Source organism: Elizabethkingia argenteiflava (assembly GCF_009904105.1).
GTDB classification, from domain to species: Bacteria; Bacteroidota; Bacteroidia; order Flavobacteriales; family Weeksellaceae; genus Elizabethkingia; species Elizabethkingia argenteiflava.
In genome coordinates, this window is record NZ_JAAABJ010000543.1 from 1 (window position 1) to 56,670 (window position 56,670).

53 protein-coding genes, 2 tRNA genes and 1 pseudogene are annotated in these 56,670 nt (G+C 37.2%); 16 read left to right on the forward strand and 40 right to left on the reverse strand.

Going from position 1 to position 56,670, the window contains the following annotated elements; genetic code table 11:
* Window positions 1-352: 352 nt before the first annotated feature.
* The 11 genes from ilvA to GNY06_RS08900 all read right to left on the reverse strand — a co-directional run bounded on the left by ilvA (window position 353) and on the right by GNY06_RS08900 (window position 13,475).
* Window positions 353-1,591 carry a threonine ammonia-lyase gene (gene ilvA, locus GNY06_RS08850; RefSeq protein ID WP_166519745.1) on the reverse strand — a complete coding sequence of 413 codons (1,239 nt, stop codon included), beginning with the start codon at window positions 1,589-1,591 and terminating at the stop codon, window positions 353-355.
* Window positions 1,592-1,701: 110 nt separating this feature from the next.
* Window positions 1,702-2,754 carry a ketol-acid reductoisomerase gene (ilvC, locus tag GNY06_RS08855; RefSeq protein ID WP_166519746.1) on the reverse strand — a complete coding sequence of 351 codons (1,053 nt, stop codon included), beginning with the start codon at window positions 2,752-2,754 and terminating at the stop codon, window positions 1,702-1,704.
* 44 nt (window positions 2,755-2,798) lie between these two features.
* The gene (gene ilvN, locus GNY06_RS08860; protein WP_166519747.1) at window positions 2,799-3,386 is read right to left on the reverse strand and encodes an acetolactate synthase small subunit; all 588 of its coding nucleotides are present in this window, start codon (window positions 3,384-3,386) and stop codon (window positions 2,799-2,801) included.
* A 38-nt stretch (window positions 3,387-3,424) separates the two neighbouring features.
* Entirely contained in the window at window positions 3,425-5,179 is a 1,755-nt protein-coding gene (gene ilvB / locus GNY06_RS08865; protein WP_166519748.1) for a biosynthetic-type acetolactate synthase large subunit, read from the reverse strand.
* Between the two features lie 26 nt (window positions 5,180-5,205).
* Window positions 5,206-6,885 (reverse strand): dihydroxy-acid dehydratase, encoded by a 1,680-nt coding sequence (gene ilvD, locus GNY06_RS08870; protein WP_166519749.1) that lies wholly within the window; start codon window positions 6,883-6,885, stop codon window positions 5,206-5,208.
* 815 nt (window positions 6,886-7,700) lie between these two features.
* The gene (locus tag GNY06_RS08875; protein ID WP_244614399.1) at window positions 7,701-7,994 is read right to left on the reverse strand and encodes a VanZ family protein; all 294 of its coding nucleotides are present in this window, start codon (window positions 7,992-7,994) and stop codon (window positions 7,701-7,703) included.
* Window positions 7,995-8,076: 82 nt separating this feature from the next.
* Complete coding sequence (gcvH, locus tag GNY06_RS08880) at window positions 8,077-8,454, reverse strand: glycine cleavage system protein GcvH (protein ID WP_166519751.1); 378 nt, start codon at window positions 8,452-8,454, stop codon at window positions 8,077-8,079.
* A gap of 873 nt (window positions 8,455-9,327) precedes the next feature.
* Window positions 9,328-9,915: a Holliday junction branch migration protein RuvA gene (gene ruvA, locus GNY06_RS08885; protein ID WP_166519752.1), complete on the reverse strand. Its 588-nt coding sequence runs from the start codon at window positions 9,913-9,915 to the stop codon at window positions 9,328-9,330.
* 97 nt (window positions 9,916-10,012) lie between these two features.
* On the reverse strand, window positions 10,013-12,298 hold the full coding sequence (locus GNY06_RS08890; RefSeq protein ID WP_166519753.1) for an NADP-dependent malic enzyme: 2,286 nt from the start codon (window positions 12,296-12,298) through the stop codon (window positions 10,013-10,015).
* A gap of 5 nt (window positions 12,299-12,303) precedes the next feature.
* Complete coding sequence (locus GNY06_RS08895; RefSeq protein ID WP_166519754.1) at window positions 12,304-13,179, reverse strand: BadF/BadG/BcrA/BcrD ATPase family protein; 876 nt, start codon at window positions 13,177-13,179, stop codon at window positions 12,304-12,306.
* Between the two features lie 56 nt (window positions 13,180-13,235).
* Entirely contained in the window at window positions 13,236-13,475 is a 240-nt protein-coding gene (locus tag GNY06_RS08900; RefSeq protein WP_166519755.1) for a hypothetical protein, read from the reverse strand.
* A 138-nt stretch (window positions 13,476-13,613) separates the two neighbouring features.
* Between GNY06_RS08900 and GNY06_RS08905 the strand changes: the two genes are divergently transcribed.
* From GNY06_RS08905 to GNY06_RS08920, 4 genes are read left to right on the forward strand one after another with little or no spacing between them, the layout of a single operon-like run.
* A complete protein-coding gene (locus GNY06_RS08905; RefSeq protein WP_166519756.1) occupies window positions 13,614-14,060 on the forward strand; it encodes a GtrA family protein in 447 nt (148 codons plus the stop codon).
* Between the two features lie 8 nt (window positions 14,061-14,068).
* Window positions 14,069-14,794 (forward strand): lysophospholipid acyltransferase family protein, encoded by a 726-nt coding sequence (locus GNY06_RS08910; RefSeq protein WP_166519757.1) that lies wholly within the window; start codon window positions 14,069-14,071, stop codon window positions 14,792-14,794.
* A 45-nt stretch (window positions 14,795-14,839) separates the two neighbouring features.
* Window positions 14,840-16,273, forward strand: a complete 1,434-nt coding sequence (locus GNY06_RS08915; protein WP_166519758.1) for an MFS transporter — start codon at window positions 14,840-14,842, stop codon at window positions 16,271-16,273.
* Window positions 16,270-17,352 carry a DUF3810 domain-containing protein gene (locus GNY06_RS08920; RefSeq protein WP_166519759.1) on the forward strand — a complete coding sequence of 361 codons (1,083 nt, stop codon included), beginning with the start codon at window positions 16,270-16,272 and terminating at the stop codon, window positions 17,350-17,352. Before GNY06_RS08915 ends, GNY06_RS08920 begins: the two co-directional genes overlap by 4 nt.
* 244 nt (window positions 17,353-17,596) lie before the next feature.
* Here GNY06_RS08920 and GNY06_RS08925 read toward each other — a convergent pair.
* The 6 genes from GNY06_RS08925 to greA all read right to left on the reverse strand — a co-directional run bounded on the left by GNY06_RS08925 (window position 17,597) and on the right by greA (window position 21,255).
* A tRNA-Met gene (locus GNY06_RS08925) sits at window positions 17,597-17,669 on the reverse strand.
* A 27-nt stretch (window positions 17,670-17,696) separates the two neighbouring features.
* Window positions 17,697-17,770, reverse strand: a tRNA-Met gene (locus GNY06_RS08930).
* A 45-nt stretch (window positions 17,771-17,815) separates the two neighbouring features.
* Complete coding sequence (locus GNY06_RS08935; protein ID WP_166519760.1) at window positions 17,816-19,099, reverse strand: TlpA family protein disulfide reductase; 1,284 nt, start codon at window positions 19,097-19,099, stop codon at window positions 17,816-17,818.
* A gap of 44 nt (window positions 19,100-19,143) precedes the next feature.
* Entirely contained in the window at window positions 19,144-20,334 is a 1,191-nt protein-coding gene (gene clpX / locus GNY06_RS08940) for an ATP-dependent Clp protease ATP-binding subunit ClpX (RefSeq protein WP_166519761.1), read from the reverse strand.
* A 46-nt stretch (window positions 20,335-20,380) separates the two neighbouring features.
* A complete protein-coding gene (locus GNY06_RS08945; protein ID WP_166519762.1) occupies window positions 20,381-20,770 on the reverse strand; it encodes an HIT family protein in 390 nt (129 codons plus the stop codon).
* Between the two features lie 14 nt (window positions 20,771-20,784).
* On the reverse strand, window positions 20,785-21,255 hold the full coding sequence (greA, locus tag GNY06_RS08950; protein WP_166519763.1) for a transcription elongation factor GreA: 471 nt from the start codon (window positions 21,253-21,255) through the stop codon (window positions 20,785-20,787).
* 229 nt (window positions 21,256-21,484) lie between these two features.
* Between greA and dtd the strand changes: the two genes are divergently transcribed.
* The gene (gene dtd / locus GNY06_RS08955) at window positions 21,485-21,934 is read left to right on the forward strand and encodes a D-aminoacyl-tRNA deacylase (RefSeq protein ID WP_166519764.1); all 450 of its coding nucleotides are present in this window, start codon (window positions 21,485-21,487) and stop codon (window positions 21,932-21,934) included.
* A gap of 15 nt (window positions 21,935-21,949) precedes the next feature.
* On the opposite strand, the gene GNY06_RS08960 is transcribed toward dtd, so the two are convergent.
* Window positions 21,950-22,441, reverse strand: coding sequence for a hypothetical protein (locus GNY06_RS08960; RefSeq protein ID WP_166519765.1), 492 nt, complete (start codon window positions 22,439-22,441; stop codon window positions 21,950-21,952).
* Window positions 22,442-22,860: 419 nt separating this feature from the next.
* Here GNY06_RS08960 and GNY06_RS08965 point away from each other — a divergent pair, with 419 nt between their 5' ends.
* Complete coding sequence (locus GNY06_RS08965; RefSeq protein ID WP_166519766.1) at window positions 22,861-24,462, forward strand: class I SAM-dependent methyltransferase; 1,602 nt, start codon at window positions 22,861-22,863, stop codon at window positions 24,460-24,462.
* 216 nt (window positions 24,463-24,678) lie between these two features.
* On the opposite strand, the gene GNY06_RS08970 is transcribed toward GNY06_RS08965, so the two are convergent.
* From GNY06_RS08970 to GNY06_RS09060, 19 genes are all read right to left on the reverse strand, one after another.
* A complete protein-coding gene (locus GNY06_RS08970; RefSeq protein WP_244614400.1) occupies window positions 24,679-25,503 on the reverse strand; it encodes a zinc-binding dehydrogenase in 825 nt (274 codons plus the stop codon).
* Window positions 25,504-25,977: 474 nt separating this feature from the next.
* Window positions 25,978-26,742: an enoyl-CoA hydratase/isomerase family protein gene (locus GNY06_RS08975; protein WP_166519767.1), complete on the reverse strand. Its 765-nt coding sequence runs from the start codon at window positions 26,740-26,742 to the stop codon at window positions 25,978-25,980.
* Window positions 26,743-26,861: 119 nt separating this feature from the next.
* Entirely contained in the window at window positions 26,862-27,545 is a 684-nt protein-coding gene (locus GNY06_RS08980) for an SMUG2 DNA glycosylase family protein (protein WP_166519768.1), read from the reverse strand.
* A gap of 22 nt (window positions 27,546-27,567) precedes the next feature.
* Window positions 27,568-30,063 (reverse strand): phenylacetic acid degradation bifunctional protein PaaZ, encoded by a 2,496-nt coding sequence (paaZ, locus tag GNY06_RS08985; protein ID WP_166519769.1) that lies wholly within the window; start codon window positions 30,061-30,063, stop codon window positions 27,568-27,570.
* 52 nt (window positions 30,064-30,115) lie between these two features.
* Window positions 30,116-30,709, reverse strand: a complete 594-nt coding sequence (locus GNY06_RS08990) for an acyltransferase (protein ID WP_166519770.1) — start codon at window positions 30,707-30,709, stop codon at window positions 30,116-30,118.
* A gap of 48 nt (window positions 30,710-30,757) precedes the next feature.
* Window positions 30,758-31,966 carry a 3-oxoadipyl-CoA thiolase gene (gene pcaF / locus GNY06_RS08995; protein ID WP_166519771.1) on the reverse strand — a complete coding sequence of 403 codons (1,209 nt, stop codon included), beginning with the start codon at window positions 31,964-31,966 and terminating at the stop codon, window positions 30,758-30,760.
* On the reverse strand, window positions 31,956-32,639 hold the full coding sequence (locus tag GNY06_RS09000; protein ID WP_166519772.1) for a hypothetical protein: 684 nt from the start codon (window positions 32,637-32,639) through the stop codon (window positions 31,956-31,958). Before GNY06_RS09000 ends, pcaF begins: the two co-directional genes overlap by 11 nt.
* A gap of 13 nt (window positions 32,640-32,652) precedes the next feature.
* Window positions 32,653-33,066, reverse strand: coding sequence for a hydroxyphenylacetyl-CoA thioesterase PaaI (paaI, locus tag GNY06_RS09005; RefSeq protein WP_166519797.1), 414 nt, complete (start codon window positions 33,064-33,066; stop codon window positions 32,653-32,655).
* A 73-nt stretch (window positions 33,067-33,139) separates the two neighbouring features.
* Window positions 33,140-34,276, reverse strand: a complete 1,137-nt coding sequence (locus GNY06_RS09010; protein ID WP_166519773.1) for a 3-hydroxyacyl-CoA dehydrogenase NAD-binding domain-containing protein — start codon at window positions 34,274-34,276, stop codon at window positions 33,140-33,142.
* A 62-nt stretch (window positions 34,277-34,338) separates the two neighbouring features.
* Entirely contained in the window at window positions 34,339-35,142 is an 804-nt protein-coding gene (locus GNY06_RS09015; RefSeq protein WP_166519774.1) for an enoyl-CoA hydratase/isomerase family protein, read from the reverse strand.
* A 135-nt stretch (window positions 35,143-35,277) separates the two neighbouring features.
* The gene (locus GNY06_RS09020; protein WP_166519775.1) at window positions 35,278-35,811 is read right to left on the reverse strand and encodes a hypothetical protein; all 534 of its coding nucleotides are present in this window, start codon (window positions 35,809-35,811) and stop codon (window positions 35,278-35,280) included.
* A gap of 131 nt (window positions 35,812-35,942) precedes the next feature.
* Window positions 35,943-36,404 carry a 1,2-phenylacetyl-CoA epoxidase subunit PaaD gene (gene paaD / locus GNY06_RS09025; RefSeq protein WP_166519776.1) on the reverse strand — a complete coding sequence of 154 codons (462 nt, stop codon included), beginning with the start codon at window positions 36,402-36,404 and terminating at the stop codon, window positions 35,943-35,945.
* Between the two features lie 57 nt (window positions 36,405-36,461).
* Window positions 36,462-37,214, reverse strand: a complete 753-nt coding sequence (paaC, locus tag GNY06_RS09030; protein WP_166519777.1) for a 1,2-phenylacetyl-CoA epoxidase subunit PaaC — start codon at window positions 37,212-37,214, stop codon at window positions 36,462-36,464.
* Window positions 37,215-37,496, reverse strand: coding sequence for a 1,2-phenylacetyl-CoA epoxidase subunit PaaB (paaB, locus tag GNY06_RS09035; protein ID WP_166519778.1), 282 nt, complete (start codon window positions 37,494-37,496; stop codon window positions 37,215-37,217).
* 79 nt (window positions 37,497-37,575) lie between these two features.
* Window positions 37,576-38,520, reverse strand: a complete 945-nt coding sequence (gene paaA / locus GNY06_RS09040) for a 1,2-phenylacetyl-CoA epoxidase subunit PaaA (protein WP_166519779.1) — start codon at window positions 38,518-38,520, stop codon at window positions 37,576-37,578.
* A 14-nt stretch (window positions 38,521-38,534) separates the two neighbouring features.
* A complete protein-coding gene (locus GNY06_RS09045; RefSeq protein WP_166519780.1) occupies window positions 38,535-38,792 on the reverse strand; it encodes a hypothetical protein in 258 nt (85 codons plus the stop codon).
* Window positions 38,793-38,913: 121 nt separating this feature from the next.
* Window positions 38,914-39,999, reverse strand: coding sequence for a 2Fe-2S iron-sulfur cluster-binding protein (locus GNY06_RS09050; protein WP_166519781.1), 1,086 nt, complete (start codon window positions 39,997-39,999; stop codon window positions 38,914-38,916).
* Window positions 39,996-41,312 carry a phenylacetate--CoA ligase family protein gene (locus tag GNY06_RS09055; RefSeq protein ID WP_166519782.1) on the reverse strand — a complete coding sequence of 439 codons (1,317 nt, stop codon included), beginning with the start codon at window positions 41,310-41,312 and terminating at the stop codon, window positions 39,996-39,998. Before GNY06_RS09055 ends, GNY06_RS09050 begins: the two co-directional genes overlap by 4 nt.
* A gap of 80 nt (window positions 41,313-41,392) precedes the next feature.
* Window positions 41,393-41,965, reverse strand: coding sequence for a TetR/AcrR family transcriptional regulator (locus GNY06_RS09060; RefSeq protein WP_166519783.1), 573 nt, complete (start codon window positions 41,963-41,965; stop codon window positions 41,393-41,395).
* A gap of 724 nt (window positions 41,966-42,689) precedes the next feature.
* On the opposite strand from GNY06_RS09060, the gene clpB reads away from it, so the two are divergent.
* On the forward strand, window positions 42,690-45,284 hold the full coding sequence (gene clpB, locus GNY06_RS09065; protein ID WP_166519784.1) for an ATP-dependent chaperone ClpB: 2,595 nt from the start codon (window positions 42,690-42,692) through the stop codon (window positions 45,282-45,284).
* A 65-nt stretch (window positions 45,285-45,349) separates the two neighbouring features.
* Here the strand turns inward: clpB and GNY06_RS09070 are convergent, their stop codons facing one another.
* Window positions 45,350-46,234, reverse strand: a complete 885-nt coding sequence (locus GNY06_RS09070) for an SDR family oxidoreductase (RefSeq protein WP_166519785.1) — start codon at window positions 46,232-46,234, stop codon at window positions 45,350-45,352.
* 126 nt (window positions 46,235-46,360) lie between these two features.
* On the opposite strand from GNY06_RS09070, the gene GNY06_RS09075 reads away from it, so the two are divergent.
* Window positions 46,361-48,658 (forward strand): GH92 family glycosyl hydrolase, encoded by a 2,298-nt coding sequence (locus tag GNY06_RS09075; protein WP_166519786.1) that lies wholly within the window; start codon window positions 46,361-46,363, stop codon window positions 48,656-48,658.
* A gap of 17 nt (window positions 48,659-48,675) precedes the next feature.
* Here GNY06_RS09075 and GNY06_RS09080 read toward each other — a convergent pair whose 3' ends face one another.
* A complete protein-coding gene (locus tag GNY06_RS09080; protein WP_166519787.1) occupies window positions 48,676-50,013 on the reverse strand; it encodes a dihydroorotase in 1,338 nt (445 codons plus the stop codon).
* Between the two features lie 162 nt (window positions 50,014-50,175).
* Between GNY06_RS09080 and GNY06_RS09085 the strand changes: the two genes are divergently transcribed.
* The 8 genes from GNY06_RS09085 to ribA all read left to right on the forward strand — a co-directional run bounded on the left by GNY06_RS09085 (window position 50,176) and on the right by ribA (window position 56,418).
* Window positions 50,176-51,627, forward strand: a complete 1,452-nt coding sequence (locus GNY06_RS09085; protein ID WP_166519788.1) for a lipopolysaccharide biosynthesis protein — start codon at window positions 50,176-50,178, stop codon at window positions 51,625-51,627.
* 2 nt (window positions 51,628-51,629) lie between these two features.
* Window positions 51,630-52,070 carry a dUTP diphosphatase gene (gene dut / locus GNY06_RS09090; protein ID WP_166519789.1) on the forward strand — a complete coding sequence of 147 codons (441 nt, stop codon included), beginning with the start codon at window positions 51,630-51,632 and terminating at the stop codon, window positions 52,068-52,070.
* A 63-nt stretch (window positions 52,071-52,133) separates the two neighbouring features.
* Window positions 52,134-52,943 carry a DUF4292 domain-containing protein gene (locus GNY06_RS09095; RefSeq protein WP_166519790.1) on the forward strand — a complete coding sequence of 270 codons (810 nt, stop codon included), beginning with the start codon at window positions 52,134-52,136 and terminating at the stop codon, window positions 52,941-52,943.
* The gene (locus GNY06_RS09100) at window positions 52,940-54,496 is read left to right on the forward strand and encodes a peptidoglycan DD-metalloendopeptidase family protein (protein WP_166519791.1); all 1,557 of its coding nucleotides are present in this window, start codon (window positions 52,940-52,942) and stop codon (window positions 54,494-54,496) included. The genes GNY06_RS09095 and GNY06_RS09100 overlap by 4 nt, the downstream gene beginning before the upstream one ends.
* Before the next feature lie 36 nt (window positions 54,497-54,532).
* Window positions 54,533-54,727 (forward strand): twin-arginine translocase TatA/TatE family subunit, encoded by a 195-nt coding sequence (locus GNY06_RS09105; protein ID WP_166519792.1) that lies wholly within the window; start codon window positions 54,533-54,535, stop codon window positions 54,725-54,727.
* Window positions 54,728-54,732: 5 nt separating this feature from the next.
* The gene (locus GNY06_RS09110) at window positions 54,733-55,350 is read left to right on the forward strand and encodes a DUF4254 domain-containing protein (protein WP_166519793.1); all 618 of its coding nucleotides are present in this window, start codon (window positions 54,733-54,735) and stop codon (window positions 55,348-55,350) included.
* Complete coding sequence (locus GNY06_RS09115; protein WP_166519794.1) at window positions 55,343-55,816, forward strand: hypothetical protein; 474 nt, start codon at window positions 55,343-55,345, stop codon at window positions 55,814-55,816. Before GNY06_RS09110 ends, GNY06_RS09115 begins: the two co-directional genes overlap by 8 nt.
* Before the next feature lie 8 nt (window positions 55,817-55,824).
* The gene (ribA, locus tag GNY06_RS09120; RefSeq protein WP_166519795.1) at window positions 55,825-56,418 is read left to right on the forward strand and encodes a GTP cyclohydrolase II; all 594 of its coding nucleotides are present in this window, start codon (window positions 55,825-55,827) and stop codon (window positions 56,416-56,418) included.
* 20 nt (window positions 56,419-56,438) lie between these two features.
* Here ribA and GNY06_RS09125 read toward each other — a convergent pair.
* A pseudogene (locus GNY06_RS09125) lies at window positions 56,439-56,670 on the reverse strand (IS5 family transposase); the annotation flags it as partial.

The following is a 56,670-nucleotide window of genomic DNA, read 5'->3' on the forward strand; positions in this document are numbered from 1 at the left end:
ACCAAACCTGAATTATTCCAAATCCGATACTATTAATAAGCAATACTGCTCTATTCTAATCCTTCTCAAATATCTACTGCGCTTCCCTTGGTTAACTTGTTATCGTTTGGGAGTGCAAAAATAGAAAAAAAATATTAATTACAAAACTTTTTTTTCTAAAAATTTCAAGAATATATTTGTTAATGATCTCTGCTCTTACCTTCATTGTAAAGGTGAGTACAAAGGTATAATAACTATCTCTAAAAACAAATTATAGAGAGCGTATGACTTTAAATTGTGGAAATCTTTATCGCCAAAAGTTATTATATATAGTGCATTAGCTTATTTAACATAGTTATCCACAATATCCATATTAACCTATAAGGTTATTAAATAGGAGTTGATCATGGTTGAGATAAGTATATTTAAGCCCCTTTAAATTCATTCTTTTCCTCAAATTTTCAAAATCTTCTGCCGCCCCTACCTCTACTCCTATCACTGCGGGACCGCTTTCTTTATTGTTTTTTTTGGAAAACTGGAAATAGGTGATATCATTATTATCTCCCAAAACATGGGTAACAAACTCTTTTAAAGCACCTGGCCGCTGAGGAAACTCTAAAAGGAAATAGTGTTTTAAGCCTTCATATAGTAAGGACCTTTCTTTTATTTCCTGCATTCTATCAATATCATTATTACTGCCACTTACAATACATACTACATTTTTTCCTCTTATTTCTTCTTTAAGATAGTCTAAACCTGCAATAGAAAGGGCACCCGCAGGCTCTACAACGATTGCATCCTTATTGTAAAGCTGTAAAATAGTAGAACAAACTTTACCTTCAGGTACTAATATCACCTCATCTAAGAAGCTTCTACACAGTTCAAATGTCAACTCCCCCACTTTTTTTACAGAGGCCCCATCAACAAATCTATCTATAGAAGGCAATTCTATAGGCTTTTTTTCTCTAAGAGCAAGGGACATAGAAGGAGCGCCTTCCGGTTCTACTCCTATGATCTTGGTATCAGGAGATACCGATTTTATAAATGCGCTAACTCCGGCACATAATCCTCCACCTCCATTCGGAATCAGAATGTAATCTATCTTTTTTAAGTCTTTATAGAGTTCTACTCCGACGGTCCCTTGACCTTCTATAATTTTTTCATGGTCAAAAGGTGGAACAAAAATTTTTTCATTCTCTTGTGTATATTGCTTCGCAGCAACAGCACAATCATCAAAAGTATCGCCTATGAGTATAATTTCAATATTAGCTCCTCCGAACATTCTGGTTTGTTCAATTTTCTGTTTAGGGGTTATACTGGGCATAAAAATCACACCCTTCACATTCAATTTATTGCAACTATAAGCTACCCCCTGTGCATGATTACCCGCACTCGCACATACCACCCCTTTACTCAATTCTCTTTCTGTTAATGAAATCATCATATTATACGCTCCCCTCAATTTATAGGAACGTACGACCTGAAGATCCTCTCTCTTTAAATAAAGAGAACATTCATATTTTTGCGAAAGATGCTGATTAAGTTGCAAGGGAGTGTGATCCACCACTTCTTGTAAACGTTGGGCTGCTTCTAAAAAATTTAAATTAATCATGATTACTCTAATCCTATAATATTAGGCGATTATTATTTATTATAAGGTTTTATATTTACAAAATCAATCTCCCTCTTATAAGGAAGAAAGAGATTGATTTGAGAATATCGCTATACCTCTTGATTTTCAGGTCTAAGTCCTCTTACCGCCTTACCAGCCTGCCACATTTCACTCTGCTCAAGCTCTTTTAATTCTTGATTTAATTTTTCCCGATAATCTTCTTGTGAGTTACTATCTATTGAACGTTGAGACTCTTCTCCAGAAGATACACTCCTATAGAGTTCCTCAAATAAGGGCTTACTCACGTCTCTGAATTTCTTCCACCAATCCAATGCTCCCCTCTGTGCGGTAGTAGAACAATTGGCATACATCCAATCCATACCGTTTTCGGCTACTAAAGGCATCAAAGACTGGGTTAACTCTTCCACTGTTTCATTAAATGCCTCCGATGGCGAATGTCCATTTGCTCTTAACACCTCATATTGTGCCGCAAAAATGCCCTGTATAGCGCCCATCAATGTTCCTCGTTCTCCAGTCAGATCAGAGAACACCTCTTTCCTAAAGTCAGTTTGGAATAAATAACCGCTTCCCACAGCAATTCCTAAAGCCAATACACGTTCTTTAGCTCTACCTGTTGCATCTTGATAAATAGCATATGAACTATTAAGCCCTCTACCTTGTAAAAACATACGACGCAAAGAAGTTCCCGATCCTTTAGGGGCTACCAAAAAAACATCTACATCTTTAGGGGGTACAATGCCTGTTTGTTCATTAAAAGTAATCCCAAATCCGTGAGAAAAATATAAGGCTTTACCTGGTGTTAAGTGTTTTTTTACCTGGGGCCATAATTCTATTTGTGCAGCATCACTCAACAAGTAACAAATAATACTCCCACGCTGTAATGCTTCCTCTATTTCAAATAGATCTTCTCCTGGTATAAATCCGTCTGCTACCGCCTTATCCCAAGTCTTTGAATTTTTACGCTGCCCCACAATAACCCTAATACCATTATCTTTTTGATTTAGGGCTTGTCCAGGTCCCTGAACCCCATAGCCGATAACAGCTACCACTTCTTCACTAAGAACTTCCCTAGCTTTACTTAGCGGAAATTCTTCTCTGGTTACGACGGTCTCCTCTACACCTCCAAAATTAATTGTTGCCATTTTATTTAATTTTTATTATTTAGTTATTTTTTTTGTTTTGTAATTCACATTGTGAATACCTTATCGTTTTGACCGAGAAATTGATTCTCCTGTACTTCTTCCCCAGGTTCTTTTGCTTCAAAAGCTTTGATTTTTTTATGAAATCCTTCACTTTTTTTAATAATAGCCACACGTGCACTCCGAACAAACTCTATTAATCCATATTCGTCAAATACTTTTATCAACTTATTTACTTCTTCTTGATGCCCCGTAGCTTCAAATACAGTAAAATCTTCTCTAATGGCTAAAACCCTGGCTCCATATTCCCGCAATAAGCGCTCTACTTTTATTTTTTCTGTCACTTGCCGGGTAGGAACTTTAAAAAGCGCCATTTCCTGCCAAATAATCTCCTGATCGGTATTGTAATAGGCTTTCAGCACCTCGACTTGTTTTTCTATCTGTCGGCATAGTTTACGAACGACTTCTTCGGTTTCATCTATTAAAATTGCAAATCGGTGAATACCTGGAATCTCTGAAGCCGTTGTATTTAAACTATCTATATTGATTTTTCTTCTTGAAAATATGATGGTAATACGAGCCAATAACCCGATCTGATCTTCGGCATAAACGGTAATTGTATACTGCTGTTTCATTTTTTTATTTTGGTTAAGCTTTTTACTTATGCTCAGGATTACTTAAGTCTAATTTCTGCTACACTACAACCTTGTGGAACCATCGGAAAGACATTATTTTCTTTACCCACCTTTACTTCTAATACATAGGGACCCCTGTGGTCTAACATTGTTTTTAATGCCTTTTTTAGATCCGGACGAGCATGAATGGAGTTTCCTTGGATACCATAAGCACCGGCTAAGGCTACAAAGTCGGGGCTGGTAATATTGACCGCTGAATATCTACGGTCATGAAATAATTCCTGCCATTGCCTTACCATCCCTAAAAATTCATTATTTAGAATCAATATTTTAACCTCCACTCCGTACTGCATAATAGTACCCAACTCTTGTAACGTCATTTGAAAACCTCCATCTCCGACGATTGCGATAACTTCTCTATCCGAGGATGCATATTTAGCACCAATAGCAGCAGGAAGTCCAAACCCCATAGTTCCTAAGCCCCCTGAGGTAATATTGGAACGGGACTTATTGAATTTAGCATACCGACAGGTCACCATCTGGTGTTGCCCGACGTCGGTAACCAAAATAGCATTTCCTTGGGTAATTTCATTTAGCATATCTATTACTTCCGCCATTGATAAAACTTCTCCTGTAGGGTGTTTTTCTGGTTGAATACATACCCTCTCCTCCTGGGATTGGTATTGCTTAAATACGCCTAACCATTTGCTATGCTTATTACTTTTGATAAGATCGGTCAGAAGAGGCAGGGTTTCTTTACAATCTCCCCAAACAGAAACTGTGGTTTTTACATTTTTATCGACTTCAGTAGGATCTATATCCAGATGGATGATCTGGGCTTGCTTCGCATATTTATCAAGTCTCCCAGTTACCCGATCATCGAAGCGCATTCCCACAGCTATAAGTACATCGCATTGATTGGTTAAAACATTGGGACCATAATTTCCGTGCATTCCCAGCATACCTACTCCCAAAGGGTGGTGCGTGGGTATGGCACTCTCTCCCATGATAGTCCAAGCTGCAGGAAAGTTACCCTTTTCTATAAAGTTGAGAAACTCTTTTTCAGCTTTTCCCAATATGACTCCCTGTCCGAAAATAACAAAAGGTTTTTTGGCTTTATTAATAATTTCGGCAGCCTTTTCTATATATTCATTCCTTATAATAGGCTTTGGTCGGTAACTGCGCAGGTGTTTACATTTTGTATATCCTGGGTATTTAAATGACTGAAGTTGTGCATTTTTAGTTACATCAATTAATACAGGACCTGGTCTTCCTGAACTTGCAATAAAAAATGCTTTTGCCAGTACTGATGGAATTTGAGAAGCTTCTGTTACCTGATAATTCCATTTGGTCACAGGCATAGTAACGTTAATAACATCTGTTTCCTGAAAAGCATCTGTACCCAATAAATGTGCATAAACCTGTCCCGTGATACAGACTAGTGGTGTGGAATCTATCTGTGCGTCTGCTAAACCTGTCACCAGGTTGGTCGCTCCAGGTCCACTTGTTGCAAAAGCAACGCCTACTTTTCCGCTTGCGCGGGCATAGCCTTGAGCTGCATGAATCCCACCTTGCTCATGCCTCACTAAAATATGCTCCAAAATACCTTCGCAGTCATACAAAGCATCATAAATGGGTATTATCGCCCCTCCGGGATAACCGAAAATGGTGCGAACACCTTCAACTACCAAGGCATCTAACAGGGCCTGAGATCCGGTAATTGTATCTCCTGTTTCAAAAAGATTATTTTTTTCTTTCAGTGTGGTTTTATCTTTTAATTGAATAGCTTCCATAGTTGTATTTTTGAATTGTTTTTAGCTTAATCTTCATCGGTTACACACCCTTGGGAGGCATCTTTTACCAATTTTGCATATTTATAAAGTACCCCACTGCTAACTTTTAGGGGCGGCTGTTTCCATTCCGCTTTTCTTCTGGCGATCTCTGCTTCAGAAATTTTTAGACTCAGCTGATTATTTACAGCATCAATTTCAATTTTATCACCATCTTTTACCATAGCAATCAGCCCTCCTTCGTAAGCCTCAGGTGTAATATGCCCGACGACAAAACCATGAGTCCCGCCACTAAACCTCCCATCGGTAATCAGCGCAACAGATTTTCCCAAACCCGCCCCTATGATAGCTGATGTTGGTTTCAGCATTTCTGGCATCCCTGGGGCTCCTTTGGGGCCTTCATTTTTAATTACGACCACATCTCCAGGCTTTACAACACCCGAAGAAATCCCTTCTATCAGTTTTTTTTCGCCATCAAAAACACGTGCGGGCCCCTCAAAACGCTCTCCTTCTTTTCCACTAATCTTGGCTACACTTCCTTTTTCAGCGAGATTACCATATAATATTTGCAAATGACCCGTTTCTTTTAAAGGACGCCCCAAGGGGTAAATAATATCTTGGCGTTCAAAATCCAAATCAGGCACCTTTTCTAAATTTTCAGCGATTGTTTGCCCGGTAACACTCAAACAACTACCCTCTATTAAGTTATTGTTGAGTAAATATTTCATCACCGCAGGAATGCCGCCCTTGTAATGCAGATCTTGCATCAGGTATTTTCCGCTAGGCTTAAAATCAGCCAACACAGGAACTCTATCACTAATCTTTTGGAAATCATCTTGAGATAATGAAACCCCTACACTTTTGGCCATAGCTAATAAATGTAATACAGCATTGGTACTCCCTCCCAATGTCATAATAAGGGTAATAGCATTTTTAAAAGCTTGAGGAGACATAATATCGCGAGGCTTTATATCTTTCTCCATTAATATACGAATGTAGCGCCCCGCACTTTCACATTCTTCTTTCTTCTCTGGACTCAATGCAGGATTGCTACTGGAATAGGGAAGGCTCATCCCCAGTGCCTCGATTGCTGCTGCCATGGTATTCGCCGTATACATGCCACCACAAGCTCCAGCTCCTGGACAGCTGTTTTTGACAACCCCTTTAAAGTCCTCTTCATCTAACTGACCCGCTATTTTTTGACCCAACGCTTCAAAAGCTGAGACTATATTGAGATCCTGACCTTTATAGTGCCCCGGAGCAATAGTGCCTCCATACACCATGAGAGAAGGTCTATTTAAACGCCCCATAGCGATAAGAGCACCTGGCATATTTTTATCACATCCCGGCACTGCAATTAAGGCATCGTAATACTGGGCACCACATACCGTTTCAATGGAATCTGCTATTACATCTCTGCTCACCAGAGAATAACGCATTCCATCTGTACCGTTACTCATCCCATCACTTACCCCAATGGTATTAAAAATAAGCCCTACTAAATCGTTCTTCCACACTCCACTTTTTACATGTTGGGATAAGCTATTCAAATGCATATTACAGGGGTTTCCGTCATACCCCATACTCACAATGCCTACTTGGGCCTTCTTAAGGTCTTGATCTGTTAAGCCTAAAGCGTATAGTTGAGCTTGGGCTGCCGGCTGTGTGGGATCTTGGGTAATTGTTTTTGAATATCGGTTTAGTTTCATTCGTCTTATTTTTATTTTTTTGTTTTCTATTAATTATTCATCTCTAAATAGACATTTCGTTGTTTTCGGCCATAAAAAAAGCGGCTTTCTCTATGAATCGAGAAAGCCGCTTTTGCTTTTATAAGTTAATGCTTACTTAAACACATATCGCCCCGATTCAAAACTTTTGTTCTGAATAATAATGACAATAATATTAATGACTAATCTCGCCACTGTGGTTTAATATTTAAGTAAGATTTATTTTTAGGATTTTGTTGAAACAAAGGTAACAGGTTTTGGGAGATATCCAATTTTTTTTTTAGATTTATTTTTGTTTTTATATTCTCAGAGGGATAAATATATTGCATATTCTAAAAAAATAGTGTGTCTTATTATATTAAAAGCAAGAATATCTCTCAATTCATGCCTTTCTGGCGATTTGGAAGAAACGGTTGAAATTAGGAGTCATTTAAAGAATAAGTCTATATACCTACTATATTTTCAAGTAAAAGGGTACAAAAAAAGGATGCTATAAAAATATCCCAGACAATTTTTAGAAGCAGACCTTTATTCTATGAAACGCTATTCATGGGTAAGTCCAATGGTGAAAAAGAATAGTCTGTAGAAGTTAACATTTTTACATCCCACAAAAAACAGCCTTTTTTGAAAGAAGGCTTTTAACTAATATAATTAAGGTATACGAAGGACTGAAAATAATTACATATAAAGTAATGTACAGCCTATATCCCTTTCAATAAAAAGGAAAATACTTTTCTCCCAAAAAGAAAAATGCTATAAATTGATTGATTTGGTGTTTCTCCCTTTAACCTAAAGATTTATTTTCCTTTAATTTTTCTGCGTCTGCCTATTGCATTTAACAAAAGTCTATACAAAGCATAACCTGCTAAAAAACCCAAGGTATCGGCTACGACATCTAAAAATTCCATAGCCCTACCCATGTGCATCTCGTCCTGAAGGATTTCAGTCAGCACTGCAAAGCTCATGAGGATTTGAAAAAAAGTAAAGCATTTGAGTTTAGGAAAGGCTGCAATGGTTAGAAAGCCCAAGGTAGCAAATACTGAAAAATGGGCTACTTTGTCAAAGCCCGGAAATAAAAACCAATGTTCCATTTCTTCTGATCCGGGCTTCAGTAGCAAATAGGTAAGAAACACCCAATATATGGGCAAGATCTTTCGTGATATTTTCGTTAATCTATCCAATTAAACTCTGATAATTCTCAGCAGATAAAAGATCAGAGATCTCGGCATCTTCAGCTATTTCAAGTTTGATAATCCAGCCTTTTCCATAAGGGTCTTGGTTCACAAGTTCAGGAGCATCTTCCAAGTCTGCATTAAACTCAATTACCTTACCCGAAAGCGGCAAGAAAAGATCGGAAACGGTTTTTACAGCTTCTACAGATCCAAAAACTTCGCCCGCAGAGAGATTTTCATCTACGGAATCTACATCTACAAAAACAATGTCCCCTAATTCGCTTTGTGCGAAATCTGTAATACCTATAACAGCAGTATTGCCATCAATTTTAACCCATTCGTGATCTTTGGTGTACTTTAATTCTGAAGGAATATTCATTTTCAATTTTTATTATTGTCCAAATTTAATTCAAAAATTGGAGGCTGCAAAATTTACCAAGCCTATATTATATTAAATTTTAAAGGAAAAAATCACCCAATGGGTCATGATAGATAAGAGACTAGAATAGTTGGTTTAGTTCTGCAAAAAAGAAAAAAGTACCAACAAGCACATCACCTGCATATTTTACATTTACGCTGTTCAGTCGAAATAAAAAAACACATAATATCCGAGAGGTCAAAATGCTCACTTTATTTTTAGTTAGAGTGGTTTTGGATCCGCAATATGATACATTGAGGGAGTAAATTTTATTCTCTTGTTTAGAAAAAAATTCTGATTTCAGAAAACAGGTAACTATGATGCTGTTAAATATGATTAATCAATAGGATGTAAAGGATAAAAATAGGAGAGGAAGAAAATCACAATCTTTTTTCGTGGTACAATATGGAGAAGTCTGATGTTCAAAAGAAATACCTCTTCATTTTGAAAAAAGCTGTTTAGAGGAGGAGCACAGAGACTTGGCAGTTTGTATTTTTTTTAAAGATTGTATTCTGCTGAATGAGGGATACTCCGAACTATAAGATAAGCAGAACATCATCACTAAGGAAGGAGTGTCGCTATAACGACTACAAGATTCTGTAAATATAGATGAATTAAGAGCCATATTTAGAATAGAGACTTTACCAGAATTCCTTAACAAGTTTAAAAAAAAAAAACTTATTCACAAACAAAAAATGATTTTTATTTGTCATATTTTTCAATGCTTTTTATAGAGGTCTGGGTCTAACTATTTTCTACTGTATAACAAATGTAATCCTAAAAAATAGAGTATAACGAAGAAGATTCATGAATTCCTTCCTTAGTTTAGGGCATCTAAATATTTTTCAGAATCTGTTTCACCAAGTTTTCCACATTTATTCCTGGGTCAGCCTTTAATATTTTATCCGCTATCTTTTCGGATGCTTTGCGTCCAATCCCGAGCACTTCCAAAGCAGACAAGGCTTCTTCTTTGGTTTTATTATCCGTAATTGCCCAAGAAGAAGCCTCTCCCACATCGCTATACTTTTGCATTTTGTCTCTAAGATCTACAATAATCCGCTCAGCAGTTTTAGCCCCTATACCTTTTATTTTTTGTAAGACAAGACTATTTTTATTGAGTATGGCGTTCGCGATATCGTAGACTTCCAAAGATGAGAGTAAGATTAATGCGGATACGGCTCCTACCCCATTGACGCTGATGAGTAAATTGAAGACTTCTTTTTCCGTAAGTGTACTAAAGCCAAAAAGCAACTGGGCATCTTCTCTAAAAATTTGCTGGATATAAAGAAATACATCCTGGCCTGAACTCAGCTTCTGAGATGTCTGTAAGCTTATTCCCACGTAATAACCTATACCGTTAACATCTATGATCACATAGGTGGGGGCCAATTCATATACTTTTCCTCTTAGAAAATTAATCATATCTTTTTTTAAATTCTTTAATAAATATAGACATTTGAGATCAAAATAAAAAGCACCTTTTTTTCAAAAGATGCTTTTTATAAACACATTATTTAATCTATTTTTTCTCTCGTTTTTCTTTTACCTGAGCATCCAATACCGCAATAGTGGCAAGATTAACAATCTCCTCAACACTGGAACGCATTTGCAAAATATGTACGGGCTTATTTAACCCCATTAAGATAGGTCCAATGGTTTGAGAAACCTTCATTCCACGAATAATTTTATACGATAAATTCGCTGATTCTAGATTTGGAAATACAAAACAATTCGCAGGTTTATCTCCTAATTTGGAGAACGGATAATCACTCAGATGATCTTTGTTCATGGCAAAGTCTGGCTGTATCTCTCCATCCACCACCATTTTTGGATATTTTTCATGCAGAATTTGTACCGCCTTAGCCACTTTTTTAGAAGTTTCAGAATAGCCAGAGAAATTTTCAAAAGATAACATCGCAATCCGAGGTTCTATAGCTAAGGATCTCACACTATAATCCAACATCCTAGCAATGCCGACTAAATCTTCAGACGTAGGCTCTTGAATAATAGAAGTATCTGCAAAAAAATAAGGTTGCTTGTTGGTTAAGATCATCATCATCGCCGATACTTTACTGACGCCCTGATCTTTTTCGATAACTTCTAAAACAGGCTTTAATACGGTTGAATAATTTTTAGAAAAGCCTACAATAAGAGCATCGGTATCACCATGTCGCAACATCAAAGGTCCAAAGTAGTCTCTACTCCTTACAAATCTCTTTGCTTTATACTCATTGATCCCTTTTCTATTCCGAAGATTCCACAGGCTTTCTCTATACTCTCTCCTTTTTTCCTTCTGATCATCGCTATTGGGATCTACAATAGGCAGTTCAATATCAATTCCATATTTTTTCTTGGCTTCTTCGATAAGCTTTCTCTCTCCTAATAAAATAGGTTTTGCAATACCTTCTTCTGCCAGAATTTGGGCTGCCTTCAGTACGTTATATTCTTCGGCGTTGCCTAAAGTTACCCTTTTAGGATTCGATTTTGCACGATTTTGCATCATTCTCAGAAGCTTATCATCTTTATTCATCCTATCGATTAAACTCTGCTCATACGCTTCAAAGTCCTCTATAGGACGAGCCGCTACTCCACTTGTAATAGCAGCCTTGGCTACAGCAAGAGAAACATCGGTTAACAATCGGTTATCAAAAGGCTTGGGAATAAAGTATTCTCTACCAAAACTAAGGCTTTTGGCATTGTAGGCCAACACCACCATTTCAGGAACAGTTTTTTTGGCAATTTCAGCAATGGCATAGACGGCTGCAATTTTCATATCCTCATTAATTGCCGTAGCCTGAACATCTAAAGCGCCCCGGAAAATATAAGGAAAGCCCAATACATTATTCACCTGATTAGGGAAATCGCTTCTTCCGGTAGCCATAATTACATCCTCACGGGTTTGCTGTGCTAATTGGTAGTCAATTTCAGGCGTTGGATTGGCTAACGCGAAAACGATAGGATTATCACTCATAGAGCTTAACATCTCGGGGGTCATAATATTTCCCTTAGATAAGCCTATGAAAACATCGGCTCCTGTAAGAGCTTCTGCTAATGTTTCAATATCTGTTTTTGCAACAAAATCTAATTTTTCTGCAGTAAGATTCTCCCGCTTATGATTAATGACTCCTTTGGAATCACACATCAGAACATTTTCTTTTTTGAGGCCTAAATTAATATAGAGTTTTGTACAAGCAATAGCTGCAGCGCCTGCACCGTTGACCACAACTTTCACTTCTTCTATTTTTTTCTCAGCTATTTCTAAAGCATTCAGCAATGCTGCGGCAGAAATAATGGCCGTACCATGCTGATCATCGTGCATTAAAGGAATGTCTAATTCTTCTTTAAGCCTTCTTTCAATTTCAAAAGCTTCAGGAGCTTTTATATCTTCTAAGTTAATTCCGCCAAAGGTAGGTGCTATGGCTTTAACTACTTCTATAAACTTATCGGGATCTTTTTCATTAATTTCAATATCAAAAACATTGATATCTGCAAATATCTTGAACAGCAAACCCTTTCCTTCCATTACCGGCTTCGAGGCTTCGGCTCCAATATCACCCAACCCCAAAACGGCTGTACCATTCGAAATAACAGCTACCAAATTACCTTTTCCCGTATAATCATAGGCATGGGATACGTTTCTGTGAATCTCCATACAAGGCTCGGCTACTCCAGGAGAATAGGCCAGCGACAAGTCTCTCTGAGTGGCATGCGGTTTGGAAGGTATAACTTCAATCTTCCCTCTGGGTTCTGCTTTATGATAATCGAGAGCGGCCTTCTTTAATCTTTCTTGATCTCGTTGATTCATTAATTTTATTTTTTAGTATTTAAAGTTGGAAAGATATTTTCTACATGATATTGCACTAAGTTGATAATAGGGCGCTGTACAATAATTCCAAAATTTAGATTATAGTGAGCGGTGACTGTTTTTAGGATATCTCCATACACATAGGCGATGGAGCCTATAAAGTTTATCTCCGCATCTTTAACTTCGCTATAGGGTAAAAGCTGAAACTCTATATAATTCTTGAACTCTTCATAGATAAGATTCTGAATAAAAGGATGGTCTTTCCAGCGAGCTACAAATTTATTAAACTTAGCAAAGTATGCATTTACCATATCTTCCTGATACATTTTTTTTAGAAGTAGCTCTATATTAAGCTCGGGATACTCTTTTCTAAATTCACGCTCTAAGGAAGGAGGTAGCTTCTTCATAAAGAAGTTTTTTACAATACGTTTTCCCATAGCACTACCAGAGCCCTCGTCTCCAAGCATAAACCCCAAAGATGGAAGTTCTACTTTGATATCTTTTCCATCGAAATAGCAAGAGTTAGAACCTGTTCCTAAAATACAAACCATTGTAGGTTTACCTCTGTACGCAGCATAGGCCGCCCCTATTAGGTCCTCTTTAACTAAGATTTGTGCTTTTTGAAAAACTTGTTGGAGATGTTTCTGTACAATTTGGCAATTTTCTTCCAGACCACAGCCTGACCCATAAAAAAACAGATGTTTTATCTCTTCTCTTATAGCTCCTAATTCTTTATTTTTATTAATTTCTATAGGAATGAGATGAGCTGCTGTATTATTAGGATTAAAACCAGTAGTTACCGTTCTCAATATTTCCTCACCTGAAGCCTTTAAAATTACCCAGTCGCACTTAGTAGATCCTCCGTCTACAATTGCTATCATGTAAAAAATTTTGAGCTGCTAAATTAAAAAAATTATACGACTTCTGGTTCAAAATCTTATTTGGATTGCAACCAATTTTTTATTTCCTCTTCAAGATATCTCATCTGTAATTGGAAGGCTTCAATAAAATCATCGGGTATAGGATTTCCCCCCGCGCATGTCTCTAGATCCCATAATTCTCTTGAAAAGATTTCATATTCTTGAAATACACGCTTGAAACGGGGATTTTTATCCTCCAATTCACGAATTTTATCTTGATATTTTATGAATTTACTTGAGTACCCCGAAGATTTCATGATGATTCTGTGTTTAATTTCGTCATATGTTAAATGTAAAGATATTTTTGTTTCCTAAGTCAATTTTAACATTCACTTACCAGATTTTAACATTAAATCTTACATTTGCACCATACTATTTCCCGATTATTTACCTGTATGATGAAACAAAAACAAATATTATTTTTTATTTTAGCCGGAGGCTTAAGTGCTCTGGTTGAGTTATCACTTATGAAAACTTTCAGTCACTATCTACCTTCTTATATCCCCTTAGAAAAGAACTGGCACGGAATCTCCTATCCTCTGAGTAACATCATCTCCACAACCTTCGCTGTTATTTTTAATTACCTCCTCAGTATAGGTTTTGTATTTGAGAGGGGACGACATTCAAAAAAAAGAGAATTCACCTACTTTATGTTTGTTTCGTTTCTTTCAACCTTATTAAGCCTGGTCGTCTTCAATATTCTTTTCAATCGTATCATCCACACCCCTATCAATTTGATCGTATATACTTTGAGCCCTATCATATTGTGCAAAGTCCTGGCTATCATCCTTATTTCTATTCTCAACTTTAGCATTAAGAAGAAACTTATTTTTAACGGTTAAATTAAGCAATGGCAAAGCTTCTCAATTATATATGGCGTATTTGGTTTCTTATCCTGGCCACCTTGGCTACACTGCTATGTGGCATTTTTACCTACCCTCTTTCCTTTAGTGAGAAAACTTTTAAGGCTTGTTACTTTTTTATCCGCATATGGTGTCTTATCCTATTCTATGGGATGGGATTTCGCTATGAATTTAATTCTCCTAAGGGGAAACAAGTCTGTAAGAATGAAAAATACATTTTTATCTCAAACCACACATCAACAATGGATATTATGCTCATGTGCATACTTCACCCTCATCATCCTATCTGTTTTGTAGGAAAAAAAGAATTGGTGAAGATTCCTGTTTTCGGAAGCATCTACAAAAGAATCTGTGTAACAGTAGACCGTAAGAGTATAAAAAGTAGAGCTGAAGTCCTCCACCAATGTTCCCAACGATTACAAAAAGGACAGAATATAGTAATTTATCCTGAAGGGGGCGCTCCCGACGACACCTCACTGATATTAGATAATTTTAAGGATGGTGCTTTTAGTCTCTCTTCTCAAAAAGGATTCCCTATTGCTGTATATACTTTTATAGGATTGAAAGAGATGTTTCCTTTTGACTTTGGTAAGGGCTACCCCGGAAAAGTAAAAGTGATTTTAAATGATATACTACCTTCTCATAAAAATAAGAATAACTTGAAAAAAAACGCATTTGAATTGATATATAAAAGTATTTGTGTTAAGAAATAATTTATATTTGTGTCACTAAACTTTTTTATCAAAAAAATTACTCCTATGCTAGATCACCGCGATAAAACCAACTGGGGACAGTTTACTTCCCTCGTTTTGGTATTTTTCTTTTGGGGCTTTGTTGCTGCAAGTAACGATATTTTAATTCCCGTTTTCAAAAAAACATTTAACCTTTCCAATTTTCAGAGCCAACTGGTCACCTCTGCTTATTATATTGCTTATACAGTGGGAACTCTTCTTTACCTACTCATCTCAAGAATATTGAAATATGACATCCTCAATAAAATAGGCTATAAAAACGGGCTTATTATAGGTCTTTTAATCTCCGCATCAGGTTCCCTTATATTTATCCCCGCAGCCAACACACAGTCCTTCATCTTAATGATTAGTGCGTTATTTGTAGTAGGACTGGGGTTTTCTTTACAACAAACCGTTGCCAACCCCTTAGCTATTGCGATAGGTCCGACTAAAACAGGTTCTCAACGCCTGACAATGGCAGGAGGAATTAATAATTTCGGAACCACTATAGGCCCCTTGATCGTAGCTTTTGCTATTTTTGGTTCTGCAGCTGTATCCAATGAAACTGCAGATATTGAAAGTGTTAAAATCCCCTATCTGGTATTAGGGGCTACTTTTATTTTAGCTGCGATTTTCCTAAAATTCTCCTCTCTTCCGAATGTAGCTGAAACTGAAGAGGTGGAAAAAAATAATGCACAACAACCAGCCCGTTCTTCTGTATTACAATACCCTCAATTGGTGCTCGGTATGCTGGCTATCTTTGTATATGTAGGGGTAGAGGTATCCACAGCCAGCCATTTACCCATTTATATGGAAAAAGAAATGGGGTTTAGCACCCAAGCTGCAGCGCCTTTTATCTCTTTATATTGGGCCAGCCTTATGATCGGTCGTTGGGGTGGAGCTGTCAGTGCTTTTGAGATAAAGGGAAATACTAAGAAGCTTTTAAAATTTTTAGCCCCTTATTTAGCCTTTATTGTTTTCTTGGTGGTAAATGCTATCGCAAAGCACGATTTAACGGATTTTTATATCTACCCTGCTATCATAATAGTCATGATTATTGCAGAAATTTTCACCAAAGGAAACCCGATAAGAATGATTATAATATTCTCCCTCATGGGAATTTTAGCATTAGCTATTGGCACCCTTACATCGGGTATGGTGTCTGTGTATGCTTATACCAGCACAGGGCTATTTTGCAGTACCCTATGGCCTTCTATCTTTACCGTAGCTATTGCAGGACTTGGAAAACATACCAATCAAGGATCTAATTTTTTAATTATGATGATTATGGGCGGTGGATTAATCGCACCTTTACAGGGGCGTATAGCCGATTCTGTAAATGTACATTTCAGCTATATCGTCGGTATATTATGCTTCTTATATTTAGTATTTTATGCTGTTAAGATAAAGGGTGCGCTAAAAGAACAAGGAATTGACTTTGATAATAATACCCCACAGTGAAAACTCCAGAAAAACTAATACACAAAAAAAGATTTTGGGCAAGCCTTTGGCTTGCCCAATTTTTTATATTTTACCTGCTTTCCAAAATGGATCGGGCCGTGTTTTTTTTCGAAAAAATTTTCATTGAAACACAAAATGTAAGAGTTAATGCCTTTAAAAATATATTTTTTTCTATCGGTGACGTACTTTATATTTTATCCGGTATTTTTCTTGCTATTACCTGTTTATTTCTATGGAAAAGAAATGCCCGAAAAAAAATATGGATAGGATTATTAATGGGGATTAATGTTTTATACTTTATATACCAATTATTCTGGGGAATGATGTATTTTCAGCAGCCTTTATTAAGCCGGGATAAGATTAAACCTCTGGATACCGAACAGCTGAAACCTTTGGCGGAATATTATTTACAAAAATGCTGGACGCTCCGGAAAAGAAATCCGGACAAAATATACCGCTTAAACTCCACCACTACATTGGAACAGGAAATAAAAAGACAACAGCAAGCAATTGCCAGGCAATATGGTAAAGGAGATTCTATTCAAATATGCTTTAAACCCAGCCTATACGGACGGCTCATGAATTATACAGGGATTCTGGGGTATTACAATCCTTTTACTTCTGAATCCCAATACAACCCTTATCTACCCGACATACAGATCCCTTTTACTTTAGCACATGAAACGTCCCATCAAATAGGATTTGCAAGAGAGGAAGAAGCTAATTTTATCGGATTCCTCATCGGAGAAAACTCAACAGATGAAAATCTAAAATACAGTGCTTATTGGTTTGCTTTCAAAACAATTTTATACAATATATCTAGAAAGGACAAAAATTACAGTCTACAAATATTAAAAAATCTTCCTAAGCCTTTACTGAATGATTATAAAGCAGAAGTGAAGTTTTATAGAGAACACCAAGGAAGAATTCAGAAATTCTTCTCCCTTACCAATAATCTTTTCCTAAAAAGCAACCGTCAAGATGGCAGTATTTCTTATAATTATTTCATCTATCTTCTGATGGACTACCACAAAGAAAAAGGATTGCACCTAAAGATGCAATCCCAAAAACACAAATGATGAAAAAAAATTTATTGCTTTGTGGGCAATAGGATACCCGATTAAAGCGATGTAAAATTACAATAATTTTATAAAAAAACAAATATTTTGATATAAAAATAAACTCTTATTTTTTGTATAGCGATAAATAAAATCAATTATTATAGAATAGAATAAGAATAAAGACTTATAATTATATATTATTTGTAAATATTCTTAATAAGAATAATAAAAAGAATCGGCAAAATACCGATTCTTTTTTTAGTAGCGGGGACACGACTCGAACGTGCGACCTTCGGGTTATGAGCCCGACGAGCTACCTACTGCTCCACCCCGCGATATATCTTCTGTCCGTACAGACTCTGTAGCGAAGACGGGACTTGAACCCGTGACCTTTGGGTTATGAATCCAACGCTCTAACCACCTGAGCTACCTCGCCGTTTTGGTGGTGCAAATATACAAAATATTTTTAATCCACCAAAAATTATTTTAATTTTAATATAGCCAATACTTCTGAGAAATTATTAGGCTTTGCTACGATCTTATTTTTTGCATCTAATAGAAAGTAAGTCGGGGTAGCATGCACATTAAAAAGCTCCGAAGCACTACTGTTCCATCCCTTTAATTCGCTATCATTAATCCAAGGAAGCGATTTCGCTCTAGTAAGATAAGCGTCGGCATCAGCATCGAAAGATAAACCTATGACCTGTACTCCATGTGCCTGCAGGGTTTTATAACTTTGGATAATTTTCGGCAATTCGGCCTCACAATGAGAGCAGGTAGATGACCAAAACATCACCAGTTTTTTATTGGCTTTGACATCGTGAATACTCTTTGCGGTAGTATTTAATGGATTTACAAATTTATAGTCGGGCATTACCTTTCCCATCATCACATTATCATTGGACTTAATCGTTGTAACCAGACGATCCGATACAGTACATTTCAAAGCTTTTGCTTGTGATAGATATTTATTTTTGAGACTCTCCATTCCGTAGATATCAAATAGATCGATGAATTCAGATAAAACCGTTTGCCCTCTTGGGGATTCGATCTCTAGGGTAGTGAGCAACTTTTCCACATCCCGATGAATGGTTTCTTTCTTAGAATAGGACAAATAATTATACAATACCTGTCTTAGCTGTGCGGAAGATTCCAAGTACTCGGGGGAAGTGTTGATAAATTTGATATAGTCTTCCTGCTTTAAGGATGTATCTCCTAACACATAAGCTTGAAGCTTTTGGGTGTAATACTGTAAAAAGGGGTAGGAGTTCATATCCACCCCCTGACGACCAGTAGAAAGCTTTGTTATTTCTTTTCTCAGGGCACTTCCAAACGCTGAATTCGTTTCATAAAAATTCTGCATTTGGAGGAGCACAGGAAGTATTTGCTCCTTTTTCTTGGCATCATTCTGATAAGATGTAAAAGATTGATTAACCGCATCAGAAAATTCGATTTCAGAAATTTTATTTTGGTTTAACTTAGCCTCGGCAGATACATCTGTATTTTCAGAGACCAGCATAAAAGCTGTATTGGTGTCGGGGAAATATACCTTCATAAGTCCTGAATAGGGTGTTGTCACTTTAAAATTCCAGTTATTTTTCGACTTTACTCCACTGGCTGCTATTACCTCTTTAGATCCGTTATAAGAATAAAGAAAAGCATGGGTAGCCGTAAAAGTAGAAGGAACTCCAACTTGCACCGAAAACTGTGCAGATACTACTGAGAAAAACTCCAGTAGTGCTATCGCGAAAAACTTCTTTTTCATAAAATATTAAGGTATAAAATTTAACATTAGGTTTTTTAGGTGTCTTATTGCAGCTGATTCGCTATTTTTTCTCTGGTCAACACAATTTCTGAATGCTGATCAATATCATACATGTAATCTTCTAAAACTTTTTCTGTTGTACCTCTAAGTCCCCTAGCTCCCAAACCTTTTTCCATAGTGGCCTCTACAATGGCTTCAACAGCATGATCCGTAAATTCCAATTTTACATTATCCATTTTGAAAAGCTGTGTAAACTGATTCACAATAGAATTTTTAGGCTCTTTCATGATTCTAATCATTGCCTCTTTAGTTAATTTATCTAAGTAGGTAATAATCGGAAAGCGCCCTAAAAGTTCGGGAATTAAACCAAAACTCCTTAGATCGATCGCATTAATCTTTTCTAAAATATATTCTTCTTCATCCGTTTTATTAATTTTTTCACTACTAAAACCAATTGCTTGTTTATTGAGGCGCCTTTCAATAATTTCTTTAATACCATCAAAAGCTCCTCCAGCAATGAATAAGATATTTTGAGTATTGACCTGTATATATTTTTGATCAGGGTGCTTTCTACCCCCTTGAGGCGGTACATTTACAATACTTCCCTCCAGCAACTTGAGTAAACCCTGTTGAACACCTTCTCCTGAAACATCCCGGGTAATGCTAGGATTATCTGATTTCCGTGCAATCTTATCGATTTCGTCTATGAAAACAATCCCTCTCTCAGCCCTTTCAACATCATAATCAGCTACCATTAAAAGGCGAGAAAGAATACTCTCCACATCTTCTCCTACATAACCTGCTTCAGTTAAAATGGTAGCATCTACAATACAGAAAGGCACATTTAATTCCTTAGCAATCGTCTTGGCCAGCAAGGTTTTACCAGTTCCTGTCTCTCCTACCATTAGAATATTAGATTTTTCCAATTCCACCTCTCTGTCGGTATTCTCAACGTGCATTAACCTTTTATAATGGTTATATACCGCTATGGATAATTGTTTTTTAGCCTGTTCTTGACCGATAACATATTGATCCAAAAATTCTTTTATCTCCCTCGGTTTTTTTAAATTTTCTATATTATAATCTGAAGGGTTTATATTATTTTTAGTGGGACCTGCAAGCATATTATAAGCTTGCTCAATACAATGATTACAGATATAACCGTTATTACCCGACACTAATATTTCTACTTCTTCTTTTTTTCTTCCACAAAAAGAACATTGGTTAGGACTCATGTAAGTTTATTTTAATTTTCACTGATGCAAAAATGCCTAGAAAAATCTAAGCATTTGCAATTTTTTCTTGAATTTTTTGATATGCTTCAGGTGATAGTTTCAATCGATCATTGGAAAAATCCATATCATGTATTTGTTGAAGGGGGATAAGATGAATATGGGCATGAGGGACTTCTAGCCCTACTACTGATAAACCTACTCTTTTACAGGATATGGCAGCCCCCACCTTCTTCGCCACGCGCTGTGCGAACCCAAAAAGATCTTTAAATTCTTCGGATTCCAGATCGAAGATAAGATCCACTTCTTTTTTAGGAATGACCAACGTATGGCCTTCTACTAAAGGCATTACATCCAAAAAAGCCAAATGCTTTTCATCTTCCATAACCTTATAGGCTGGGATTTCGCCATTTACTATTTTAGTGAAAATACTACTCATCTTCTCACTTTTTTCTAATTTAAACTAATATCTAATACTTCAAACGACAATTTATTTCCATTTGGCAGAGTAATATCTGCAAGTTCTCCGACAGCCTTTCCCAACAGTCCCTTTGCAATCGGAGTGTTAATAGAGATTCTACCCGTTTTTAAATCACTTTCGTTATCTGGCACTAAAGTAAATATTTGTATTTGTTGGGTCGCTTTATTTTTAAGTTTTACAGTACAGAGAATGGATACTTTTGAGGTGTCCAACTGACTTTCATCAATTACTTTTGAAGTAGCAATACTATCTTTTAATTTGGATATCCTCATTTCTAGCATACCTTGAGCTTCTTTTGCTGCATCGTATTCAGCATTTTCGGATAAGTCTCCTTTATCCCGAGCTTCTGCAATTTGTTGTGTAATTTTAGGTCTTTCGATCATTTCCAACTGCTCAAGTTCGGCCTTCATTTTCTCTAAACCTTCTTTAGTTACATAACTCATAATATAATATTTTATGTTAGTATAAATAAAATATCCGACCTTTGCCGGATACTCATGTCTTGATTAATTCCAGCAAATATATAATTTATTTTCTATAAAAAGAAATATTAAACATCCAAAGTTTATATACTGTAAATCAGAATATTATATCACTGTTTTGTTTTTATTGCAGAATAATATAGCAACTTCTCTTTTTCCCTAAAATCTAAACATTTTTTATCTTTATAGCATGAAAATAGTGATCCAAAGAGTTTCCCAAGCCGAAGTAAGGGTTGATGAACAATGCGTTGCCCGTATTGATAAAGGCCTAACCCTTTTAATCGGAATTGAAGAAAATGATGAGGAGTCGGATGCCGATTGGCTCGTTCAAAAAATTCTTAACCTCCGCATTTTCGGGGATAAGCAAAATAAACTCAATCTCTCGGTTCAAGATGTAAAGGGGGATATCCTCTGCATCAGCCAGTTTACATTACTGGCTGATTATAAGAAAGGAAATCGTCCCTCTTTCTTAAAAGCAGCTAATCCCACTATAGCGCTTCCATTGTTTGAATATTTTAAACAGGAAATCGCTAAGAGCGGGCTTAAAACTGAAAGTGGATGTTTTGGCGCCAATATGAGTGTTTCCCTAGTAAATGAAGGGCCTATCACCATTATTATGAACTCCAAAACAAAAACATAAAACAGATAATATGTTCTATTTTAAAGTCACCGTAAATTTTCCAATCTGTGAACCTTCAGCCCTCGTATTTTTACCGATCTCCAAACTATAATCTCCTTTCTCATTCATTTCATACTCTATGTCACTTCCAAAGGGCCCGTCTATACCTTCATTATTGAGTGAAACACCACTAAATCGAATATTTTGCCCTTTTTTGTCAGGCGTAATATGCCCCGAAATCTTATCTTTCCCTTTATTCTTAAGCTGAAGAACCAATACCTGATCTTCATTTGTAAATTCATCACTTATTTGTACCGGTAATTTTTGTAGATCGACAGTACGCGTAATTAGACTATCGGTAACCTGCCGGTCATCGGTAGGTTCTACCTGCTGCGCAAGACTATCTACTTTAACAGGCTGAGCTGTTTGTAAGGTATCTTCTTTTGAATCTGCTGTCTTACTAGGACCTTTTGAACAAGAAGATAAAGCCAGTAGTAATACTACTGGAATAATAACCATTGTTTTCATATTGTATAAAATAAATATTAATAACTTTTAGAAAAGAAATTATTGGGAAAAGTATTTTTAACATTGAATTCTGTTGTATAAAATTTAACACAAAATGCCATCTGCACTCCTCCTGATGCTTCTCCTGTAGTTTCAGTGATTAAAGTTAACTAAACCCTACTAATTATCCAACAAAATAATTGTTTTATTCTGAAAACCAATATTTATAGTCTTTAAACGATAACACCACTAAGCAGAAAATATTCGACGATTGAAAATAAAATTATACATTATAAGTGATAAAATTGAAATAACTTATCTCATTAAATATTTTATTACCTATAGCGTAAGCCCAAACCTTCATAAAACGACTAAAAAACGAATTATTATTTTATAGCAAACTTCCAAATGATTAACTTTAAATTCTAAAATATTTTAGAATGAATAAAGAACTTTTAAGATCCTCCATTTTCAGACACTTAGATGGTATTGTTACAGCTCCGGTCATTGCCTCTCTAGAAAAGAAAAAAACAATCCACATGATTCTGGAAAAAAAAAAACTGAAAATCTCCGATCTTTCCTATCACTTGGGCGCAAATGAAGGCTACCTTAATGTAGCCTTACGCACCTTAGCCTCACAGGGGTTTATAAATTATCAGGTGAATAATTTAGAGAACGAGATCTTGATTTCTGCCAATAAAAACACCCCTTTGTTACACAAATATGCTTTTCTCTATTTAAAAATCATTCCTTTTCAACAAAAGTTAACAAACATTAAGGAACAGATTCTAAAGGCCTCTTTTGTAAAAGAATTTAAGCTTCTCTGTGAAGATTTAAAAGACCATTTTAAACTTAACATTTCAAATGATCCTCTTGAGCGATCTATACAGGAGCAAATCCTAAAACACATTGAAGGTTGTATACTAGGTCCGATTATCGTGCATTTAGGAATGACCGGTATGTTTCATAAATACTTTATGGAAACGTCTTTTCAGGCGGCTGAATTTCACAAAAATTTCGAGAATTTTGAGCTTATCCTAGACTTTTTAACTTATTTGGGCTGGTTTAGAAAAACAGGTGCTCATTATAAGTTTACCGAAACCGGCATTTACTACGCCAAACGAGCAGCCTCTTATGGTGTCATCGTATCTTATCTGCCAATGCTCAATCAACTGGATGAACTTTTGTTTGGAGATGCCTACAAAACAAGGCAAGTTACCCAAGGAGAAGAGGAAATTCATGTAGATCGAGCAATGAATGTCTGGGGAAGCGGAGGGGCACATTCCAACTATTTTAAGGTGGCTAATGATTTTATTATTCAGGTTTTTAACCTGCCTATTCATGTACAACCTAAAGGTATTTTAGATATGGGCTGCGGAAATGGTGCCTTTATTCAACATGTTTTTGAAACCGTAGAGCGACATACTTTACGAGGAAAAATGTTAGAAGAATACCCTTTATTTTTAGTAGGCGCTGATTATAATATTGCCGCATTAAAAGCTACACGTTCAAATCTTATTAATAACGATATTTGGGCCAAAGTAATCTGGGGTGATATTGGAAATCCGGAACAACTAGCAAAAGATTTAAAAGAAAATTACGAAATAGAGCTCTCGGATCTTTTAAATATTAGAACATTTTTAGACCATAATAGACGATGGAAAGCGCCTGAAAATTTACCCCAAGAAAATTATAGTTCCTCCACAGGGGCCTTTGCTTTCCATGGAGAACGCCTATCCAATGCTCATGTGGAAGAAAGCCTAAAAGATCACCTTAAACTTTGGCTACCATACATTCAAAAAAACGGGCTTCTTATTATAGAACTCCACTCTTTAGCACCAGAACTCGTATGTAAAAACCTAGGAAAAACTGCAGCTACAGCATATGAGGCTATCCATGGATTTTCGGACCAGTATATCCTAGAACTTAACATTTTTAGAAAAATATGCCAGGAAATAGGATTAAAGATAAAGCCAGACCTATCTAAAAATTTTCCCAATTCAACATTGGCCAGTGTATCTATACACCTATTAACGAGCTAAAATAAAAAATATGGAGGTATGATATCAGCATACTTCTCCATATTTTAATCATCTTACAAATCGCCTGAATGACTTTTCAGGGATTGTTTCTCAAGCGCTAATAATTACTTTCAGCGCTTTTTCTTTAGCTGCGTTTATAAAAACATCGTAGGCTTTTTCAATTTGCGCTATGGTAAAGTGATGGGAAATCATTTTACTGGGATTTATTTTTTTAGATTATATCGCTTTAATCAGATCGGGAATAGTATTGGTATTAACAAGCCCCATCGTGATGGTAATATTTTTAATCCAAAGCCGTTCTAAAGCCAACTCTACAGGCTGACCATGCACACCGATATTGGCCACGTGCCCTCCTGGCTTGATAACGTCTGTACAAAGCTGGAGCGTTTGAGGAATACCTACGGCTTCTATGGCCACATCTACTCCTTCACCATCTGTAATTTCTTTAATTTTTTCCACCACGTTTTCCTCCTTGCTTGAATTAATAACATGGGTAGCTCCAATGCTTTGAGCAAATTTCAATCGATTATCATTAGAGCCTCCTATCAGAATAATTCTATTAGGTGAGTAAAACTGTGCTGTTAATAAAACGGCTAAACCAACAGGTCCGCTTCCTACGATAGCTATATCGTCTCCATGCTTTATTCTCCCACTCAAAACTCCAATTTCAAAGCCGGTAGGGAGGATATCAGATAAGAGCACGGCCGTCTCATCATCAATCGTATTAGGCAACTTAATCAAACTGTTTTGGGCATGAGGAATTCTTACATACTGAGCCTGTGTACCATTAATAAGACGCCCCAATAGCCATCCTCCTTCAGTACAATGAGCATATATTTGCTTTTTGCAATATTTGCAGGATCCACAAGAGGTCATACATGAGATAATCACTTTATCTCCCACTTTAAAATCGCTAACAGCCGCGCCCACTTCAACAATTTCACCCACTCCTTCATGACCTAGAATAGTTCCATAAGACACTTCCGGATTTTTACCTTTTAGTATACCCAAATCGGACCCACAGATAGTCGTTTTGGTCATTTTGATAATGTGGCATCTGTTGATTTCTCAATTATAGTTTTTTTTAACCTCTATAAACTTATAGGAATAATCTCCATGATATACTAATGCTTGCATAGAATCATATTATTTTAAAATCAAAATTTTAGCTTTTTCTATTTGTCTATTTAAGAAAAACGATGTGTTATACAGCGTCTGTTTATCATGCATGCCAAAGCAAACCCTAGGCGAATGCTCTTATATAGCTGCAGAACATTAAAAAAAACCATGACTTCATAGCGCTCTTTTCTAGAAGTACTTTGAGTCCTGAGTAGAATCGCTCTTCTTAACTTTATTAATTAAAATTAGATAAAAGTAAGCTTACTCCATGATTAACTGTTAAGTTTTTAATGATTAGTATTTATCGAATTACGCATAACAAGAGGCCAGAAGAGTCTATGCAGCATTTCCTTAATAAGCTATTAAGCTGTAAAACCAACCCAGAAACAGGAAATACTATTTTTCGCTCAACCTCTGCTTGATCTTTTCTATATTCGCTTTAGCTGATTCTTCTAAAATTAAACGTCCGCTCATCTCAGACCTTGCAGGCAGCAAATCGTCAAAATATTCGGTCCCCTCCCATGCTATTTTTTTTAATAAAGCGAGTACCTCAGCACTTCTTGTGGATAATTTCTGCAAAAATTTTTCAATTAATAGATCCATATCTTCTATAGTATCCGATACCGACTGATAAATATTGTGCTCTTTTGCCCAGACTGCAGATCTAAATTCAGCGTCTAACGCCATGGTCAAAAATTGAGATTTACCGATTTTACGTTCTACGTAAGGACCTATAACAAAAGGACCTATGCCAATATTTATTTCTGTTAATGCTAACTCTGCCTCGGCAGTAGCAAAGCAATAATCTGCGCCGCAAGCTAAACCTACCCCGCCCCCTGTAGCTTTGCCTTGAACCCTTACCACCACTATTTTTTCACACCTACGCATGGCATCCAGCACTCTGCTAAAGCCTGAAAAAAACTTCACTGAGGCATCCATCTCCCGTAATGTTAACAATTCATCAAAGCTTGCTCCAGCACAAAACGCCTTACGACCTGCACTTTTAATCAGAAGGACTTTCACCTCTTCTTTAGCTGCTTCATTTGATATTACAGCTGCTAATCTCTCTAATAACTCTCCTGGCAATGCATTGCTCTTGGGAGTGCCAAAAGTGATTATAGCAATATTATTTTTAACTTCTGATGTTACAAATTCTTTCATTTTTTATAAAAACTATATATACAAAAATATTAATTTTAAGAACCCGAAAATGCTATAAGCAAGTAAATACAGGCCCTATACCTTGAGATCTCTGTTTTCGTGTATGAAAAAAGTGAATCTTATTTTTTCAACTCCCTTATATATTTATCAATATACAACTGCTTTTCTTTGGATTTATACTGTTGTATAAACCTGGGATGCTCCAAAACTGTCATTTTATCGAAAAGTTTGGCTTCTCTGTTTAACTGATTAATAAAATATGCGTTTTTCTTTCCCAGTATAAAAACTTCTGAAGTATCAAGTTGTAAGCGAATATGATTTTTAAGGGTCTGGATCATAAAACCTTTTAGTTTATCAAACAACTGTTTATCATCGTAATAATTGGCATTTAACCAAGCTTGTTTAGAGCGCCTTACAATGGCCAATGGAAAAGGAGAGTTGATATAAAAATCGCTATAAAATGAACTTACACCTCCATATTCACGGATCATATCGTACATAAAGACTGAAGAAATTTCATGAGTTCTAACCGTCTTCATCCGAATTCCACATTCACTTTCCAGCCTCTTAGTATCGGTAAAGGGCACGCCGGTAACCCCTGCTCCATGGCGGCTAGGATTAATGCCTATCAAAAACTTCCTGGTACGCGCATCGCTATAGTATTTATCATAAAATAGACGCATAACCTCCAATGTCTCTGGGTTATCTAAATACGGATTTAAAATCTGAAATCCAGTTGGTAAGCTCCCTGTATATTCTAAATTTTCGTTATACTCTACCACCTGATCTGCAAAAGTCATCATATTTTATTATGCTTAATTTTTTTCAAATTAATCCAAACTGCTCAAAATGGTGAGTAAAATGCTTTCTGTGGCATAACTCCCACATTTCTTTATTCAATTTTCCAAATAGAGGATGTAGATGTTCTGCTTGGGGATTTTCTTTGTAGTAAATAATCATTCTTTTTAGTTGCTCCATAAAAGATTCCTTAGCCTGTTCAAAACTGGCATGTACTAAGGACGGTAAATTTCCCTTAGTTGGTAAACCGGGTATCCAGAAATCTCTAGGGAATTTTTGATGATTATAGAGACTATCTTGATATGTTTCAATTTGTATTTGAGAACTAAAACACTTCTCCACTTCAGGCTCACCTGTACTTATTAAAATAGTTTTTTCTAAATGCTCAAGCATGTGTTGCGAAGTCATCTCTCCCCATAAGGGGGATATTTCTTCTTGTAAACAATTCAGTATGGATGCTATTTTTTTAAGATCTAAATCTATAAAAGGTGATCGATTAGCTACTAAAGTTAAAATGGTTGCAATACATACTGTCTCCTCTCTCTGATTGACTACCTCTACCCACCATTTTACCACCCCGGAAGGAATATTTCTGCCCTTAACACCTCTGTTAATTTTTTCCTTTGCCATGAGGTATACTCTAATTGTATCTCCCGCATAAACAGGTTTCAGAAAATGACAAGCTTCCAGTCCATAATTGGCTATTACAGGTCCTTTTTCCTTGGAAACGAATAATCCTGCCGCTGCTGATAGGATAAAATAACCATGGGCTACCGTTTTATCAAAAATAGTCCCGTTTAAGCTTGTAGCGTCGGTATGGGCGTAAAAATGATCCCAAGACAAATTGGAGAAGTTAACAATATCAGCCTGTGTCACCGTTCGCCCTCCCGTTTCTATTGCATCACCTACCTCTACTTCTTCAAAATATTTTTGAAAAGGGTGCTTATCTGAAATTTTCTTATTTGCTCCCGGCTGATATATTTGGGTAATCGCCGTCAATACATCTGGAGACCCCTGAATTGCTGTTTTCTGCAAAAAGAAATACAATCCACTTAATCCCCCCATCTCTTCGCCACCTCCTGCTCTACCAGGTCCCCCATGTATAAGGGTAGGAAGGGGAGAACCATGTCCGGTGCTTTCTTTTGCATTATCTCTGTTTAATACATAGATTCTACCATGCTGGGAAGCGATTTTCAACGCAATTTCTGCAATAAACGGCTCGTCACGAGAAATAATAGAACCTACCAAGCTTCCTTTTCCTCTTTTTGCTAAGGCTACTGCCTCGTCTGCATCCCGGTAAGGCATTAAGGTCGCCACTGGCCCAAAAGCTTCTACATCATGGGAAATATTTTTTTCAAAAGGCCTGTCGTTCAGCAATAACTTGGGACTCATAAATGCTCCTTTTTCATAATCTGCATCTAATAATATATGTTGTCCATCATACACTAATTCCGTTTCTGTGCGAAGGAGATCTACTTTCTTCTGCACATCTGTTTGTTGCTCTTTGCCTACCAGAGCGCCCATCCTCGTTTCGCGATTTAAGGGATTTCCAATTTTTATTTGATCCAAGGTTTGAGATAAAGCTCGCTGAACATCCCCTATCCATGCCTCAGGCACCATAATCCTACGGATAGCCGTACATTTCTGGCCAGTTTTTGCGGTCATTTCATGACAAACCTCTCTTATAAACAAATTAAACTCCGGCGTCCCTGGATGCGCATCAAGACCCAGAATAGATGAATTTAGCGAATCTGATTCCATATTGAAACGTATGGCCTTTCCAGCAATAGAACTTAAAGATTTTAACCGTCTCCCCGTATGTGCAGAACCTGTGAACAACACCGAATCTCCATCCTGAACGTAATCCAATATATTTTGTGGTTCTCCACACACCAACTGAATAGCCCCCTCAGGTAAAAAACCACTTTCTATCATATCCTGAAAAACAGCATAGGTAAGATAGGAACCAGGCGAGGCGGGTTTTACAATACTGGGAACCCCTGCCAGTAAAGAGGTAGATAACTTTTCCAACATCCCCCAAACCGGAAAATTATAGGCATTAATCTGTACTGAAACTCCCTGGCTAGGGGTGAAAATATGAGTCCCCAAATGGGTACCCTTCTCGGATATTTTATACGTTTCATCTTCAACCCAAAATGGGGTATTGGGTAATTTTCTTTTGGCTAATCCCGAATAAGTAAAGAAAGTAGAAAAACCGCCCTCTATATCCACCCAAGAATCTCTATGTGTGGCTCCTGTTTTGTAAGAAAGAGCATAGTATTTTTTTTTCCGCTCCAAGAGGTATAAAGCTAGTTTCTTTAACATTTCACCACGCTCATAAAAAGTCATGGAAGATAGATTACGAGAACCTAGAGTTCTCCCATAATCTAGCGCCTGCTCAAGCTGAAGTCCCTCAGTATCAGCTATCGCAACCAAAGCTCCGGTTACCGCGTTATACAGTGGCTGACCAGCACCCGTCCCCTCTATCCATTGTCCATAAATATAATTTTTTAATTTTTCCATAATATTTTTGAAATTTGTAGTTTTTTGAAATTTTATAGCCTACAAAGTCAGACTATTTTACATCTTGCCAAATATTATAATCAACAATTTTTGAGGGGGACTGCTCTTTAAATTCTGAGAGAGGTTCACAAGGCAAAATGGCCTCTTTAGCTTCTCTTGCTAATTCCTGATAAAGCTGGGTACCTTTTGTTTTCCAACTGATCATTTCATCAGAGACATCTCGAATCACCTTCGCCGGGCTGCCCACAATAAGCTTTCGGTCCTCTGATTTGAAATAAGCAGGTACAAAAGCCAAAGCCCCGATGATACATTCATCACCGATCACCGCCTTATCCATAACCACAGCATTCATACCCACCAAACAATTTTTTCCAATATGTGCCGAGTGAATAATAGCACCGTGCCCGATATGTGCGGATTCTTCTAAAATAGTTTCTATATTTGGAAAAACATGAAGGGTACAGTTTTCTTGTACATTCGCCCCGTCTTTAATAAGAATCTTACCCCAGTCCCCTCGGATCACCGCCTGGGGACCTATGTACACTTCTTCACCTATTTCTACATGGCCTATAATCACGGCCTGAGGATGTATATAGGCGGAGGGTTTTATCACAGGGCGAATTCCATGGTATGAATAAATATTCATAGTCGTATTTTTTTAATCGTATAAACATTAAAAGAGCAAATGATTGTCTTAGACGCTTTCCAATAACATCGCATAACCTTGCCCCACTCCTATACAAAGGGTACACAGCGCATATTTTTTATGCTGTTGCTGAAGTTCTAAAGCCGCTGAACCTACAATTCTAGCTCCGGAAACACCCAGAGGATGCCCCAAAGCAATAGCCCCGCCGTTAGGGTTAAGCCTAGGGTCCTGATCTGATAAGCCTAGACTTCTGCTTACGGCAAGCGATTGAGCTGCAAAAGCTTCATTGAGCTCAATAATATCCATATCGTCTAATGACATATTGAATTTCTTTAATAATTTTTGGGAGGCTTCCACCGGGCCTATTCCCATTATTCTGGGTTCTACACCGGCAGTAGCAGACCCCAGAATCTTAGCTTTGGGTATTAATCCGTATTTTATAACGGCAGCTTCGCTCGCTAGAATAAGGGCCACTGCTCCATCATTTAAGCCCGAAGAATTTCCGGCAGTGACACTCCCATGCTTTCTGAAAGCCGGCTTCAACCTTGCTAAACCTTCTAAAGAGGTGGTGGGCCTTATAAATTCATCCTGAGAGAATATAAGAGATTCTCCTTTCTTTTCAGAAATTTCAACTGCTACAATTTCCTGCGCCAGCCTTCCACTTTTCTGTGCTTTGGAGGCTTTATGCTGAGACCACAAAGCAAATTTATCTTGATCTTCTCTACTGATATGGTGCAAATCGGCTAAGTTTTCTGCCGTCTCCCCCATGGCGTCTACACCATATAATTCTTCCATTTTAGGATTGACAAAACGCCACCCAAAAGTGGTATCGAACAGCTGGCTATCCCGCCCAAAAGATCGGGTAGGTTTTGAGAGTACATAAGGAGAACGCGTCATATGCTCCACCCCTCCTGCTATGTAAATCTCCCCTTCACCGGAGGCAATTGATCGAAAGGCATTGGCCACAGCCGACATTCCCGAAGCACAGAGTCTGTTGACAGTTTCTCCCCCGATTTGGTAAGGGAGCCCAGCCAATAGAAGAGCCATTCTTGCGATATTGCGATTGTCTTCTCCTGCCTGATTGGCACACCCCAAGATAACATCCTCAATTGCTTGCACAGGGACATTGGGATTTCTGTTTACAATTTCTTTGATTACAACCGCTGCAAGATCATCTGCCCTAATTTGTGATAAGCCGCCCTGTAGCCTTGAAATAGGCGTTCTAATGTAGTCTATAATATAAACTTTATTCTTCATCTTTTCCACTCTTATTTGTGATTTTATTCTTGTTTTTATGATAAAATAGTAAAAAATCGATTACAGCCTTTCTCTGTTTATATGATCCATACTTTGTTTTTGCAGAGCTATAATTAAGGTAACTGAGCCAATGGACTAGGGCTAGGATCACAAGAGATACATACAACATGAGGGTAATGACCTCCCATAAATTTTCTATACGCTGAAATACGGGTGAATAAGCCGCCACCACTATCCCCATAAAACCTATAATGAGCATCATATAATCCTTATTGAAAATAGGATTAGGAGGTTTGGTCTGTTCATTAAGTATTTCGTTGTACTCCAAATCTCTTTTGGACATCTCGATCAATGGGCTTTTGATCAATTCCTGATGATAGGCCTGAACTAAAATAGGATCTTCCCAATTTATAAATAGAAAAAAATTTGGAACCTTATAATCCGGAACTCTTTTTTTTACCTTTTTTTCCTCATAAAGAAGGTAAAAAATACTACCGAATAAGAAAAGAGACATGAAAATGGTGAATATTAAATCACTAAAGTATAATAGTACATACATTACAATTGTAATCAAAATCAATAATATTACATGCTTAATACTAAATTTATAAGGTAACTCATCCAATAGAATCGTCTTAGGATGATATTCTCTAAAATCAATAAGTTTATACATCACACCTCATTTTTTATAAATCCAGCACTTTTCTTCCGAGTTTATAGACGGTTCCCACAAACTTGGCCACCTGCTCTTGATTTTGATTGGTAATCTGGATATCGTAAACAGCGGTTTTACGCGTATTGCTTACAAGCTTGCTCTCGGCGCTCAAAACATCGCCTTCTCGGCTGGCTTTTATAAAATTAATCACACAGTTAAGAGCTACAGCAGCCTCTCCGGAATTGTTTCCTGAGAAAGCCAATGCCGAATCGGCCAAAGAAAAAGTCACGCCTCCATGGACGGTTTTAAGACCGTTAATCATTTCTTTTCTCACGCTCATTTGCAATAAGCAATAATGTTCTCTGGCCTCAATCACTTGTATCCCCAACCACTGGGAGAAATAATCCTGACGGAATATATAATCGGTAATTTGTTCGGGTGTCATCATCTTTAATCAGATCAATGGGTTAATATAAATCGCCATAGAAATTTATCTTCTATGGTCTTCATTTTCTTTTCTAATGTAATTTTTTCAGCAAAGGACTTTGCCGGTATCTCTCTTCCTGGTATTCCTCATAGAGGGTTTGGAGGGTTTGGGAAATTACGGAATAACCTATTTCTCGCCCCCAGCCTAATAATCCTTTCGGATAGTTCAGTCCTTTCTGTACGGCCAATTCCAGATCTTCATCGCTCGCAATTTCTAGTCTTTTAGCTTCCACCGCTTCATTGATCAACATCGCTATAATTCTTAAAAATATCTGTCGGTATAAAACTTCATCTTTTTGGGCTTGCGGCCTTTCTGCCCCTTCGCTGTAATCATAAAATCCACGTCCGGTCTTTCTACCATGGAGTTTGGCCTCATCCATACGTTGCTGCAGTAAAGAAGGCTTGTATTTGGGATCATAAAAATAATCTCTGAAGACGGTAGTGCTTACGGCTAGGTTAACGTCAATCCCGATGAAATCCATTAACTCAAAAGGTCCCATTCTAAAATTTCCCAGCAGACGCATGGCTTCGTCCACTTGTTGAGGGGAGGCGATCTTCTCTTCTACTATTCTCAAAGCTTCTCCATAATAAGGACGTGCAATTCTATTGACAATAAAGCCTGGAACATCCTTTGCGAAGATGGAGACTTTACCCCAAGATTGCATCAGTTTACAAATTTGCTGTGGTAAATTTAAATCCGTTAATAAACCAGGGATAACCTCTACCAAAGGCATTAAAGGTGCGGGATTGAAAAAGTGAACTCCTATAAAGCGTTGGGGTATGCTCAGCCCAGAGGATAATGAAGTAATGGATATAGAAGAAGTATTAGAGCCTATAATACAATGATCGGAAATATGATTTTCGAGTTCCTGAAAAACTTTTATTTTAAGTTCTTTGCTCTCCACAATAGCTTCTATAATCAAATCACAATGTTTTAAATCTTCTAGCCTCTTACAGGATTTGATATTAGCCATAATTTCTGTAGCCTGTTCCTTGGATGTTTTTTGTTTTGCTACAAGTTTCTCCAGAAGATTCTGGAGATGGTGAAGCGCTTGGTCAATTTGCGCGCCGTTGTTATCGTATAAGAAAACTGTGCACGCATTCATGGCAGCCACTTGGGCGATTCCAATACCCATGGTTCCGGAACCTATTACTCCAATTTTTTTCATGCTTATGGATTTGGTCGTCATTGGTGAACCTCATCTCTATAGATTAAGGAGATCAGTGAATATTATTTACCTGTATAATTGGGTTTTCTTTTTTCTAAAAATGCTTTTACCCCCTCTCTAAAGTCTTCTGTTTCCGCAGCTTGTTGCTGATAAATCCCTTCTATATCCAACTGCTCATTGAGGCTGTTACCATAAGATCTGTTAAAGGCTTTTTTGGTAAGGCTTATAGCTTTTGTAGGCAAATGAGCAATCTCAGTCAATAAAGCGAAGGATTGATCTTCAAAGTCTTCATCCTTAAATACATCGGCTATTAAACCTAAATTCTTGGCTTCGGAGGCAGAAAGTCTTTTTCCTGTAAAAGCTAAATAGCTGGCCAATTGACGCCCGAGTAATTTGGGCAAGTAGTAGGTGCCGGCGGTATCGGGAACCAAGCCTATGTTAATAAAAGCTTGTGAAAAGTAGGCGCTTTGGGTGGCCAGAGAAAAATCACAAATCAAGGCTAGCATTGCTCCCGCTCCTACAGCAGGACCGTTTACTAAAGCGACCACAGGTTTGGAATTCTTAACAATAGATTTTACAAGGGGATTATAATAATCCACTACTGTACGCTGGATAACTCTTTCATCCTTAATATTACTGTCCAAAGCTATGGCTTCATTCAAATTCTGTCCAGAACAAAAAGCTTTCCCCCTGCCTGATATAGCAATACAACGCACCTGCTCATCTTTATCACAGTCCTCCATAAAATTCCTTATCTCAGTCAAAATACTGATATTTAAAGAATTATAAGTTTCAAGTTGATTAAGATAGGCTATTTTAAGCTTTCCTTCCAACCTAGTTTCAATATCAATTTGCGTGTAATTCATAAAAATATTTTTTCTCTAACAAGTTAATAATTTATCTGCATGTCACTCTTATTTATTATATACCCTTTTTGCATTTTTAGTGATGTTAACTTTTATATTGTTACTATTAAGACTTTGTGGAGGAATTGCATAAGGCTAGCTGTCTTTTATGTAATGGATATCATCAGCAGAGGCGCGACTTTTATCCACATTCGGGAAAACTCCACCTAAAGAACAAACCGCATGAAGTTTGTAAACATAAAAATGCATTTGTTCAGCGGCGCAAAAACCTCTGTTCAAATCATAATATGGAGCGTCATTACAGATTTTTGAAGTAGTATTTCCAGAATGCTTACTAGCTTCCACAGCCAGACTGTTAATGATAAAAACTGCATCAAATTCATTAAAACGTTGTGCTATTTTCAGGCGAGTGTCATCAGCATTATCTTCCAATCTGCCTTTGCATGGATTATAGAGACTTGGTTTGAGTTTAGATTTTATCGTTTTTGGAATGTAACGAAAAAGATAATTTTCACTATACATTCGGATATATTCGGCAGTTAGAGCAAAACCTATGCATTCCAAATTCTTTCGTTTAGACCCTCTTCTTTGGTAAGACAGAGGGGTTTCTTTTGATATTTTTCTTAAATCTTCCAAAATTATTTCGTATGCTCCACTTAAGTTATTCATTGAAACCAGGTTATCTATAATTTACTTATTATCAATCAAATGAATAACTTTTTATCGCTTTAATTCATCATGCACAACGGTTGATAATATAGAAACAAGCATTTAAAAAATAAATTAAGCTTGTTGATTTTTTAGTGGCATTTTAAATAATCAAATGGCTCTAAGCAATCGAGACACTGGTAAGCAGCTTTACATAAGGTAGCACCAAATCTGCTTATTTGTCGCGTATGCATAGAACCACATCGGGGACATTTCTTGGGAATTCCAATAAGGTGTTCATGGGCCTTGTTTTCTGGTGGAGCAATTCCGTAAAGACGTAACTTTTCTCGGGCTTCGTCGGTGATCCAATCGGTCGTCCAAACAGGAGAGATCTGAGTGATTACTTTCGCCTCCCAATTATTATTTTTCATTATCCTGGCAATGTCTGTTTCAATAGCAAACAGAGCAGGACATGCGGAATAAGTGGGGGTAATTATCACCTCACAGGCGTTTTCTCCAGTAATCTTTATATTGCGAACAATTCCCAATTCCACAATATTAATAACCGGAATTTCGGGATCCGGAATCTGGGATAATATCTCTAAAGGGCTCACTTCTCTTTATTTAATATTGATTCTCTTTTGCGTTTCAACAAATACCTCCAAGCTATTTTACCAAGTACATCCTGGATACGCCCGCTGCATATACTGTAACTCGCATAGTATATACCCAAAATACTCTGTATGCTCTCCCGTTCTGGACTTGGGTTGCATAAAGGAATCTTGTGGATAGTCTAATTCAAAATTAGAAAAGTCTTTTTGCGTAGCGGCTAAGAAGTCTCGGTATACAACCTCCATAGGAGGCGTTATTTTTAAAGACTCCAGCTTGGATTCGCCTTCTACGGTGGCAAACAAACCTTGGGTATATTCCCAAATATTTTCAATCGCAAGATTGATTCTATCGCGACTTTCATCGGTTCCTTGAGCAAAAATTTTCATCCAAGAAGACGCATGTAAATAGTGATACTTCACTTCTTTTAACGCTTTATGTGCTATGGCTGCCAGCTCTTCATCTTCTGAATCTGATAAGGCTTGGTACAACAATTTTTGATAGAGTGAAAAAATATAAGTCTTAAGAATTGTCTGAGCATAATCTTGGTTAGGAAGTTCTACCCAGTGTGCATTCAGATATTCATGTTCATATCTTAGAAAAGCCAAATCATCGACACTGCTAGCGTTTTCGCTGAGTCTAGAAGCATACTGATAAAAATGATGAGATTGCCCCCAGTGATCCAAAGCGATATTGGTCAAAGCGATGTCTTCTTCGAGATAAGGACCTTTACCACACCATGCGGACAAACGTTGACCCATGATAAAACTATCGTCACCCAATTTCAACAAATAATTAAATAGTACTTTGTTCATTTACATATTTTTTACCTCATCAGGGATTTCATAAAAGGTGGGATGTCGGTATAATTTATCATCCGAAGGGTCAAAGAATGCTTCTTTATCCATTCCCTCAGAACTTATAATATATTTACTGGGGACTACCCAAACACAGGTACCTTCCTTTCTTCTGGTGTAAACATCTCTTGCATTTTGTAGAGCTATTTCAGCTGTAGGAGCCTGTACGGTACCCGCATGCTTATGCGACAATCCTGGTTTGGTCTGAATAAAAACTTCCCATACATCTAACTGATTCATACTTGTACATTTTTTAAATATTTAAACCTTAGTCTTACAGTTCTGACTACGAGAACTCTTCGTCTTATCTCTTTTGTGATTATAGATTATGCTCCTCTTTTATTTGTTTCTCTGAAAAAGCTACAGCCGCCGCTTTTACCCACTCATTTTCTCGCTGGGCTTTTCTTTTGGCTTCCATTCTCTTTTTATTACAGGGACCATTGCCTTTTAAAACTTCCTGGAATTCTGACCATGGAAGTTCACCAAAATCATAATGCCCTCTTTCTTCATTCCACTTAAGGGACTTATCTGGAATTCTTAAGCCTAAAAATTCGGCCTGAGGCACACTGACATCTATAAATCTTTGTCGGAGACTGTCGTTCGTCTCTCGTTTCACTCTATAGTTCATCGATACTCTAGAATTAGATGAATGCTCATCGGGAGGCCCAAACATCATTAGCGCAGGCCACCAAAATCGATTTAAAGCAATTTGCGCCATTTCCTTCTGTTGCTTGGTTCCGCGACAAAGTGCCATTAAAATTTCATAACCTTGACGTTGGTGGAAAGATTCTTCTTTACAAATCCTTACCATGGCTCTGGAATAAGGACCATAGGAATTCCCCATCAGCATGACCTGATTCATAATCGCTGCTCCATCTACCAACCAACCTATCGCTCCAATATCCGCCCAGCTTAGGGTAGGGTAATTAAAAATACTGGAATATTTTGCTTTTCCGGCCAGCATATCCTCATATAGGGCATCCCTATCGGCTATCATGTTCCCATTTCCGAGGGTTTCCGTAGCTGCATATAGATAGAGACCATGGCCAGCCTCATCTTGAACTTTTGCTAAAAGTGCCATTTTTCTTCTAAGTGAAGGAGCCCGTGAAATCCAATTGGCTTCGGGTAACATACCTACCACCTCAGAATGCGCATGTTGAGATATCTGACGAACCAAAAGCTGTCGATAGTCATCTGGCATCATATCTTTGGGTTCTACTTTGTTGTCCCCATGGACATAATCCACAAATTTTTGTATATCCATATCCTTTATTTTTATTATTCCAAGCCCTCGCTAAGGTCATCTTTTAAATAAATACCCACCATAAGATTGCTAAATTCACCGGCTACAAAATTTACTTTTTCGTTCTCATTCTCAATCTCATATTCTTTAAAGTAATATACATTTCCTTCATAGGGATCTTGTACTTCTACTTTTTTATCCACACAATTCCATGAAAAATTCCATATATTAAGCCCCTTAATCTTATATTCTTCATTTTCATGAAGTGCTATTGCGAATTTCCACTGAACCATGATTTTTAAATTTAGCGGTTAAACTGTTTATAAACTTAATGATAAATAACTAATTATCAGATACAATCAGGTTCATTTAACCGCTAAATATTGCTTATTTATAATCAATATAAATATAATTTTAAATATCGTAATTAAGCATCAGCACATTGGTAGTGGGGTGGCACTGACAGGTAAGCACATAACCTCTTTGTACTTCCTCTTCGGTAAGTGCAAAATTTTTCTCCATAAAAACCTCACCCTCCATAATTTGGGCCTTACAGGTACAACATACCCCGCCTTTACAGGCAAAAGGTACAGGCAGCTTTTCCTGAAGTGCTTTATCCAAAATACTTTCTTTTTTAGAGTTGAGGTGAAAAGAGTATTCATCATCATCGATAATAAGGGTTACCATACTTTCTACATTGGCGATCGCTTTAAACGCTTCGCTCATCGTCTCGGTATTCTCTGCATCAGGAGGTAAAAAATACTCACTTAAAACCTGTATTGCAGGTACTTTTTTTTCGTTTTTAAGGTAATTTGACACCAGCTTAATCATATCGGATGGTCCACAGATAAAATAGGTCGCATCTGAAATGCCAATCTCTGAATATCTTTTAAAAAGCTGCTCTAATTTTTCGACAGAAATGCGACCTTCGAAAATCGGATCTTCATGTCTTTGACGGCTAAACATGTAAATCACTTTTAACCTTTCTTTAAAATATACTTCTAATTGGTCCAGTTCTTTTTTCTTCAGTATGTACTCCATACTTCTGTTGCTATAAAAAAGATAGGCCTTGCTATGAGGTTCCTGATAAAGAGCTTCTTTTATATTCGACAACACGGGACTGAGACCACTTCCTGCAGCCAAGCCCACATAGGTTTTAGTATTCGTAGGGTGATAGATGGTGTTGAAATTTCCCATGGGAGGCATAACTTCTAAACATTCTCCCTGATGAAGATGCTGATGGAAATAGGTCGATACTTTACCTCCTTCTAGACGCTTTACCACCACCTCCAAGTGATCGCTTTTTTCACTGGGAGCATTGCATATGGAATAAGAACGCCGCTCTTCATTGCCATTGATCATGATACGGAAATTGAGATATTGGCCCTGTTTAAATCTAAATTTATCTTTTAATTCAGTTGGAATTTCTACAGCTACATTTACAGCATCACAAGCCTCTTTCTGAATTTTCACTGCCTTTAGTTTGTAAAATAAATTCATTTTTTTAATATTCTGTTAATTTTTCCACCTTCGCATTTCGGCAATGCTCCCTCTGGGTGAATTTTCACTTTAGTGGTAATCCCCACTCTTCTTTTAATCTCCTTCTCAATACTTTCAGCAAAACGATGGAAAAAGTCCATATAAGCACTATGGTTGATTTCAAATGGCTGTGCTTTTAGCCATACCCCATCGATCTCCACGTCTATCTCCAGTCCTATACACATAGATTCTTTCTCAATCGGAGTCAGATAGTAATGAGGAACAATACCCTTTATATGAGAAAAAGCGGCTTCAATTTGGCTGGGATATACATTAACCCCTCTCACGATCAGCATATCATCTGCCCTTCCTTTGATATTCTTCATTTTCACCATGCTCCGTTTGGCATCGGAATCATAGTACAGACTGGTAATATCATTGGTCCAGTAACGTAACAGTGGCATGGCCTTTTTGGTGAGCGTGGTAAGTACTAAAACACCTTCCTCTCCATAAGGTACAGGCAAGCGGGTGACAGGATCCAGTATTTCAGGAAAAAAATGATCCTCCCAGATGTAAGAACCTCCTTTTTCCTCCCAATCTTCCATCGCAACCCCTGGCCCTATAATTTCACTTAAGCCATAGATATTCGTTACATGCAAGCCCATCTGCTGTTCTATATGATTTCTTACGGTTTCAGTCCAAGGTTCGGAACCTAATATGGCATACTTCAGGCTCACCTCATCTGCCCCTATGCCTCTTTTTGCCAATTCATCCGCTATGGTAAGTGCATAAGAGGGAGAACAACTGAGTACCTCAGGTTTAAAATCCATAATAAGATCCACCTGCCTAGCCGTCATTCCAGCAGAAATTGGAAGGACATTCATTCCTAATTTTTCAGCACCATAATGTAAGCCCAAACCTCCGGTAAATATCCCGTAGCCATAAGCATTATGAAGTAACATTCCGGGTTGTGCTCCCCCCGCATTTAAAGATCGCGCCACTACCTCGCTAAAAAGATTAATATCTTCTCGGGTATAACCTACTACAGTAGGCTTACCCGTGGTTCCGGTAGAACAATGAATACGTTGAAGCGCTTCTTTTTCAACGGTCAATAACCCGAAGGGGTAATGCTCTCTCAAATCATGCTTATAGGTAATGGGGAATTGGGTAATATCCTCCATGCTATTTATATGTTCCGCCCGAACAGCTAAGCTTTTAAATTTTGCTTTGTAAAAATCCGATTTCTGTTCCAGATAGGAAACAAGATTTCTCAATCTCTCGGATTGAAGTGCTCTCAGTTGATCTCGTTGTAAATATTCGACTGGAAAATGCATAAAATTATAACTAACATTTGTTAGGAATGAATTTAACAAAAATTTCTGCACTAACAATTTTTTATGGTTTTTGCCACATTTTAATAACGCCCTAAGAGACCATACAATACTTTATCCCTTATTTCATCGGCGATTTCGGGTGTTGAGTGCCTATTTTTTTTAAACCATAAATAGGAGTGATTTAAGGTATGAAGGATAAATTTCGTGGTGAAAGCTGGCGATTTTAGCTCCCAATTCTCAGTATGGTAAATTTCAAAAAGCATTTTTTCCACTTTATGCTCATATTTTTTCCTCAATTTCAAAAACTCTGTAAGCCTATTTTCAAGGTGCTTCCATTCATTAGAATAGATGTGAGTAACATTGGGATTTTCCAAAACAATACACAAATGCTTTTCAATAAACAAATTTAAACGTTGATTCGCTGTCACTTCTGCAGCCTGAACTTCTTTTAGTCCCTCAAAGAATTTTTGGGCAATACTAAAACATATCCATTGCAACAATTCGTCTTTAGATTGGATATGCGCATAGAGAGAAGGAGCCTTAATATGGAGATGAGCTGCTAAGTCGCGCATAGAAGTGGCCAGATACCCTCTCTCTTTAAATAAATTTATCGCGACCTCTAATATCTCTGTTTGTTTCTTGTTAAGTTGCATTTTTTTGTGTTTTAATAAATCTACGTTTTTTTCTCCAAAAGCTTTTTATTTAATCCTCCTCTAAAAATATATTTCCAGAGCATCATCTTAGGATCATGATTTTACTTTGCTTTAAAAGTATTAAAGATCTATGATAAGCTTCACAGAATTGGGGAAGCCGAAAAAGAGTCCTCTGGAAATGATTTATGCTCTTCATTACTATGAAAGAGCCTCTTTCATTCCAAAGAACTTCTTATAAGGATTAAATAATCCCAACATCAGACTTATATTCTACCTCTTCAAAAGTGGAGAAATCGATTTAAGATTTTCAAAATAGCAAGCCCTGAGTTAAATAGACACAAGAGAAAACCTCACAAAAGCAACTCATAAAAAATGATATAAAAACAGTTCATATATCTTCAATATTCGCTTGCATAAGAATTGTTGCTTTGGTTCTAAATGTTTCTGATTTTTCTAAAAACAGACTAAAGTGTATTATCTTTAATGCTGAGTTGATTAAATTTTAAACGACATTCTCTTGGTGATAAAATTCAGAAAATTTGACTCATTATCTGTAGTTTTAAAATTTAAAATCGGAAATTTTGTCTTATTTACACCTGTGAAATAAAATAGAATAAATTTTGAAAGTAAAATAGCAGGATTAAATTAGAAAAGAAATATGGAGTTTGAGATAACGTACAGATGATATCTCAGATCTTAAAATATCAAAAAAATTACAAAAAATATGAATTTAAATCAGTATACCGTAAAATCGCAAGAGGCTATCCAATCAGCTCAACAGCTGGCCTTGGAATTGGGACATCAGAGTATAGAACCTCAACACCTTTTGGAAGGAATTTTCCAAGTAGACGAAAATATTTCACCCTTTCTATTGAAAAAATCTGAAGTAGAGGCTAGCCTACTAAGAGAAAGAAATCGAGACAGCCTGCAAAAGCTTCCCCAAGTACAGGGAGGCAATATCTATCTTTCCCAATCAGCCAATAAAGTCTTGCTCGATGCCCCCAATATTGCAAAAAAAATGGGAGATGAATATGTAACCCTTGAGCATCTCTGGCTTTCTTTAATTGATAGCCCCTCTTCTGTGTCAAAACTTTTAAAAGACATGGGGGTTACAAGAGAATTACTGGAAGTAGGAATTAAAGAATTAAGAAAAGGTAATAAAGCTACTTCTACAAACTCCGAAGAAACCTATCAGGCCTTAAACAAATATGCTAAAAATTTCAATGAATTAGCTGCAGAAGGAAAACTGGATCCAGTGATAGGTCGTGATGAAGAAATCCGGAGAGTTTTACAAATCCTTTCTAGAAGAACCAAAAATAATCCTATTCTCATTGGGGAGCCAGGCGTGGGAAAAACCGCCATAGCAGAGGGTATCGCTCACAGAATTATCGCAGGGGATATTCCGGAAAATCTGATGGACAAAACACTGTATTCTCTGGACATGGGAGCTTTAATTGCAGGAGCCAAGTATAAAGGTGAGTTTGAAGAGCGCTTGAAATCAGTGGTGAACGAAGTGATTAAATCGGAGGGACAAATTATCTTATTTATAGATGAAATACATACGCTAGTAGGTGCAGGAGGAGGAGAAGGCGCTATGGATGCGGCTAACATTCTGAAACCTGCCTTAGCAAGGGGCGAACTCAGAGCCATCGGAGCAACCACCCTAAACGAATATCAGAAATATTTTGAAAAAGATAAAGCTTTGGAACGCCGTTTCCAAAAAGTAATGGTAGAAGAACCGGATACTGAATCTGCCATCTCTATTCTGCGGGGCATTAAGGATAAATATGAGGCTCACCATAAAGTCAGGATAAAAGATGAAGCGATTATAGCCGCTGTGGAGATGTCCCAAAGGTATATTTCCGATCGTTTCCTCCCAGATAAAGCCATAGACCTTATAGACGAAGCTTCTGCTAAATTGAGAATGGAAATTAACTCCAAACCTGAAGAGTTAGATGTACTGGATCGTAAAATCATGCAAATGGAAATTGAATTGGCCGCCATTTCGCGAGAAAGTAATCAATTAAAAATAGATCATCTAAAAGAAGATCTTGCTAAGCTGAATGAAGAGCGAAATGAAATCAATGCTAAATGGCTAAAAGAGAAACAAAAATCTGAGGATCTCACCCAAATTAAAAAAGATATTGAATCTTTAAAATTGGAAATAGAGCGAGCTTCTCGGATAGGAGATTATGCAAAAGTAGCCGAAATTAAATATGGAACACTCCGCGAAAAAGAAGAAGAGTTGAGCAAAGTGGAGCTGGAGATGCAAAATCACCAGAACGAACTGATAAAAGAAGAAGTGACGGTAGAAAACATCTCAGAGGTTATTGCAAAATGGACAGGTATACCCGTGACCAAACTTCTCCAATCTGAAAGGGAAAAACTCCTTCATTTAGAAGATGAGCTTCACAAAAGAATTGTGGGACAGGAAAAAGCCATTCAGGCCGTTGCAGATGCCATTAGAAGAAACCGTGCAGGTCTGAGCGACGAACGAAAACCCATTGGCTCTTTTCTATTCTTAGGGACTACAGGAGTTGGCAAAACTGAGTTGGCAAAAGCCATAGCAGAATTTCTATTCGATGATGAGAACAATATGACCAGAATAGATATGAGTGAATATCAAGAACGTCATAGTGTTTCGCGCTTGGTGGGAGCGCCTCCAGGATATATTGGTTATGATGAAGGGGGGCAACTAACAGAAGCTGTGAGACGCAGGCCGTACTCGGTAGTGCTTTTAGACGAGATTGAAAAAGCGCATCCGGATGTTTTCAATACGCTGCTTCAGGTTCTTGATGATGGAAGATTAACCGATAATAAGGGACGTGTGGTCAACTTTAAAAATGCGATTATTATTATGACCTCTAACCTGGGTTCTCATCTTATCCAAGAAAATCTTGAGGAAATTACTGATGAAAATCGAAAGGAGATACTCGAAAAAACACAAACTGCAGTATTCGATTTGCTTAAGCAAAGTTTACGCCCAGAATTCCTCAATAGAATTGATGAAGTGGTATTATTCCAGCCTTTGACCCGAAAAGAATTGGGAAAAATCGTACAATATCAATTGAGAAACTTCAATAAAATGCTGGAGAAACGGAATATCCTAATGACAGCAACCCAAGATGCTATGAACTATTTGATGAATAAGGGCTACGATCCTACGTTTGGAGCACGACCTTTGAAAAGAGTTATTCAACAAGAAGTCCTGAATAAATTATCAAAAGAAATACTGGCTGGCAACATCAATGATGGTGATAGCCTTACTTTAGATTACTTTGAAGAAAGTGGTTTGGTATTTAGACCTGCCGAAAGCTAATTTTTTTCATATTGACTGTTTTAACAACCCATCCCTCTCTCCATTTGGATGGGTTATTGTATGTTTTAGCCGGATTTCTTAGATTTTATGAGGGCTTCCAGCTGGTCCCACATCTCTTGAGGGAGGGCTTGTAGCATATTAAACTCACCTGCACCCTGCAACCACTCTCCACCATCAATGGTAACGACCTCCCCATTAATATAAGCTGAAAAATCAGACACCAAATAGGCTGCTAGATTGGCCAGCTCTTGGTAATTTCCCACTCTTCCAAGGGGAACCTTCTTAGCCATATCAAATTTTTCGAGCAGCTCCCCTGGCAGCAATCGATCCCAAGCGCCTTTTGTAGGGAAAGGACCCGGTGCAATAGCATTGAAGCGGATACCATATTTAGCCCATTCTACTGCGAGACTACGCGTCATCGCCAAAACCCCGGCTTTAGCACAAGCAGAAGGCACAACATAGGAGGATCCCGTCCAAGCGTAAGTCGTTACGATATTGAGTACGGTACCCGAAGTTTTCTGAGTATTAATCCAGTGTTTACCTATAGAAAGCGTACAATTTTTCGTCCCTTTGAGTACAATATCCAAAATAGAATCAAAGGCAGAATGCGTGAGTCTTTCGGTAGGGGAAATAAAATTTCCAGCTGCGTTATTAACTAAAATATCGATTTTTCCTAATTTTTCGATCGCCTCTTCTTTCATGGCTTCTACCTCTTGCCAACTACGAACGTCGCAAGCTACACAGACGACCTGACCTCCTGTTTCAGCTTCCAACTCTTGGGCGGACTTCCGAAGTTTATCTATATTTCTAGAAGTGATGAGCACCCGAGCTCCGAGTTGCAAAAAATATTTGGTCATTGCTTTACCAAGACCACTTCCGCCACCTGTTACTATTATTGATTTACCATCCAAAGCCCCCTCTTTTAACATGGACTTTTCGTACGTATTCATGATTTTGTTTTGCCTAAATATACTAAATATTCATTGGAAAAAAATAAGGTACAACTGCTTAGTAATATGTTCACAATAATATTTAACCCATTTTATTTATTTTTAATTTATTAAATATCTCATATCATGCATATTACAAAATTATCCCTAACTCTTTTTACCCTTATTTTCTATTACCACTCCCAGGCCCAGAAAAATGTAAAACTTATATCCTATGTACACCCCTTAATCGGTACTGAAAAAATGGGACACACGTATCCTGGAGCAGCCTCTCCTTTTGGTGCAGTACAATTAAGCCCTGAAACCGATACAATATCCTATGATCTGAATGGGAAATATAATCACGACGTCTATAAATACTGCTCTGGATACCGCTATGAAGATAAAACAATTATCGGCTTTAGCCATGCCCATTTCAGCGGCACAGGCCATTCTGACCTCGGTGATTTTCTGGTCATGCCGACAGTGGGTAAACTTAGACTCAACCCTGGAACGGCGACACATCCTGAAAAGGGTTATCGCTCGCGGTTTTCTCATACAGACGAAAAATCAGAGGCGGGATATTATAAAGTAAAACTGAACGATTATAATGTTTTAGCCGAACTCACCGCTACCCCTCGGGTGGGTGTACACCGATATACGTTTCCCAAAACAGATCAAGCCCATATCATTCTAAATCTTATCGCTGGCATTTACAATTATAGCGATAAAAACATCTGGACTTACGTAAGATTCATCGATAATCAATCCCTTACCGGATATCGACAAACCAACGGTTGGGCTCGTACACGTACGGTTTATTTTGCCATGAAGTTTTCAAAAGCTTTTAAAACTTATGGGCAACAAAATAATGATCATCAAAACATCTACAAGGGATTTTGGAGAAAGTTTGACCAAAATAAAAATTTTCCTGAAATCGCAGGTAAACAGGTTCGCCTGTATTTTGACTTCACAACTCAGCAAGGTGAGGCTATAGAAATTAGACTCGCGATCTCCCCCGTAAGCCAAAAAAATGCACTGGAAAATTTAGAGAAAGAAAGTACTCACCTTTCCTTTGATCAGATCAGAAAACAAACCCAAGAGGATTGGAATAAAGAACTCAACAGAATTCTTATAGAAGGAACAGAGGATCAAAAAATAAATTTCTACACCGCCATGTACCATGCCTTTATTAGCCCTAACCTCTATATGGATAGCAATAGCGAATATAGAGGTCTGGATCAAAATATACATAAAGCAGCTGACTTCACCAATTATACTACTTTTTCGCTATGGGATACTTATAGGGCCTTACATCCTCTTTTCAATATTATCCAACCTAAGCGCAATAATGATATGCTGAAGTCTATGATGGCACATTACGATCAATTTTCTATGAAAATGCTACCTATATGGTCCCATTATGCTAATGAAAACTGGTGCATGAGTGGTTATCACAGCGTAAGCTTACTGGCCGATGCTATTATTAAAGGAAATTATAATGGAGATGCAGAGGCCGCCCTTCAAGCCTGTATTGCCACCGCCAATAAACGTAACTATGAAGGAATCGGCGACTATATAGATAAAGGATATATACCCGCTGAAAATAATGCAACCTCAGTTTCCAATACGTTAGAATATGCCTATGACGACTGGGCCATTGCCCAATTAGCGAAACATCTGGGAAAAACTAAAGTTTACCATCAATTTATGAAACGTTCCGAAAACTGGAAAAATAACTTTGATCAACACACAGGCTTTATGCGCCCACGCTTATCGAATGGACATTTCAAGAAGGATTTTAACCCGCTAGACACACATGAACAAGGTTTTATAGAAGGTAATTCATGGAATTACAGCTTTTTTGTACCCCAAGACCCTCATGCTCTTATCCAGTATATGGGAGGCCAAGAAAAATTCAGTGCTAAATTGGATACGCTTTTCTTCATGCATTTACCGGATAAGTTTTTTGCAAAGACGCAAGATATTACACGAGAGGGTATTGTCGGAGGATATATACACGGTAATGAGCCCGCTCATCACGTTGCTTACCTCTATAACTGGAGTAATCAAGCTTGGAAGACTCAGAGGCAGGTTCGCCATATTTTGGAAAAGCAATATAAACCAACACCCGATGGATTGGGAGGGAATGATGATACGGGACAGATGAGTGCCTGGTACATTCTGAGCTCTTTGGGCTTCTATCCTGTAGCTCCGGGATCGGAAGATTATGCCATAGGGAGCCCCGCTATAGAGAGGGCTATTCTTTATTTAGAGAACGGAAATAAATTTGAAATAGAAGCTCTTGACCAAAAACCGGAACATGTATATGTTCGAAAAATTTTGATAAATGGAAAAGAGCTAAAAAATTTCAGTCTTAAACATTCAGAAATGATGAAGGGAGGAAAGCTGACTTTTTACATGAGTAATAAACCTCAATATTAACCTTCGCTGTACTAAACTTATTTCACTTCAAACAATAACCGCTCTCCGCAGGGGGCTTCTAAGATTTGACCATTTTCATACACCAATTTTCCATTCACAAAAGTATAGTTTACTTTGGCATGGTATACCTTATCTTCAAGAGGACTCCACCCACACTTATACAGCAGCTTATCTTTAGTTACTTTCCAGCTTTCATTGAGGTCCACCAAAACAAGATCGGCTTTATATCCTTTTTTTATAAATCCACGCCTTTCAATGCGAAAGAGTATGGCCGGGTTATGGCACATTTTTTCTACAATTTTTTCTAGGGATATCCTTCCCTTTCGGTAGTTCTCTAACATGATGATTAAAGAGTGTTGTATAAGAGGACCGCCTGAAGGGCATTTTATATAGAGATTTTGTTTTTCTTCCCACGTATGCGGTGCATGATCTGTTGCCACAATATCGATACGATCATCTAATAAGGCTTTCCAAAGTCCCTCTTTATCCTGCTGAGTCTTTATTGCGGGATTCCATTTTATCAAGCATCCTTTTGCCTCATAATCATCATTGGTAAAAGTTAAGTGATGCACACATACTTCCGCCGTAATTTTTTTTTCCTCCAAAGGGATGTCATTTCTGAACAGTTCTGTTTCCTTTAATGTAGAAAGGTGAAAAACATGAAGACGGGCCCCCGTTTTTTGGGCAAGTGCTATCGCCTTTGATGAGGATTGATAACAAGCCTCTTCACTTCGAATAAGATGATGAAACTTCATTGGAATATTTTCTCCATATTCTTCCAAATACTTTTGAGTATTGGCTTTTATGATGGCCTCATCTTCACAGTGTACGGCTATAAGCATGGAGGTGCTGCTAAAAATCTGCTCTAGAGTTTGAGGATTGTCTACCAACATATTTCCAGTAGAAGAACCTAAAAATAACTTAATCCCCGGAACGTTTCTAGGATTGGTTCTCAGTACTTCGTCAAGATTACTATTAGAGCCTCCCATCATAAAGCCGTAATTGGCATAGGATCTGCGATAGGCTATCCGATATTTATCCTCTAACAAGTCTTGAGTTACCGCATTGGGAAGCGTATTAGGCTGATCTATAAAACTAGTGACTCCTCCAGCTACAGCCGCTCTGCTCTCGGAAGCAATATCTCCCTTGTGTGTTAAGCCCGGTTCTCTAAAATGTACCTGATCATCAATAACGCCAGGTAAGAGGTATTTTCCGCTCGCCTCTATTATCCTACTCACTCCATTATTGGGAATATTTTTAGCGATTTCAGAAATTATATCGTTTTCAATGAGCAGATCACTTTCAATAATTTGATTTTGATTAACGATTTTAGCATTTTTGATCAGAATTTTCATATAAATAGGATATTAACTGGGCAAGTAGGTACTCCCCCTTATCGGTTTTTGTATTCTAGAACTTACAAAGTTAAACTTTATTGGCTTGTAAGAAATATGAAATTATATGAATTATCAAAAGGCTGAACTCAATTTTATTAACTTTGCTAAAAATTTGAAGCTTTGTACAAAAAACTTTTAGGACAAACTGCTATATACGGATTTGGAACTATTATTATCCGACTTTTCCCCTTTATTATAAGCCCCTTTTTAACAAGAGCCTTCGGTCCGACTGCATTAGCGCCTTTTGTGGATTTTTACTCTGTGGCAGGTATTATGATTGTACTACTTTCTCACGGCATGGAAACCACTTTTTTTCGGTTTGCTGAAAAAGAAGACGATCATCAAAAACTAATTACCACCTCCACTTTTAGCGTAGTAGCAGCCTCATTGATTTTTATGCTGTTAGGTTTTACCTTTAGGAATTCTATTGCTGAGGCTTTTAAAACTCCTGATCAGGTAAATTTTCTCACTATGATGGTGTGTATACTCGGAATCGATGGATTAAGTACCATGCCTTTTGTTATCCTCAGAAAGACCGGACGACCGAAAAAATTTGCTCTTATAAAAATTTTAAATGGACTCATCAATTTCGTACTACTCCTATTTTTTATCGTTTTTTTACCCCAATTGGGCGATAAGGGCCTATTGGGCTTTGTCTACAATGAAAATTTTGGGGTTGGTTATGTTTTTGTCGCCAATTTAATTGCCAGCACAGCAACTTTCCTACTTCTTTTTAAAGAATTGAAAGAGGTTAAATTAAGGAAATTTAGCTTTCCCCTATGGAAGAAGATGATGGCCTACTCCCTACCGATTACTATCGCTGGGCTAGCAGGCATCATCAATGAAACTTTAGACCGCCAATTTTTAAAATACCTGCTTCCTGAGGAAAAAAGTACAGAGCAAATGGCTATATATGGAACTGTATGTCGCCTGGTTACTTTTATGACTTTGTTTAGACAGGCCTATCTTATGGGAATAGAGCCCTTTTTCTTTTCTCATTCTCGTAAAGAGAATTCGAGGCAAGCCTATTCGAAGCTTATGACTTTTTTTGTAGTAGCCAACTGCTTGATGCTTCTAGGCTTATGTGCCAACTTGGAATGGATTTCCCATGAGTACATTCGAAATCCAGCCTATTACTCGGGGATCCCTATTGTCCCGCTGGTGCTTATCGCTTCTGTATTTTTAGGAATCTACCTAAACCTCTCTATTTGGTATAAACTGACGGACAAAACCATATTTGGAGCTTATATTTCTATCATCGGAGCTGTGATCACTATTGGCATCAATTACTTTTTTATTCCAGAATATGGCTATTGGGCCAGTGCCTGGGCCACTTTTTTTTCCTATTTCATTATGATGGTGATTTCTTATGGATTAGGCCATTATTACTACCCTATCCCTTACAATATGAAAAAATTATTCCTCTATCTGGGCCTATCCATACTATTTTCTTATTTATCGTATTATACTTTAAAAGGTAATTTAATTTTTGGTAACGGATTATTCTTAATATTTTTGGGTCTGGTTCTATTTTTAGAAAGGAACACTATTAAAAATTTCAGAAAATCATAACAATGAAGATAAAAGTAATCAATAGATCGAAACACCCTCTCCCAAAATATCAAACGGCTCAAGCTGCCGGAATGGACCTTTACGCGAATATTGAAGCTCCCATTCATCTGGAATCACTGGAAAGGAAATTGATCCCCACAGGCTTATTTATGGAATTACCCACAGGATATGAAGCTCAGGTAAGACCCAGAAGTGGTCTGGCTATAAAAAAAGGCATTACCTGTCTGAATGCTCCTGGAACTATAGATGCTGATTACCGAGGAGAAGTTGGCGTAATCTTGGCCAATTTATCCAGAGAAGTATTTACCATTAATGATGGTGACCGCATTGCTCAACTGGTGATCGCTAAACATGAAACAGCAGAATGGATACCTGTAGAAAATTTAGAAGATACACTGCGCGGCACAGGAGGATTTGGGAGTTCAGGCGTTGAAAAAAAATAGCCCTTAATTTAAAAATCCCAATTTTGGCCTGATTTTCGCCGCTAATTAAAAAATGTTTTAAAAATGAAAACCCCCCTGCTATATATTCTTGCTGCGGCAAGTCTTGCTTCCTGCGCTACCACTCATATAGCTAAAGAAAGCACTCCTCATACCAAGAGTGTAGAACAACCCCTAAAGGACAATACCTCTTTTTTTAAGCATATTCAAAATACCTCCAACTTCGATGCAGTAAAAATTTCTAGTACAATCAATATAGAAAATGGAAAATTTATTCCCCAGCTCAACGCTACTTTTTATATTGAAAACAATCGGAAGGTATGGGCCAATATCACCGCTCTACTGGGAATAACTGGTGCGCGGGGAATCGCTACTCCTACAGGAATTAAAGGCTACGAAAAGTTGAATAAAACCTATATTGATTCTGATTTTAGTTATCTAAATAATCTGTTGGGTGTTTCATTTATTAATTATAAAGCTTTACAAAATTTGCTGCTGGGTAAAACTTTTTTACCGATCAATCCCCAGGATTTCATATTAACCCAAACTGAACAGGGATATCATCTAAAGTCATCGAGCCCCCAGCAATTAAATGTGGATGGAAAGGTTTCTTCTTATGATATAAGTATGGACTACGATCCACTAGTTAACCTGAGCAAAGTACAGATCAATACGGTTGAATCGGATCACCAATTGGAAATTAATTATTCCAACTGGATCCATGCTAATCAAGAGAACTTTCCTAAAAATGTTAAAATAATTATAAAAAATAAAAAAACAGATCAAATTTTGATCGAAAATACGAACTTTGATTTTTCTAAGATGCAGACACCCTACTCCGTTCCACCTAACTATACTAAGAAAGAGATTAAATGACACATAAGAAACTCTATTTTTTTCTATTTTCTATCCTAAGCATCGGTATCTTCGGGCAACAAAAAGAAAAACTTCAGCAGCAAAATGCTGATCTTAAAAAACAGATAGCAACCCTTAACGCAGACTTAGCTAATTCCAAAAAAGAGTCTCGACTTTCAGTAGCCTATCTTCAGAACCTTAATCATAAAATAAATCTGAGAGAAAAGCTATATAACAATACCCAGAAAGAGAAACGCTTTATAGAGGATGATATCTATAAACGCCAATTGGAAATTAACAAATACAACCGAGAGCTGGAAACGCTTAGAAAAAATTATGCTAATATTTTAGTAAAAGCATATAAAAATAAAGGAATCCAAAATAAGGTAACCTTTATTCTATCCTCAAAAAATCTTGGGGAAGCGCTTAGAAGAATTCAGTATTTAAAACAGTATTCAGATTTTCAAGATAAAAAAGCTGCTGAAATCACCGAAAAGACAAATCAAATTAAAGCAACAATGGCTTTACGAGAAAAAGCCAAGAAAGAAAAAGAAATGCTGATGCTCAATCAGCAAAATGAACTTAAAACCATTAATGCAGAGAGGGAGCAAAAAGAAGTTCTTATTGGTGAGTTTAAACAACAAGAAGCTAAGATAACAGCCGAAATTCGACAAAAACAAGTCGAGTCTAAACAATTAGAAGGTGAAATCCGCCGAATCATCAACGAAGAAATTAGAATCGCTAAAGCTAAAGCAGAAGCAGAAAGAAAAGCACAAGAAGAACGGCAACGCTTGGCTCGTATTGAAGCAGAAAGAGAAAAAGCTCGTATTGAAGCAGAAAACAGAGCAAAAGCTGAAGCGCTTGAAAGAGAAAGGAGAGCAGCAGAAGCAGAAGCCCGAAAAGCAGCTGAATTAGCCGCTAAAAAGGCAGCTAACGAAAAAAGACATGCGGAGGAAGTCGCGAAAGCAGAAGCCAATGAAAGGGCAGAAGCCAGAAGACTCGCAGCTGAAAAAGAAGCGCGGGAAGCAGCAGCAAAAGCAAAAGCTGCTGAAGAAAGAGCATCTGCGGCAAGAGATGCAGAAGCAAGATTAGCCCAAGCTAAATATACGGCTCAGAGGGCGGCTGAAGATAAAGTCATGAAAGACTACAACACCTCGATTATGCCTAGCTCTTCTGCTTTTGCGGACAACAGAGGCAGATTACCTTTCCCTGTAAGAGGACAGATCACCCATCGCTTCGGACGTCAATCTCACCCTATTTTTAAAAATATTCAGGAAGATAATTCTGGAATTAAGATTGCGGTTGCCCCTGGAACGATAGCAAAAGCTGTTTTTCAAGGTGTCGTTTCGAAAATTTTATATGTTGGAGGATCAAAAACGGTGATGGTAAGACATGGTTCCTATTTTACGATTTATTCTAATCTGAGTTCTGTTTTGGTATCTCAAAATCAGAACGTATCTGCTGGTACACCTATCGGAAAGGTAGAAATGGATTTAGATGGATCTTATACGATGGAATTCCAAATATGGAATGGAAACACACCTGTCGACCCTTTGGGATGGCTTGCATACTAAATTAATTGTATCTTTGCAGAAATAAATACATCAAAAATGAACAGCTTAGCAATTATACTACAGTTATCTGTTACCCATGTACTTATTGTACTGGTAATACTACTACTATTATTTGGAGGTAAAAAAATTCCAGAACTAATGCGGGGAATGGGATCTGGTATCAAAGAATTTAAAGATGCCGTAAAAGAAGATGAAAAGAAAACCGATAATTCTGAACATAAATCTTCTTAAAAAATATGTCCTTGACCAAAACTGCATGGGCTATTTTCAATCAGTCTATTATTCAATATCATCTTCTTGATAACGTGGATGCTCAGGAAGAGAACCCTTTTGAAGAAGGGAGTTTGGAACGAATTTTGTATTCTAAAAACTGGATTGATACAGTTCAATGGCATCTTGAAGATCTTATTCGTGACGAGAATATTTCTCCAGATGAAGCTTTGTTTTTGAAAAGAAGAATAGATGCCTCTAATCAAAAAAGAACTGATTTAGTGGAGTATATAGACCATTATTTTTTTGAAAAATATCGTCATATCCCTATAAAAACTGATGCAAGATTAAATACGGAAACTCCCGCTTGGGCTTTTGATAGGCTCTCTATATTAGCCTTAAAAATCTATCATATGAAAATAGAGGCCTCCAGAGAGGATGCAGAGGTAAAGCATCGCGAAAAATGCAGGGTCAAACTATCAATATTAAAGGAACAATATAAAGATTTATCTTTAGCCATAGAGCAGTTGCTTACTGATATAAGTGAGGGGTCGGTTATAATGAAAACTTACAAACAGATGAAAATGTATAATGATGAGAGCCTAAACCCTATATTATATCAGAAAAAAAAGCAACATGGCTAAAACAAATATTGTTTTTTTTATAATGATTAGTTTTTTAAGCATTTCCTGTTCGGTTGAAACGCTTAATTATATTTCACGTATAGACAACAAGAGTCAGATGCCTAGCTCAGTAGTTTCTATTATTGATAATCAATATATTAATGACAAGATTGTATCCACCCAAATAAGTATTGAAAAGGTAAAATATATGTCAGATCTTTCCAATCTTATTACAGTATTTCCAAAATTTACCAATGCAGCCGTTGACGCAGAAATAAAAAAATTAAAAACAGCTGTACAGTCTTATATCTACGCAACTACTGAAGGTAAAGCCAAACAAAAAAAATCCGCCTATAAAGCCTATGCTCAGTCTTTTAAGACACTCCAAAGTCTGAAAAAATATATGAATAGTGATGACATGGAACTCATGAGCCGTTATTTAACACGCATAAAAGCCAATATCAATTCTTTAGAATATCTTAATTAGTACATAAAATGATTGAAATCCAGGCACAATCAAATGTTCCCACAGAATACGGACAGTTTAAAATGGTGGCCTTTTCCGAGAGTAGTGATGACTGGATGCCTCACCTGGCTATTATTGCCGATAAAACAGATTTCAGCCAGACGGTAAATGTAAGATTTCATTCGGAGTGTATTACCGGAGAAGTTTTTCATTCAAATAAATGTGAATGTGGGCAACAGTTAGATGCTGCCATGCGCTATATTGATGAGCATGGTGGTATTATAATTTATCTACGCCAAGAAGGCCGTAATATAGGTATTATTAATAAGCTTAAGGCCTATGCCCTTCAGGAAAAAGGATTTGATACGGTAGAAGCTAATCTGAGGCTCGGTCTACCAGTAGATGACAGAGATTTTGGCATCGCCATTGAAATACTGAATCTATTAAAAGTAAAGTCAGTCAATCTGATCACCAATAACCCATTGAAAATAAAGGCTATAGAAGAAAGCAATATCAGCCTAAAAAGCAGAATCCCATTGCAGATAGCCGCAACAAAAGAGAGTAAGAATTATTTGAATGTTAAGAAAAATTATTTTGGCCACTATTTAGATGATGAAAAATGATACTATGAACTTGTTTAAACTTATAGTTTTCTGAGGAATAAAATAACAAAAGCAATATAATGCAAAGAATTCCAAGTTATTACAGAAGTTTCAAATCGTATTAATAATGCTTTGAAAGTATCCATCCAAGCATTTGCTTTCTCTATATTGAACCTTCGTTTATATAATTCTTCATCAAAACAATAATAATTCTTGGCTGTTTTATTATTCCTGAGATGGGTTTTAATATTGGCGATTATTTTTTCTTTTTCT

What these genes read in the sequence shown, in the direction of transcription:
- ilvA (WP_166519745.1), bottom strand. Translation starts at nt 1,591, where the DNA reads ATGATTAATTTAAATTTTTTAGAAGCAGCCCAACGTTTACAAGAAGTG.
- ilvC (WP_166519746.1), bottom strand. Translation starts at nt 2,754, where the DNA reads ATGGCAACAATTAATTTTGGAGGTGTAGAGGAGACCGTCGTAACCAGA.
- ilvN (WP_166519747.1), bottom strand. Translation starts at nt 3,386, where the DNA reads ATGAAACAGCAGTATACAATTACCGTTTATGCCGAAGATCAGATCGGG.
- ilvB (WP_166519748.1), bottom strand. Translation starts at nt 5,179, where the DNA reads ATGGAAGCTATTCAATTAAAAGATAAAACCACACTGAAAGAAAAAAAT.
- ilvD (WP_166519749.1), bottom strand. Translation starts at nt 6,885, where the DNA reads ATGAAACTAAACCGATATTCAAAAACAATTACCCAAGATCCCACACAG.
- GNY06_RS08875 (WP_244614399.1), bottom strand. Translation starts at nt 7,994, where the DNA reads ATGGAACATTGGTTTTTATTTCCGGGCTTTGACAAAGTAGCCCATTTT.
- gcvH (WP_166519751.1), bottom strand. Translation starts at nt 8,454, where the DNA reads ATGAATATTCCTTCAGAATTAAAGTACACCAAAGATCACGAATGGGTT.
- ruvA (WP_166519752.1), bottom strand. Translation starts at nt 9,915, where the DNA reads ATGATTAATTTTCTAAGAGGAAAAGTATATGAATTGGCCCCCACCTAT.
- GNY06_RS08890 (WP_166519753.1), bottom strand. Translation starts at nt 12,298, where the DNA reads ATGAATCAACGAGATCAAGAAAGATTAAAGAAGGCCGCTCTCGATTAT.
- GNY06_RS08895 (WP_166519754.1), bottom strand. Translation starts at nt 13,179, where the DNA reads ATGATAGCAATTGTAGACGGAGGATCTACTAAGTGCGACTGGGTAATT.
- GNY06_RS08900 (WP_166519755.1), bottom strand. Translation starts at nt 13,475, where the DNA reads ATGAAATCTTCGGGGTACTCAAGTAAATTCATAAAATATCAAGATAAA.
- GNY06_RS08905 (WP_166519756.1), top strand. Translation starts at nt 13,614, where the DNA reads ATGATGAAACAAAAACAAATATTATTTTTTATTTTAGCCGGAGGCTTA.
- GNY06_RS08910 (WP_166519757.1), top strand. Translation starts at nt 14,069, where the DNA reads ATGGCAAAGCTTCTCAATTATATATGGCGTATTTGGTTTCTTATCCTG.
- GNY06_RS08915 (WP_166519758.1), top strand. Translation starts at nt 14,840, where the DNA reads ATGCTAGATCACCGCGATAAAACCAACTGGGGACAGTTTACTTCCCTC.
- GNY06_RS08935 (WP_166519760.1), bottom strand. Translation starts at nt 19,099, where the DNA reads ATGAAAAAGAAGTTTTTCGCGATAGCACTACTGGAGTTTTTCTCAGTA.
- clpX (WP_166519761.1), bottom strand. Translation starts at nt 20,334, where the DNA reads ATGAGTCCTAACCAATGTTCTTTTTGTGGAAGAAAAAAAGAAGAAGTA.
- GNY06_RS08945 (WP_166519762.1), bottom strand. Translation starts at nt 20,770, where the DNA reads ATGAGTAGTATTTTCACTAAAATAGTAAATGGCGAAATCCCAGCCTAT.
- greA (WP_166519763.1), bottom strand. Translation starts at nt 21,255, where the DNA reads ATGAGTTATGTAACTAAAGAAGGTTTAGAGAAAATGAAGGCCGAACTT.
- dtd (WP_166519764.1), top strand. Translation starts at nt 21,485, where the DNA reads ATGAAAATAGTGATCCAAAGAGTTTCCCAAGCCGAAGTAAGGGTTGAT.
- GNY06_RS08960 (WP_166519765.1), bottom strand. Translation starts at nt 22,441, where the DNA reads ATGAAAACAATGGTTATTATTCCAGTAGTATTACTACTGGCTTTATCT.
- GNY06_RS08965 (WP_166519766.1), top strand. Translation starts at nt 22,861, where the DNA reads ATGAATAAAGAACTTTTAAGATCCTCCATTTTCAGACACTTAGATGGT.
- GNY06_RS08970 (WP_244614400.1), bottom strand. Translation starts at nt 25,503, where the DNA reads ATGACCAAAACGACTATCTGTGGGTCCGATTTGGGTATACTAAAAGGT.
- GNY06_RS08975 (WP_166519767.1), bottom strand. Translation starts at nt 26,742, where the DNA reads ATGAAAGAATTTGTAACATCAGAAGTTAAAAATAATATTGCTATAATC.
- GNY06_RS08980 (WP_166519768.1), bottom strand. Translation starts at nt 27,545, where the DNA reads ATGATGACTTTTGCAGATCAGGTGGTAGAGTATAACGAAAATTTAGAA.
- paaZ (WP_166519769.1), bottom strand. Translation starts at nt 30,063, where the DNA reads ATGGAAAAATTAAAAAATTATATTTATGGACAATGGATAGAGGGGACG.
- GNY06_RS08990 (WP_166519770.1), bottom strand. Translation starts at nt 30,709, where the DNA reads ATGAATATTTATTCATACCATGGAATTCGCCCTGTGATAAAACCCTCC.
- pcaF (WP_166519771.1), bottom strand. Translation starts at nt 31,966, where the DNA reads ATGAAGAATAAAGTTTATATTATAGACTACATTAGAACGCCTATTTCA.
- GNY06_RS09000 (WP_166519772.1), bottom strand. Translation starts at nt 32,639, where the DNA reads ATGTATAAACTTATTGATTTTAGAGAATATCATCCTAAGACGATTCTA.
- paaI (WP_166519797.1), bottom strand. Translation starts at nt 33,066, where the DNA reads ATGACACCCGAACAAATTACCGATTATATATTCCGTCAGGATTATTTC.
- GNY06_RS09010 (WP_166519773.1), bottom strand. Translation starts at nt 34,276, where the DNA reads ATGAAAAAAATTGGAGTAATAGGTTCCGGAACCATGGGTATTGGAATC.
- GNY06_RS09015 (WP_166519774.1), bottom strand. Translation starts at nt 35,142, where the DNA reads ATGAATTACACGCAAATTGATATTGAAACTAGGTTGGAAGGAAAGCTT.
- GNY06_RS09020 (WP_166519775.1), bottom strand. Translation starts at nt 35,811, where the DNA reads ATGAATAACTTAAGTGGAGCATACGAAATAATTTTGGAAGATTTAAGA.
- paaC (WP_166519777.1), bottom strand. Translation starts at nt 37,214, where the DNA reads ATGAACAAAGTACTATTTAATTATTTGTTGAAATTGGGTGACGATAGT.
- paaB (WP_166519778.1), bottom strand. Translation starts at nt 37,496, where the DNA reads ATGAATCAGTTAGATGTATGGGAAGTTTTTATTCAGACCAAACCAGGA.
- paaA (WP_166519779.1), bottom strand. Translation starts at nt 38,520, where the DNA reads ATGGATATACAAAAATTTGTGGATTATGTCCATGGGGACAACAAAGTA.
- GNY06_RS09045 (WP_166519780.1), bottom strand. Translation starts at nt 38,792, where the DNA reads ATGGTTCAGTGGAAATTCGCAATAGCACTTCATGAAAATGAAGAATAT.
- GNY06_RS09050 (WP_166519781.1), bottom strand. Translation starts at nt 39,999, where the DNA reads ATGAATTTATTTTACAAACTAAAGGCAGTGAAAATTCAGAAAGAGGCT.
- GNY06_RS09055 (WP_166519782.1), bottom strand. Translation starts at nt 41,312, where the DNA reads ATGCATTTTCCAGTCGAATATTTACAACGAGATCAACTGAGAGCACTT.
- GNY06_RS09060 (WP_166519783.1), bottom strand. Translation starts at nt 41,965, where the DNA reads ATGCAACTTAACAAGAAACAAACAGAGATATTAGAGGTCGCGATAAAT.
- clpB (WP_166519784.1), top strand. Translation starts at nt 42,690, where the DNA reads ATGAATTTAAATCAGTATACCGTAAAATCGCAAGAGGCTATCCAATCA.
- GNY06_RS09070 (WP_166519785.1), bottom strand. Translation starts at nt 46,234, where the DNA reads ATGAATACGTACGAAAAGTCCATGTTAAAAGAGGGGGCTTTGGATGGT.
- GNY06_RS09075 (WP_166519786.1), top strand. Translation starts at nt 46,361, where the DNA reads ATGCATATTACAAAATTATCCCTAACTCTTTTTACCCTTATTTTCTAT.
- GNY06_RS09080 (WP_166519787.1), bottom strand. Translation starts at nt 50,013, where the DNA reads ATGAAAATTCTGATCAAAAATGCTAAAATCGTTAATCAAAATCAAATT.
- dut (WP_166519789.1), top strand. Translation starts at nt 51,630, where the DNA reads ATGAAGATAAAAGTAATCAATAGATCGAAACACCCTCTCCCAAAATAT.
- GNY06_RS09095 (WP_166519790.1), top strand. Translation starts at nt 52,134, where the DNA reads ATGAAAACCCCCCTGCTATATATTCTTGCTGCGGCAAGTCTTGCTTCC.
- GNY06_RS09100 (WP_166519791.1), top strand. Translation starts at nt 52,940, where the DNA reads ATGACACATAAGAAACTCTATTTTTTTCTATTTTCTATCCTAAGCATC.
- GNY06_RS09105 (WP_166519792.1), top strand. Translation starts at nt 54,533, where the DNA reads ATGAACAGCTTAGCAATTATACTACAGTTATCTGTTACCCATGTACTT.
- GNY06_RS09110 (WP_166519793.1), top strand. Translation starts at nt 54,733, where the DNA reads ATGTCCTTGACCAAAACTGCATGGGCTATTTTCAATCAGTCTATTATT.
- GNY06_RS09115 (WP_166519794.1), top strand. Translation starts at nt 55,343, where the DNA reads ATGGCTAAAACAAATATTGTTTTTTTTATAATGATTAGTTTTTTAAGC.
- ribA (WP_166519795.1), top strand. Translation starts at nt 55,825, where the DNA reads ATGATTGAAATCCAGGCACAATCAAATGTTCCCACAGAATACGGACAG.